Below are 57,671 nucleotides of genomic sequence, written 5' to 3' on the forward strand. Positions count from 1 at the left end.
AACCAGCGCTTCGTCACGTAACGCGTCTAACAATGCAGTGATTCGCTCTGGCTGCATATCGTGACCTGTTGGATTGTTTGGCGAACAAACAAACACCAACTTAACGGGCGACTTAGATGTTTCAACAGCCTTCAAAATGCCATCCACATCTACTTGATAGTCGTCACCTAAAGGTACTTTAGTGACACCAACAATGTTAGTTTTGGCACTGATTTCATACATGCCGTATGTCGGTGGGCACAGAATAATCTGGTCTTGGTTTGGGGCACAAAACGTGCGTATTAATAGTTCAATACCTTCATCTGCACCGCGCGTGGCCAATAATTGTTCCGCTGTAACGCCAGCATATTCGGCATAACGCGTGATGAGTTCAGGGGGTTGGAATTCGGGGTATCGATTAAACCGCGAGCAGTCGAGCTGATACTCATGCGTGTAAGGGTTCTCGTTGGCATTGAGCCAAATCTCTCCATCGCCCCCGAGTCGGCGAGCCGACTCGTAAGGAACTAAGTCGGCCAACTCGGGGCGGATCAAACGGGTTGCTAAGTCGCTCATTTAGAGCCCTCTAAAGCTTGAGTCCGAACGTGTACTGCATTGGCGTGGGCATCAAGGCCTTCGGCATCTGCAATAGCGGTGACAACCGGAGCTAAGCCGCTTAAGCCATCGGCCGACAACTCTTGCACTGTAAAACGCTTACAGAAGTCCATTAAGCTCAAGCTTGAATACGTGCGTACGTAACCGTATGTCGGCAATACGTGATTGGTGCCACTGGCATAGTCGCCCACAGACTCTGGTGTCCAATCACCTAAGAATACTGAACCGGCGTGTTGAATGTCGTTTAAATACTGACGCGGGTTTTTGGTTTGAACAATGAGATGCTCAGGGCCATAAATGTTAGAAATAACGACAGCTTCCGCCATGTCCTGACACACAATGGCAATGCTATTTTCGAGCGCTTTTTCGGCAATGTCTGCGCGGCTCAATTTTGCAACTTGGCGAGTCAGAGCTTGGTTTACTTCATCAGCCAACTTATCAGACGGCGTCACAACGACAACTTGAGAGTCTGGGCCGTGCTCCGCTTGAGACAGTAAATCAGCGGCAATAAAGTCTGCGTTGGCTCGGGCGTCGGCAATAACCATAACTTCAGAAGGGCCGGCAGGCATATCAATGGATGCACCGCCTATGGCTTGCGAAACTTGACGCTTAGCTTCGGTCACAAAGCTATTGCCGGGGCCAAATATTTTGTCGACTTTAGGTACGCTTTCTGTACCAAAAGCAAGCGCGGCAACGGCTTGAGCGCCACCCACTTGGTATATCTCGTCAATACCGCACAACGATGCTGCGAACACGATTTCTGGTGCAATTGGGGGCGGAGAAACGAGCACTCTGCGTTTGCACCCGGCAATCTCAGACGGCACACCTAGCATAAGTACAGTACTTGGTAGTGGAGCAGAACCACCCGGAATATAGAGTCCAACCGCTTCAATCGCTCGGCTATGCATTTCACACACAACACCGGGTTGAGTCTCCACTGAAAGTGGGCGGCTCACCTGAGCGGCATGAAAACTACGAATGTTTCGAAATGCCTCGCGAAGCGCTGTTTTCAAAGGCGCAGGAATACTGTCGCATGCCTCTTTCATTGCTTGCGAAGATAAACGAATGTCGTTGAGCTCTACCTTGTCGAACTGCGCACTGAGTTTTTTGAGGGCAGCGTCGCCCTCAGTGGTCACTTGCTCAATAATGTGAGCGACAGTGTCTGTAATGCTTTCCGATGCAGCCATTGCCGGACGTAACAATACGGCTTGTTGTTCGGCGGCAGATAGAGCAGACCAGATGACCTTTTTCATAGTTTTTTACCGATTGTATTAACCTAACATTTTCTCAATGGGCAACACTAAAATAGAGCTGGCACCCAATTCTTTGAGTTCTTCCATCGTTTCCCAGAATAAATTCTCAGAACTTACGACATGAACAGCAACGGCCTCATCGGTGTGAGCCAATGGCAAGACCGTTGGGTTTTCAGCTCCTGGAAGTAAATTGATCACCGCTTCAAGTTTGTCTTTTGGTGAATGCAGCATAATGTACTTGCTTTCTTTAGCCTGCATCACACCATTAATACGGGTTAAGATCTTATCGATAAGTTGCTGTTTTTCTGGTTCTATTGAACCGGCACGTTGAATTAACCGCGCTTGTGAACGGAAGATGACGTCAGTTTCACGCAAGCCGTTGGCTTCGAGAGTGGCACCGGTTGACACCAAATCACAAATGGCATCGGCAAGGCCTGCTCGTGGAGCAACTTCAACTGAACCAGATAAGAAACATGATTGGAACTGAACACCTTGTTCATTCAAATAGCGGCGCAACAATTCAGGATAAGATGTTGCAATGCGCATGTTCTTGAGGCTTTGCGGGCCCTCGTATTCCATCTCGTTTGGTACAGCCAATGACAAGCGGCATCCGCCGTAACCGAGCTGTTTTAAAGAAACAAACTCAGAAGGCTCACCTGCGCGTTCACGCATCATAGTTTCTTCTTCGAGTACGTTCTCACCAATTACACCCAGATCACACACGCCATCCATGATTAAACCTGGGATGTCGTCATCGCGCACACGAAGCACATCAATCGGTTGATTGGTGGAGTGGGCGATCAAGCGTTGATCGTGAACGTTAAATTTAACACCACAGCTGGCCAGTAGTGCATATGTTTTTTCGCTTAAGCGGCCAGATTTCTGAATCGCAATACGCAGTCTTGAGTTATCCAACATGATTGTTGTCCTGTTAAGCAAAGCTAAAAATAAAAAACCCTCGGGGGCCAAGCCTTCCGAGGGTTATTGCACTATGGCTGACACCGGTGGAAGGCTTTGTTACCTTCCACGCATCTCGCTCCTGAAAGGTTAGCTTTCTGGATGATGATGGTGATGTAAAGTGTCGTTTAAACGCATGTCAGCCACGTGATAACTAGTCGTGTTTTATATAAGGAGGTCGAAATTAACTAAGGATGAATAAAAATGCAAGAAGTTTTGTGACGCTATGCACAACCACAAGACTGGTTGGAGTTGTGTCAAAATTTTGGCATGGGCCTCTAAAGCTTTATTTATAAAGGCCGATAATAGGGAGTGACAGTTGATTGACATGTAAAAGGACCCCTCATGGCTAGTCAGGATCTGATTTATTCAGTTTTACCGCGTCCGTTACCTAAAGTGGAACAGGACAAGAGTAAAGTGCGCCAAGTTTCTAAGCGCCCAGTGATTAATAATTCGGATGAAGAACGTCAAGACTCCACCGAAGAGGAGCTTGATCGTGTCGCTAAAGCCATGGAACAGCGCGATCGTCAGCGCAAGCGTCACCCGCAGGCTGAGAATAAAAAACTTAAAAAGCTGCACCAAATGCAACAAAAGATTGTAGATTCGGATGACGACACTCCTCATTTTGACATTATTGCGTAGCGCTATATTTTTCTTCAGAACTATCGAATTTGTTTCGAGCATGTTAAAACGCCTCTTGGATGGTCGTTGGTGACCGGTATTCAATAGTGAGTTTCATGCGTAGCTTTCTCAAAATTTTTTCAAGTCTAACAACACTCATTGTGATTGTTGTTGTGATGATGTTGTTTTTTATTTTCTCCTTGTCGCCTAATGTGCGACAGCAAAGCCCACTGACACCCGAACAAACTCGATTGGCGCATGACAAGTTACGCGAGATAAAAGACAACATTCATCAGAGTAACGTGCCATTCCATGTGTATTTATCCAACCATGATTTAAATGCTTTTGCGGCACTGGCGTCACATAGTTTGGGCGGACTAACACTGCGCAGCGAATATGTTCCCGGTATTGTGCAAGTCAAAGCTGCAATCGATGTGCCTGTGGTGCCTGTGTACCTGAATATATCCTGTCACCTTATGAAGCAAGAGAAGGGTAATGACTTTTCAGAGTGTCGATTGGGACAATTGATTCTGCCGCGCGCATTCATATGGTGGTTATTGGACTCCACCGTCAGCTATTTGTTTGATGAATCTGCTGCTGAGCGCGTTCAGCGCTTGTTGACTCAGGCTGAAATGACAGAAAGCCGCGTGATATTACCTGTAGAGAATCACCAGAACTTGATTGCAAACGTGAAGGCTTCTGCAAAGAATGTAGTGAAGGTCATTAAACAATCCAATGGTAAAACCCAAGTAGATGCAGAAAAAGTGCAAGTCTATTTGCGACACTTAGAACGGCTCAAACATCATTCATCGCTCGCTTATTATGTGGGGGAGACCATGGGGCTCGCGTTGAGTCGGTCGGCCACCGAAGGAGCCCAAGAGGAAAATACCGCTGCCATTTGGGCGTTAGCGATTAAGTTTGGCCATTGGCGATTTGCGCAGTTGGCCGGAGTTCAACCTCCAGCGAATACTCACCCTGTAACGCTTCGAGATCGACACGATTTAGCGTTGCACTTTCTTTACTCGATTGTTTTAGAGCAGATTGGCGAAGCCGCATTTGGCTTGAAAATAGGTGAAGCGAAAGAGATTATGGATTCTGCAAATGGAGGCTCTGGTTTTAGTTTTGCAGATTTGGCGGCTGATAAAGCAGGGCTTAGGTTTTCTAATTATCTAACCGCGCAATTGGAACATGCGGAAAGTGCTCAAGCACTGTTGGCATTTCGACATGATGAAAATTTATTTTTCCCGTCACTAGAAGGTTTGCCTGAGGGGCTTTCTGAAGATCAGTTTGTGGCCGAATTTCATTCTACAGAGTCAGATACTTATCGCTCTATTGTCGCCGATATACAAAACAGAATTAGTCAACTTGAGGTCTACACGATTTCTTTATGATTAGGAAGTGACGATAACGTTGCCCATATGAAAAAATTTTCATATAAACAATCGTTTGCATAAAATTTACAGCTCAAAAAAAGTGTTTTTTTGGTGGTCAGGCGCTTGAATCTGAGTATTATTTGCGTAGACTTTGGCATGTCTTTGTTGGTTGATAGAGTCCTATGTGCTGAACTCTTTTTTGAAGTCTTGGATTAGCAAACACCTTCTCTTAAGTGATGTAAAGAAGGTGCATTCAACCGTTGATAACTGGCGTGTCAGTGCGTTGCGGATAATACTGGTATCAGGCTTGATCTTGTGTAGCTTGATCTTTATCGATAGCAGTATTGATGCCTACCAGTTGAACCTCACTCATATCATTCTCATTGTGAGCAGCTTTTACGCTGCCATGATTGTGCTGCTGCGATGCAGCCGCCGATATTTCTATGCGAGCTCGTACGGCTTACTCACGCTGATTTTGGCCGCCTGCATTTGTATCAACTTGTTTGTTCGCGATCATACCTTGGTGTATTTGGGCGATATCTTTTTGTATTCCCTGCCGGTGGTCGGCCTTTTGCTGTTGGGCGTTCGAGTTGCAATGGGACTGATGATTGTAAACTTTATTCCGTTCTATTTAGTCATTTCAGAAACAGTCTATTTCGAGTTAATTGAGCTCGATATAATGCTCGAACGCACTCCCATATACTTGCATGGTTTAGTCTTCTTATTTTTCAATTTTTGTATTCCCTTGTCGGCGGCTCGCGCTATTTCAGCGGCTAATAATTTGAGTAAGCAACAAAAGAAAACCAATCAAGCGTTAAGGCTTCACCACGACATGTACCGCTCATTATTTGTAGACTCAGCGGTGTCTCACCTGATCATTAACCAATCTCAATTAGTCATTGATGCTAATGCCTCGGCGCGACAACTACTGCAAATTCCTGCCTATAAATGTGATGGAAAATTACGACTGAGTGAATTGCTGCCTGCGCTGAAAATAGAACAAGCTTGTGGTGTGTTTCATGTTGACAGTAATGGCCAAAATCGAATCGTACGGTTTAGTCAGAAAGCCATGGTTAGTAAGGGCTACAAAGTTTTTACTTTTGTTGATGTGTCGGCTGAGGTTGGGCTGCGCAAAGAATTACAAGTCAGTCAACGTAACTCTGAAAAAATAAAACGACTGGATGCTGCAACGGGGCTATTAAACCGTGCTAGTTTTGAGCGCAAACTTGAGCAACTCATTGCAGCCCACCGCTATGGACTTTCGGTTGCTGTGATAGAAGTGTGCAATGCGCAATATTTAAAGCAAAAATATGGGGCTGATGTACTGGCGATAGCGATCAAAAAGGCGGTGGGTGATATTGCTATCACACCTCTAAAACCTTTGACCTGCGCCACGATTGATGAGCGACAAATTGCCATTGTGTATGCCGAGCCGCTTGCCGATCGAGCTCTGAGAATGCTTGAGGCGGTCATGACCATCAATAAGACTCAATTCCAAATAGACGGGAAGTGGGTCAATGTAGAGTTAAAAAGTGGCTTGGCAATGACATCCGCGCATGGCCAAAACGCTGCCGAAACTCTCAATAATGCAGTGTATGCGACAGGGCTAGCGAGCGCGCGGCATGCGACGTTATTCGACCCGTCACACATGCAGCGTTTTATTGAACGACAAGAGATCGCCGAGTTGCTCATTGAAGCCATCCGTAACGACGAATTACATGTGATGTATCAAGCGAAAGTTGACTCAGATTCAAAATTAATTGGCTTTGAAGCGCTTTCTCGCTGGGACTCTCCTGTGCTCGGTTCGGTACCTCCAAGCGAGTTTGTCTCGGTTGCAGAGAGCCGCAATATTATTAATGAGTTAACGCGAGAATTGGTGCGTTCTGTGTGTGCTCAAATTCGAACATGGTTAGATGCAGATCTACATGTGGTGCCGATTGCAGTGAATTTATCGGCTATCGACTTAGAAAAATCAGATTTTGTTGTTTTTATACTCGAAACCTTATCTGCCTACAAAGTGAAGCCCAAGTACATTGAACTTGAGTTAACTGAGTCGGCATTAGGGCGCAGCTCTTCTCAAATGAAAGAAACCATTACTACACTTTCGGATTGGGGGTTTATGATCACCATTGACGATTTTGGAAGTGGCTATTCAAACCTCTCGAGGTTGCTGGAGTTCCCGGTTGATCGTCTTAAGATTGATCGCCAATTTGTGACGCGAATTCATGAAGACCCCAAACAGTCGCAAATTGTAGAAATGATTTTAGCCATGTGTAAAACCACGGGCATTGAATCCTTGGCCGAAGGCACTGAAATTCAAGCTCAGGTGGATGAATTGAAGCGGTTGGGGTGCTATCAATATCAAGGTTTTGGCTTTGCCAAGCCTGAGCGTCCAGAGTTCGTCGTGCAATGGTTACGCAAACCTTCAGCTTTGTTGCCAATGAATGCTGTGCGTCCGATACGTCAATCACCCTTGGTGCCTTCCTGAAACTGAATGTTTCTTGAGCAAATGAATCCGTGTCTAACCATTGGGCTGACACTGACTCTAATCCCCCGTATAGTAGCGTCATCGCGTTACTGACACTTGATGGACTCCCACATTGAAAGCTGCAAAGTGCTTCTCTAAAGATGGATCTCTGGCCAAAAATATTGACCAGTTTCGGCCCAGAGATTCTCAAATCCAAATGGCTGAGGCAGTAGAAACTGCAATCAATCAAAAAGGGAAGTTAGTGGTTGAAGCAGGTACAGGAACCGGCAAAACATTCGCATATTTGGTGCCGGCTTTACTGAGCAAAGGTAAAACGGTGATTAGTACCGGAACCAAGGCGTTGCAAGAGCAATTGTTTCATCGTGATTTACCCACAATGATCAAAGCCTTGGAGCTTGGACGGCCCATCGCCTTATTGAAGGGGCGCTCCAATTATTTGTGTCGCTACCGAATGGACTTGCACTTAAAGCAAGCTGATACAGTGCTTGAGAAAGACTTGCAGGCAGATATCGTTACCGTAAAGCGTTGGGCTAACACTACAGAGTCCGGTGATATCGGCGAGTTAAATACGTTGCCTGAAGAGAGTCGTGTATATCCGTTTGTGACCTCGACTCAGGACAACTGCTTGGGCCGAGAGTGCCAAGATTATGAAGACTGTTATTTAGTCAAAGCCCGTAAAAAAGCGCAAGAAGCAGATGTGGTAGTGATTAATCACCATTTGTTTTTCGCTGATATGGCAATCAAAGACACCGGTTTTGGTGAGTTGTTGCCTGATGTAGATACGCTGATCTTTGATGAAGCACACCAACTTCCCGACATTGCCACTTTGTACTTTGGAACGTCTTTGTCCACTCGGCAATTAACTGAATTAAGTAAAGATGTGGAAGTGGCGTATCGCTCAGAAGCGTCCGACCAAGCGCAGTTGGCTAAAGCTGGCGCGAGATTAGGGCAAGCGGCACAAGATCTCCGGCTTTGTTTTCCTCGTGATCCCTCAAAGGGGAACTGGCGAGAGCAGATGAAAGTGTCGGATATTCAACGCGCGGTGAAGCGTTTGTCAGATGATTTAAGTTTTCTATTCGACGTGCTTAAACTTGCACTTGGTCGTGGCAAGTTAATCGATCAGTGCTGGGACCGATGCAGCCAGTACACCAACCAACTCAAAGCCATTTGTGCAACCGAAGAACTTGGCAATAGTTATTGGTTTGAAACAACCCCGCGACATCTGTCGATGAACTTGACGCCGCTTGATATCGCCTCTCGCTTTGCTGATTTTATGGCGCAAAAACACTCGAGTTGGGTGTTTACCTCGGCCACACTTAAAGTAGGCGATGGCTTTGGTCACTTCTCAGAGCAAATGGGATTATCTCAAACCAAAGAACTAAGCTTGCCCAGCCCATTCGATTACCCGACACAAAGCTTACTTTATGTACCGTCTCATTTACCCGAGCCCGTAGGGGGGCAACCTACTCCCAAGAACTTTGTGGAGGCCATTATGCCGCTAATTGATGCCAGTCCGGGGGGCGTCTTTGTGTTGTTCACCAGTCACCGAATGATGCATCAAGTTTCGGCTGAAATTACTGAAAAGTTAGTGCGTCCGGTATTGGTTCAAGGTAAGGGGAGCAAGCAAGTGTTGCTCGACGAATTTGTAAACGCAGGGAACGCGGTATTGCTGGCAACCGGTAGTTTTTGGGAGGGCGTCGATGTCCGTGGTGAAGCTCTGAGTTGTGTTATTATCGACAAATTGCCCTTTGGCGCGCCCGACGACCCATTGTTAAGTGCCCGTATTGAAGATTGCCGGCGCTCCGGTGGAGATGCGTTTGGGCGGATTCAGATACCGCAAGCAGTAATTACGCTCAAGCAAGGCGCAGGACGCTTAATTCGTGACGTTAGTGATCGGGGTTTGTTGGCGATTTGCGATTCTAGACTTGCATCGCGTGGTTACGGCAAAACATTTTTAAGCAGTTTGCCAAATATGCCGAGGACTCGGCAATTGCAAACAGCGGTTAACTTTTTAAAACAACAGAAAGATTCATGACAGTTCGAATTTTAGCTTTAGATACCTGTACTGAAACATGCTCTGCCGCCATACTCGTTGGCGACGAGATCATCGAACAACATCAGTTTGCCCCGCGCGAACATGCTAAGTTGTTGTTGCCTATGGCCCAGCAACTACTAGCCCAGGCAGCGTTGTCGTTATCGCAACTCGACGCAATTGCGTTTGGCCGTGGGCCCGGAAGCTTCACTGGCGTCCGTATTTGTACTTCAACAGCACAGGGATTGGCATTTGGTGCAGACTTACCATTGCTACCGATGTCGACACTGCAAGCGTTGGCGCAACAGGGCTATCGTTTGTCTCAGGTGCCACATCAAATTGCAGCAATTGATGCGCGCATGAACGAAGTGTACTGTGGTGCTTTCGAGCTCAGTTCGAAAGGGATGGTGAAATCCTGTGATGAGCGGATTGTTGCCCCTGAAAAGTGGATTGAACTGCTCGGCTCGAACAATGATGCATATTATGGCGTTGGGTCCGGATGGGCTGCTTATCCGACTATGCAGCCACTGTCTGAACGCATCCAATGCCACGTAGAAGCTCTCTTTCCGCTGGCACAAGATATGGCTTATTTAGCCCAATTCGCATGGCAAAATGGTGAGGCGGTAGACGCAGCGAAAGCGCAACCCGTGTACCTCCGCGATACCGTCACGTGGAAAAAACTACCCGGCCGTGAGTAAAGCGCTAGCAAGTGAGTGCGGCAATACGGTTCACTTGCTGAAAATCGAATACAAGTGCTAAAGTTACAAAGAGTTCTAAATTCAAAGGCAAAGGCTGACGGGCATGCAAATTGGTTCGATTGGTGGAATTCAACCCACACCAACACCACCAGAACAACGTCCTACAGAACAATCGCAACAGTCGATTGAGCGCGTAGAGCAGGAGCGCGTGCGCGGTCAAGAATCTCAACAGCGTATCGAACAAGCGGCTCAAGCGTCTTTGGAGCGTGAGAATCTTCAATACGATCAACCCACCCCTTCTACAAGTTCACCTGTTTCTGCTTACCAGAGCGTTGCAAACTTTGAACAACGTCAATCTGTCGAGCAACTGGTGGGTTTCGATATTTACGTCTAACCCAATGACGACTTTCAAACATCGATCTAAATTGCAACGCGCTGTGATAACCATGGCTGCGATGTTGTTGTGTGCGTGTGCGTCAATGCAAGACGATTTGAAGGTACCGGAAGGAACCGCGTTGGCGAGCTACCAACGAGTCATTCAATCGCCCAAAGAATACGTGGGCGAAGTGGTGCGTTGGGGCGGAGTCATTGCGTCAGTCATCAATAAATCTGACTATTCGATGATCGAAGTGACCTATTACCCCATATCAACAACGGGTCGCCCAAATGTTGATGAACGCTATTCCAGTGGTCGCTTTCGAGCGAAGCTCAATGGCTTTGCTGATCCTATTGTTTATGCCAAAGGAAAAGCATTGACCGTGGTTGGCCAGCTTGAGCAACCACAGCAAGATACCATCGGGGAGTTCAACTATATTTTTCCCATTGTAAACATAGAGAAATACTATTTGTGGCAAGATTTACCCGACTATGATCCTAGGTACTATGATCCTTGGTATGGTCGAGGTTATGGCTATTATGGCCCATATTACCGTCACCCTTATCGATATTATCGTCATTAACAAGGAACGAGCATGAAACTGAATATGATGACTGTAGCAGCCCTAGTTTTGGGAACTATTACATTCAATGCCACTGCGAACAAGCAACTCGACGACATCATTGCGGATCAGCGCAGAGAAGCTCAATCAGTGCGCGATGAATATCGCCATCCAGTACAGACCCTAGATTTTTTTGGTGTGAAGCAAACCGACACAGTGATTGAGTTGTGGCCGGGCGGTGGTTGGTATACCAGCATCCTAGCCCCTTATTTAAAAGACAACGGTCAGCTCGTTGCTGCTAATTTTAAAGTGAATGGCGCTGACTTAGGCAATAAACGCGAGGCTTATTTCGCGAAAGCAGGTCAGCGATTTATAGATAAAGTTGAACAACATAAGGACTGGTGGGGACCACTGAAAATTATTGAATTTGCTCCGCCTGAAATGTCGAAGCTTGGCGCTGATAACTCAGCCGATGTGGTGCTTACATTCAGAAACCTACATAACTGGCATGGCAATGGCGGCACCGATGAAGTGTTTGCTGCAGCCTACGCAGTGTTGAAGCCGGGTGGGGTTTTCGGTGTGGTTGAGCATCGCGGCAAAGTCGGTATTACCAGCGATGAAATTGCTAAATCTGGTTATATGAATGAGGACGAAACCATTGCCATGGCTAAAGCTGCTGGCTTTCAATTAACAGCCAGCTCTGAAATTAATGCCAATGCAAAGGACACCAAAGATCATCCTAAGGGCGTGTGGACGTTACCCCCGTCATTGCGTTTGAAAGACCAAGACAAAGACAAGTATCTCGAAATTGGGGAAAGTGACCGAATGACCCTGAAATTTGTGAAACCTGCACTCTAATGAGAAAAGATTGGAGTCTCGATATTTCCCAATTGGTCATTCGAGGATGGCAGTCGGGGCCAGAGCATGGCCCCATTATTTTGGCCAGTCACGGCTGGCTCGATAGTGCTGACTCGTTTGTTCCCATTGCAGAAGCGGCTCCAGATCTTAGAATTATTGCGTTTGATTGGCCGGGGCACGGCTTGTCAGATCATTTGTCGTCAGACGCTAATTATCATTTTGTTGATTGGGTTGACGTTCTCTATCAAATTGTCCTTTCGCTAAACTCACCGGTTATTTTGTTAGGTCATTCATTGGGCGCTCTGGCCAGTAGCGTCTATGCTGGGTGCTTTCCAGAGCATGTGAGAGGGTTGGTGATGATCGAAGGGTTTGGCCCAATTTCAGCCGATCCTGAAGAAAGTATCGGCTTAATGCGGAAGTCGTTGCGAAGTCGCGCGAAACTCAGAAATAAAAACAACACATCATATGTGAATGTTGAAGACGCGATAAAAGCTCGAATGACGGCATCGCCCGACTTAACAATAGAGTCGGCACGATTAATCAGCGAGCGCAGTCTGGTGAGTTGTGAACATGGCGTGCAGTGGCGCTATGATCCACGCGTTAAATCATTTTCGCCGCTAAGAATGAGTGAGGCACAGGCTCGAACCTATTTAAAAGCCATTGAATGCCCAACTTTGGTGGTGATCGGCTCGTCTGGATACCCAGAACTTGAAACGATTTTAAAAATGAGAGCAGGTCTCATTCATAAGCTTAAGTTGAAGGAGCTCTCAGGTGGGCATCATGTGCATATGGATGATGCAAAAAATTTGGTGGAATGGATGAAATTAGAGCTATTCTAAATTTCAAACGCTTGATTGAAAATTTGCGCCAGCTCTCAAGCTGACGATCTTAATTACTGTTTTTGAGTGCTTTGTGTCAGGATTAAATTGTATAGAGTATTAACTCTAGTTTGAATCATGCAAAGTTGCCGTGTTGGGTAATACTATGACCACAAATTACGATAGTAAATTAATATAAAAATAGAGTGACAGGAGAGTGCGTGTGGAAAAAATTTGGTTGGAGCGCTATCCAAAGGGTGTTCCTGAAAATATTGACCCGAACCACTACAGCTCATTGGTAGAAATCTTCGAACGATCGGTTGGAAAATATTCTGATCAACCCGCTTTTATCAATATGGGAGCAACGCTCACCTATCGTGGTTTAGAAGAAAAAAGCCGAGCATTTGCTGCTTACTTACAGCAAGAATTAAAACTTAAAAAAGGAGATCGGGTGGCCATTATGATGCCCAATCTTCTGCAATACCCTATCGCGCTGTTTGGAATCTTACGCGCGGGTTTAGTGGTTGTGAATGTCAATCCACTGTATACCCCACGGGAGCTGCAACATCAGCTCACCGATTCAGGCGCCAAAGCGATTATCATCGTTTCTAACTTTGCCCACACCTTAGAGAAAGTGGTAAAAGATACGCCAGTTCAGCACGTTATCTTAACCAAGCTAGGTGACCAACTTGCTCCAGCAAAACGGACTCTGGTTAATTTTGTTGTGCAATACGTGAAAAAAATGGTTCCGAAGTACGATTTGCCGGATGCCATTTCGATGCGTCGAGCTTTGTCAAAAGGTCGCCACCAAACCTATGTGAAGCCAGAGCTCAATCATGATGATTTGGCGTTCTTGCAATACACGGGAGGCACTACAGGCGTCGCCAAAGGAGCGATGCTGAGTCACGGCAATATGGTCGGCAACTTAGAACAAGTCGCTGCCATGGTAGGCCCTGTGATTGATCGCGGCAAAGAGTTAATTGTTACAGCTTTGCCGCTTTATCACATCTTTGCACTAACGGCCAACTGTCTGACTTTCTTGAAGTACGGATGTGCGAACTTACTCATCACCAACCCGCGTGACATTCCGGCTTTTGCAAAAGAATTGAGTAAATATCCTTTTACCGCCTTAACTGGGGTGAATACCTTATTTAATGCTCTTTTGAACAACGAAGACTTCCAAAAGCTCGATTTCTCCAACTTAAAATTGTCGCTCGGTGGCGGTGCCGCTGTTCAACGTTCGGTTGCCGAGCGCTGGTATGAACAAACCGGTGTTGTATTGCTTGAAGGTTATGGCCTCACAGAGTGTTGCCCGCTGGTGACTGTGGCTCCAATGAACCTCGAAGCTTACAATGGCAGTATTGGTCTTCCTGCACCATCAACACAAATGAAGCTGGTTGATGATGATGGCAATGAAGTTGGCATGGGCGAAGCCGGTGAGCTCTTGGTCAAGGGCCCGCAAGTGATGGTGGGATACTGGGGGCGCGAAGAGGCGACAGCGGAAATTCTAACGGATGGCTGGCTAAAAACCGGTGATGTAGCCAAAGTAGACGAGCAAGGCTTCTTTTATATTGTCGATCGAAAGAAAGATATGATTTTGGTCAGCGGCTTTAATGTATTTCCAAATGAAATTGAGGATGTCATTGCGCTTCATCCGAGTGTTGTCGAAAGTGCGGCCATCGGTGTCCCTTCCGAAGTGAGTGGTGAAGCGGTGAAGGTTTTCGTTGTTCGCCAAAATGATTCATTGAGCGAAGCTGAGCTTATTCAACATTGCCGCAAGCAACTGACAGCTTACAAAGTGCCACGGATTATTGAGTTTCGAGAGGAATTGCCGAAATCAAATGTGGGCAAAATCTTACGCCGAGAGTTGCGCGAAGAAGAGCTTAAAAACAGCTAGTATCTTAAAAGGCGCGCACAGCGCCTTTTTTATTTACGCTTCGATTTTGAGCAGAGCGATCAGAGGTGCAGGATTTTTAATGACGTCACTGAGCAAGTATGCATCGAGTTCAGCTAAAAATGCTGTTTGAGCTTTGGCAAGAATTTGCTGAAGTGTGCAACGGTGGACGATCGGGCATTCGCCGCCTTCACAATCAATAGGCGTGAGACGCTTTTCAAAGTCGCGGATGACCTGCCCAATATTGATTGTATCAACGGAGCGAGATAATCGAATACCACCTTGTCGGCCTCTTGCAGAAGCGATGTATTCTTTTTGCGACAGTTGCTGAGTGACTTTAATGACATGATTGCGAGACATGTTGAAATGCTCACAAATTTCATTCACTGACACTAAGCGGTCGTTGGGCTGAAGCCCCAAGTAAATAAGAGTGCGTAAGGCGTAATCAGTAAAGCTGGTTAGCTGCATAATAAAACCAGTTCAGCATGTGTGATCGAATGGTTATTTTACCTATCTCATGCACCTAAAGCTAAAAAATGTGTCAATAATAAAAAGCGTTTCACAATAATTGCTTCAATAGTCGTAAAATATCGGACGATAAGGTGCTGGTACTCTTGGCTAGACCTTTGTAACATCTCTCTATTAGCCGTGAAGGTAATCTTAGCCAAAGGAAAGTCTGTTGAACTTCCAATTCGTTAATACTATTTCTGAATTAGACCAAATGATTGCTCAGCTTGAGCCCTCTGATGTGTTGTACGTTGATACCGAGTTTGTGCGCGAGCGAACCTTGTTTCCACACTTTGGCTTGTTACAAATTTCAGACGGGGTCCATGTTTACTTGGTCGACCCGCAATCTATCGAGGATTTTTCGTCCGTGTGGAAGTTGCTGGTGGAGAATGACCGCCTCATTGTGCTGCATGCCTTTGGTGAAGATTTAGAATTGCTATGGAACGAAGGTTGCCCGCAACTCACTCATGTATTGGATACCCAAATTGCTGCGGGTTTAGTTGGGTGGGGCACTGGCGCGGGCTTTGCAGCTTTGGTGGAAAAAGTGAGCGATGTTGCTTTGGATAAATCGCACAGCCGCACTAATTGGTTAAAACGCCCTCTAAGCCCTGAGCAACTCCGGTATGCCGCGGATGACGTAATTTACTTAGCGCCGTTGGCGCAGCGCTTAATCACCGAGCTTGAAGAAGCCGGGCTGACAGACATTTGTATGGACGAGTGCAAACGTCTGGCGAACCGAAGCACCAAAGATATTTCTAAACGCTATCTTGATGTTAAAAATAGTTGGCCATTGAATCCGCAGCAATTAGCTGTGCTACAAGTGCTGGCCACTTGGCGTTACAACCAAGCATTTGAGCGTGATATGGCTCTGAGCTTTGTGGTGAAAGACTTGGCTTTAGTTGAAATTGCTCGCCACCAACCGACCTCTATGGCGGAATTGAAACGTGTGCCTGAGCTCTCTCCCATGGAGCTTCGTATTCATGGCAAACGGTTGTTGAAACTCGTGGAAGAGGGACGAGCAGTGAAAAAAGAGCACTGGCCTGAACCGATACGCCGTGTGATTGATATACCCAGTTACAAAGTGATGCAAAAATCACTGTCAAAATTAGTGAAAAAAGTCGCCGAGAAGGCTGGTATTCCAGATACAATGCTGGCTTCGAAGCGTCAGCAAGGCGAGTATCTAATGTGGCGCTGGCGTCATCAACAAGGTTTAGCGGTGGATTACGAACCCGTCATGATGAGCGGCTGGCGCAAACAAATGCTAGAGCCTTCATTGATTGAGTGGCAACACGCAACCCCGTAAAATATGCTTGGCAGTGCTCTTTAGTGCTGCCTTTTTGTGCCCCACCTTTTTAAAACGAATCATCATGTTAACTGCTATTTATAAAAGTCCTAAAAAACAAGAAACCTATCTTTATCTCCCTAAGCGAGATGACTTTGAAAAAGTTCCCGAACCTTTGTTAGAAATGTTTGGTAAACCGCAATTCGTCACAATGCTGAACTTAAAGCCCGATACCAAACTAGCTTTAGCAGACGTAGATAAGGTACAAACAGAACTGACAGAATCAGGCTACTATTTACAGCTTCCGCCGCCACAGCCCAATTTGTTAAAAGAACATCGCGCAGATTTGGGATTAGAAGACTAAGGACACTATTTTGATCAAACTTCGTACATTGTTTGCCGGAATTATCTTATCGCTAGCATCGACTGCAACGCTGGCACAGCAAACAGCAGAAAAACCAAGTTTCGATGATTACATCGAGAGTGTGAAATCAGATGCGTTAGCTCAAGGGATTTCTGAGCAAACGTTGAAACTGGCTTTTGCTGACGTTGAATTCATTAAGCGTTCAGTGAATTTAGATCGAAACCAACCTGAAAAACGTCAGACGCTCGACACCTATCTACCGAAACGGGTGCCTCAATGGAAGATTGATAAAGCGCGTAAGCTTTACAAAAACAACTACGAACAATTGAACCAAATTGCTGAGCAGTATGGTGTGCAAGCACGTTTTATTGTGGCTTTGTGGGGGAACGAAACTAATTTTGGTACCTACACAGGTAACTTTGACATTGTTTCTGCACTTGCAACACTTGCGTACGATGGACGCCGAGAAGAGTTTTTCCGCAAAGAACTGATTGCATCCTTAACGATCTTAGATCAAGGCCATATTACGCCCGAAGACTTTAAAGGTTCATGGGCCGGGGCGATGGGACAAACTCAATTTATGCCAAGTTCATTCTTAGCCTATGCGGTTGACCAAGATGGCGATGGCCGCAAAGATATTTGGGGAACACAGGCTGATGTATTTGCCTCTATTGCCAATTACCTCAAGCAGTCCGGCTGGAATGATGATTTAACTTGGGGACGCCAGGTTAAAATTCCTGCAGATTTTGATGAATCATTAGCAACGCTTAAAATCAAAAAGTCGCTTGCGCAATGGCAAGAGCTGGGGGTTCGCAGATTCGATATGACCGACTTGCCGACTCGCGACATTCAAGCATCAATCGTATTGCCAGATGATGCGCAAGGGCGAGCTTATCTTGCATACGGTAATTACGATGTGTTGATGAAATGGAATCGTTCATATTACTTCGTAACCTCAGTGGGTTATTTATCAGACCGGATTGCTTATCCGTCTGTATTTACCAAGTGATGAGAACTTAGAGACTTAATGTGACTGATTCAACGCAGCAATTTTGGAAAGACAATTCGCTCGATGAAATGACCGATGCGCAATGGGAATCTTTGTGTGATGGTTGTGGAAAGTGCTGTTTGGGTAAGCTCATTGATGATGAGACAGAAGAGTTGCACTACACCAATGTTGTATGCGACCTGTTGGACAGTAAAAAATGCAGTTGCAGTGACTATGTTCATCGTTTTGAGCGAGTCCCTGACTGTGTCAAAGTGAGTCTTGAGAATCGAGAGTCATTTTCGTGGCTCCCTCCCACATGCGCTTACCGTAGACTGGATGAAGGACGAGATCTACCCGAGTGGCACCCATTGCTTACGGGCAATAAATCAGCCATGCACAAAGCAGGGCAGTCAGTCCGAGGGAAGGTCATCCACGAGTCGCTCGCAGGTGACTTAGAAGATCACATTGCACTTTGGCCTTTGATTGATTGTGAGTAGCAAATACAACCGATGACTGGACGATTTGATGTTTGAGGCGATGTCACCGAGCCGCTGCGCAAGGCACTTATGACTTGTCATTCAACAAGTCATAAGTTGTCGCCTGTTAAGGCGCAGTTTCACACGCTGCGTGTGTATGCGATTCGGCTTGCTAATACGGTTAGCCCCAGCGCACAGTAAACGCCAAAACAGACAATCAGCCATTGAGGCATGGTTAAGTTTAAAAATAGCCAAGTGATCTCGTCACACATGCCGGTCGGCAAGAATAAGCTAGGAAACCAGTCATCCAGTCGAGCCCAAGCTGGAAACTCCGCCTGGTAGCCACACGTCACAATGAATGGGTTTTTGGGAAACTGGTAGCCCACATGTTCAATTGAGAGCAACAAGCCCTGAATTGCACTCACTGCCCACATGCTATATCCGACCACACGTAGGGCGAGAACCTTTGGGTTTATGGCCCCAATAAGTCCTGCAAATATCAACCCCATCATTGCTACACGTTCGTAGATGCACATAACGCAGGGCGCTAGATCCATCACATGCTGAAAGAATAATGCTGTGCTCTCCAACACGAGTGCAGAGAGGGCCAACAGCAACCAAGAACCGCGATGCAACGCGAAATCAGACAGAGACTGAAACATGAAAAGCCATTTAGGGTCGATTAATGGATGGATTGTAGCGATTATCGGCAGGCGGGAACAGTCGGCTTTTTGATTTGAATTAGATTGTTACATAATTTCCGAAGAAGCCAGCTGAAACAGCTGGCTTAAGGGGGAGTTATTTGCGTTTAACAACGACAACCCAGTCTTGATTTGGGGTGGAAGGCGGTAAGCCCAAATTAAACGTATTATTCAACTTGGCTTTATGGACCCATTTAGCCTGAATGGTGGTCTTCGAGCCTTGTTGCATTTCACCGCCTTCTCGTGGGTTAAACCAATTGATTTCAAAGTCACCGGAAAAGTTTTTAAAATTCAGTGTTGGCTGATGCGATGCGTCTTTTAGGTACACAATGTAGAACTCCCCGGGAACCGCTAATACATAGTCGGCTGCAGAACTTAGGAGCTCGTCGTGTGATTTTGCGCGCTGAAAGGGCACGTCCAGCGCATCAAAAAAGGCGATAGAATGACGCGCTTGATCCCAAAACAAATCTCGAGAACGATAATCTTGTGCGGTTAAGTCTGAATGCTCGTTGGCATAGCCAAAATACCACTCTGTTCCCCAGCCGCCAGCCATCAGTGCTCCCCAAAGTCCATTTTGTCGAGCATTGTTGTGAGCAGGATTCATTCGGTCGGGAACTAATGAATGCTGCGCATCTCCGGGTTCATCTACCGCTATCGCCCAAGGTCGACCATTGATCACCGGCCAATCACGGAGCCTTTTTACTGCAGTATGAACGCTACTAAAGTCAGCCTTATGAGTTTGCACTGACGCGCCTGTGTAGTGACTATCGGCCGAAAACAAGTCATCGTAATCTATGCCGTTGTGAATCACGAGATGATGATGGTAAGGGTCGTTTTCGTAAAAATAACGAGCCATAGCAATACGTTCATTGGTGTGTTGTGGCATAGTTGGATGGTTCTTGAACCATTCACCATTTTCTTCGCCAAGGTTCCAGTTCAGGGCGAGATGATGGCCAAATCGAGCCATGAGCTCTCGGTAATACAGTTTACGCTGTAAGCCTGTTCCACCTCCGTCAAGCAAGCCTTGGTTTTCTGCTTCTTGGGTTTTAAAGTGCAAAAATAAGCCTAATGATTGCGCGTGTTCAAATACGATTTCCCATTGAGCTAGTTTTGAAACGTCCATACGATCATAGGTGTTGTAGTCGACGTATGGAAACACGTTTTGGTCATCACCCATAATATTCATGGTCAGAAATGAGACGGCGTTTAAGCCTTTGCTATTGAGGTAATTCAACGCCCCAATAATGGCTTTACCTTTGCCGTTTTGCCAAGTTGGATCGCCTTTTTTCCAATCTGTTAGGTGTGGTTCCCAGGTCTTCACTAAATCATCTTTGTGCCCATCGTTGTGGAATGTTCCATCAAAATCTTGATAAGCCAAAAAGTTCTCGGGGGCATCAGGGCCGGCTTTAATAAAATACGTTTGGCTTTGGGCAAACTTTAGGTAGGGTTCGTTAACGTATTGTAGGCGTCCTGCAGCTCTAAAGTCTGGTAATTCCTTATTGCTTTCGCTGACAGTAAATTGTCCTTGTTGACCATCCATGAAGCCGCCAGATACGCCTGCATCGACTTTAGCAGATACTGCTACGAAGCGGTTTTTACGGAAACTTGCCTGCCATTTCCACAAACCGGTGTGGTTGGGGCTAAAGTGGGCTACCCATTTGTTGCCTGATTCAGCACCGGTATTGGCAGCATTGCCGTCAGCGGCAAAATAGCCGGGGATCACAAAGCGATCACCCGTGGCTGGATGCGTGAAGATAATATTCAGACGGTAGTGAATAAACGGGTTGTAATCGGCACGTTCACTGGTTTCTGGACCATCAAATATCAGTGATATCTTGTGCCACAGCTGAAGTTCTCCAGTTTGTTCCATTGAAGTTTCTGCGACTGACTGAACACTGAATGCGCTCAACGCTATGAGCACAAAAGCGTATAACCAATGGTATGGCTTGCTGCGAAGTGTCATGCCGTTCTTCCTTGTTATTAATAAAACGTCCATTTGAATGTAGTGTGTATGGTTTAAAACTCACAATGGATTGATTCGCTAAAAATAAGATATAAATGATTGCCATATGATGTTCTATGCGCCAACTCAATTTTCATGACTTGCGCTTGGCGCATTGCGCTCTAAAATAGCGCCACCATCATCGACTCAAAAGCCAACCATTGAATTTAGATCACGCCCAAATACCCGATTTTCTCGTGCTAGCCCCGATGGAAGGTGTGATGGATCACCTGATGCGAGAGATGCTGACCGACATTGGCGGGTACGACTTGTGTGTCACCGAGTTTGTGCGTGTGGTTGATCGCTGCATGCCAGCCCGAGTGTTCTATCGTTTTTGTCCCGAGTTGCACCAGAACGGACGCACCAAGGCCGGCACTCCGGTCCGAGTGCAATTATTGGGGCAGGAGCCGAGTGTGATGGCAGACAATGCCGCCGTTGCGGTTGAATTGGGATCTGCTGGTATCGATTTAAATTTCGGTTGCCCCGCAAAGCAGGTGAATAAAAGTTCTGGCGGTGCAGCGTTGCTAAAGCAACCAAATGACATTTTCAAAGTGGTTGATGCGGTGCGAAAATCGGTTCCCCGCGAGCAACCGGTGAGCGCTAAAATTCGGCTTGGTTGGGACGATACATCGTTGCTTGAAGAAACGGTTGATGCTATCAACCAAGCTGGTGCGAGCATGCTTACGGTCCATGCTCGGACTAAAACTCAAGGTTATCGGCCGCCTGCACACTGGCATGAAATTTCACGTGTATCTGAAATGGCTGCGATGCCTGTGGTGGCTAATGGCGATATTGTTGATGCGATCAGTGCACAGCAATGTATGAATGCAAGTTCGACTCGACGCCTTATGATCGGTAGGGGAGCATTGATGTTACCGAATGCTGCGCAAGTTGTTCGTGGACTTGAACATGAAATGCCTTGGCATGAAGTACTTGCGCTATTACTGAGGTATTCTGAATTCGAAATAGAAGGTGATAAGGGTAAATACTACCCGAATCGACTGAAGCAGTGGCTTGCCTATCTTAAAAAGCAATATCCAGAGGCGGACCAGTTATTCAGGCAGATTCGAGCGTTTAATAAAAGTGCGCCAATTGTGGCGTTTTTGGAGCAATTCAACAAAGTTAACCCATGAATGGATTCAGAACCATCCGCTAGCGAACCTTGGAAATCCACCAATTGTTGATGCTTGCCGCCGGAATGACACTGGCCCAAGCTAGAATAGTAGGAGCAATGTGCCAATAACTATCTGACTGGAGGCTTAAGCTGCGAGTGGTTAGGGCATCAATAGTAATGAGGAATGCTACAATCACTAAGCTTCCCCAAAACACAAATTCCGATGTAAATACAACCAAAGGTATGGTCACTACAAGTGCCAATAAAAACCAAGGGAGTACATAATTTACTAGCTCTACGACTAGGTTTCCAAGATCAAAGCCTAAGGTGTCAAAAACCCAGCCAGGCAAATTGTAACCAATGGTATGGTCGGTGACAAAACCACCCAGCAAACTTAAAGCTGTGGCTGTGATAATGGTAAGTGTAAGGCTTGCAGCAGCATTCATAATAATTCAAATATTCACTTCAGTATGGAAAAAACACTCAGAGCGGTTTTTCGAAACATATACTATTTGGATCGTTTACGTAAGATCCAAACGGATCGATCTCTTGATATGCCTCACTAAGGTACAAACCGATCGCTTCAGGTTGACGTCTACCTGTTTCGAGCTTCATCCATTCAAAGCCTTGCTTGCGAGCAATGTCTTCTAAATGAGCAAGCAATAGGCGCGACATCCCTCGGCCTCGATAGTCTGGGCACACGTACATTCGTTTTACTTCCACGCTGCGTTTACACAGAGGGTAAAAAGCAGCGCAACCGCGCGCGACGTCATCAACATAAACGATAACGAATACACCACCGACCGCGATAAAATCTTGAATGTCGATGTCTTTAATGAGTTCATCGGGATAACGCTCATTCACTTCCGTTCTAAATTGCATGAGTAATTTAGATGCTGTGCTTGATGCAGGATCCGAAACTTCAAACCGAAGTGAGGTCATACTGTAATTATTCCATTTAACTTGCAGCTTTAACGCGGATAAGAGTAACGGGTTTTTAATTTGGCTCAAGCTGAACTTTGCGATCTACAGCGGTATTTTAACTTTTATATCGCTTCACCAGAACAAAATTCGAACATTTACTCTTAAAATACCTGTAAATTATTCTTTAGGGATCTGACGCTTTTTGCCACTTGAGTCAATGGCCACGTAAGTGAAGCAAGCTTCAGTCACCAAAAAGTGATGTTCTTCATCTTCTCGCAAAACAGGTTCCACCCATACTTCTAAGCCTAGCGTAATTGAAGTGTTTCCAATTTTCTCGATGTGGCCATAACAGCACACAACATCGCCGACCTTAACCGATTTAATGAACTTCATGCTGTCTACAGCAATGGTAACAGTGCGGCTTTTGGCAATCTCTTTGGCAAGGATTCCACCTGCAATATCCATCTGCGACATGATCCAGCCGCCAAAAATATCTCCATTGGCGTTGGTGTCGGCCGGCATTGCCAGCGTGCGGAGAATGAGTTTCCCTTCCGGTTTGTCTATGTTTGGCGCCATCCTGTTACCTCTACTGTGTGAACCAAAACCTCGATTGTGAACTATATCACTATTTCGAAAGCGAGCATCACCTTTTGGACTATCTCAAAGAGATCGCTACACTAGCCGTCAAAGTTCGGTTGGAGTCTCATGATGATGAACACAAAGGGCATCACTTGCCCATTAGATGGCACATTGCTCATTGCGGAGCAAGGACGACTCGTATGTCCAAATGGCCATAGTTTTGATCTTGCTCGCCAAGGGTATTGTCACCTGCTGCCAGTTCAAGAAAAACGTTCAGCCGACCCCGGTGATAGCAAAGCCATGGTCAACGCTCGTAGTGATTTTTTAGATGCGGGTTTATACCAACCCATCGCTGAATTGATGATAGAACAACTGGTCCACAATATCGCAGCGCTAGATCAAGTTGTAATTGCAGATGCAGGGTGTGGAGAGGGGTATTATCTCAATGCACTTAGCCAACATTTATCGAAAATGGAGCAATCTGCTCGCTTAATTGGATTCGATATTTCTAAATGGGCGGTTGCAAGAGCTTGCCGTCGCAACCGGGATATCACGTGGCTGGTGGCAAGCAATCGAAACCCTCCCATTGCGCCCGACTATATTGACACTATGCTGTGTATGTTTGGGTTTCCGCAATATCCAGCATTTGCCAAGTGTATTAAACCCGGTGGTTATTTGCTGATGCTTGATGGTGGCCCTGCGCATCTGATTGAGTTGCGAGAGCATATTTATGAGCAGGTTAATGACACCAAGCCTTTTAATGCTGAGCCTGCATTGAGTGCTGGTTTTGAGCGGGTGTCAGAGACTCGGCTCACTGTGCCTAAAGTAGAAATACCCCAGCATTTATTGGCCTCCTTACTATTGATGACGCCACACTTCTTTCGCGCATCAGAAGCGGCTAAAGAAGCGCTACTGGCTCTGCCGAGGATTTCGGTGACGATTGATGTAGAGTGCCGCGTATATCAGCTCAAAGCGCCAGATTAGAGTTGAGTAAAAGAGCTGCGCGGAGCCGCTCTTTTGAACCCTAAAGGTTACTTTTTACGTCCCATGGTAATGGTTGAGTATTCGCCACGACGATAAATTTTAATGGTCAGCTCTTCGCCCGACTTCAGGTTATTGCTCATTTCACGTGCATGGCGGAGCGATTCAATGGAGTCCATTTCAACACCACCAAACTCCAAAATAATATCACCGCCTAACAGAAGTGTTTTCTTGCCAATACGAACAGGGAAATCGCCACCGCGAAGCCCCACCGTATCAGCGAGAGAGTTGGGAATCACTTGTTGGATTAAAGCGCCATAGTTCACAGGGCTATTCACAGCGTTAGCTAATTTGTCGTCCATCATCAAAGGAATGATTCCTGCCCAAGGCAGGGGCCCTTCTTGTACAATTTTACGCACAGAGTTACTCGAAAGTGCAAAGCCTAAACCATCGCTGCCGCCGCTGCGTGACATGATGTGGCTGACAACACCAATCAATTCGCCTTTCATATTGAACATTGGGCCGCCTGAGTTGCCGGTATTAATGGCTGCATCGGTCTGTAAAAACTCAGGATCAGAAGAACTCACTTCAGCAGGTACGGTTCGTTTACCGGAAAGATGCCCAACAGTCAGTGTCTTACTAATACCGTAAGGTGCGCCAATGACGAAAATTCGGTCACCAATTCGGGTGTCATCAGAATTGCCAAGTACTGCAGGATTAATAGATTCTGGTACCCAGTCGGCTTTAATCATGGCTACGTCTGATTCAACATCGATCCAGACTACTCGGCCCTTACTTTTCATTTTGTCGCTAAACACAATGTCAATGTTTGCTGCGCGCTCCACCACATGCCCAGCCGTTAAAATAGAGCCATGTGTGTCAATAAGCGTGCCTGACCCCAATGTTTTAACAAGCTTGCCATTTTTAGGTCGTTCGCCGGGCTCAGGAAGCGCATCTACATACAGTTCCACCACGGGAATACTTGTGCTTTCAAATAGGTCAGGCAATGGATTATGGTCTGATAGGACAGATGTTGAAAACGTTGTTAAAACGATAAGTATGAATGAATATATACGCAAAAGTTACGGCCTATTTATGAGCTTGTTAAACGAAGGTTGACGATAACAGTAAACATAGAGCAAACCAACTCAAGGGCAGAGATTGCAGGCCAAATTTGCGTGTAATTGTTGATGTGCTTATTGCGCTTCTGCCATCATCGTGCGGTATTCAGCCATGTCGATGGTCCGAGTTGACTGGTGAAGCATCCATGGCTCCTTTAGCTTTGGCAGCAAAGAGGTTTGAACAATGAAGCAATTGCATTTTATCCGTCATGCAAAATCTAGCTGGCGACATGATACTGATGATTTGTTGCGGCCGCTCAACACCCGCGGTTATCGCGATATAAAGTGCGTAAGTCAAAAGGCAATTTTGCGCGATAGTGAACCCGATGTGATTTGGGTGTCTCCTGCGGTTCGGGCATACAGCACTGCCCAAGGGCTGATGACTGAGCTCGATATCAATCCTGCGTTAATGCAGATAGTGCCTGACTTGTATTACGGTACGAGTTACCGAATTGCGAATTTACTAGCACATAGTACGGATACCAATATCTGGATTGTGGGGCACAATCCCAGCTTGTTTGAACTCATACACAGCCTATGCAACGGGGTGATTGATCATTTTCCTACACTTGCCGTTGCGCACGTAGAGTGGACATTGAATGGCGCAAAATGGGTGGGTTTTGAAACACCTAAAGAATATGAATAGAACTTTTTTTCATTGACTGAAGCCCTTACACTGTGGCCACAAATAATGGTGTGAGTGGAATGATGAAAATTGCGTTAATTAGCACTGGCGAAGAAATTCTGACAGGAGATATCGTCGATACTAATTCTGCATGGCTAGCAGAATTGCTCAGCGATGCCGGCTTCAAATTAAGTTGGCATGTGACTGTTGGCGATGCAATGGAAGAATTAGTTGACGCATTTGAACTGGCTTCTCAGCGTTCAGATGTGTGCATTGTTAACGGCGGTTTAGGTCCTACCACTGACGATCTAAGCGCTGAAGCAGCGGCGCAGTGGAAGCACGAAGGTTTAAAGGAATTATCGGTTTGGATTGCTAAACTCGAAGATTTTTACGCAAGTCGTAATCGCGTGATGCCTGAAAGTAACCGTAAGCAAGCGCATATTCCTGAATCTGGAGAAATGGTCGATAACCCAGTAGGCACGGCTTGCGGCTTTAAAGTCTCACATAACCAATGTGATTTATATTTTACTCCGGGTGTTCCGTTTGAATTTAAGACGATGGTCAAAGATCAGATTCTACCGGCATTAGTGGCTGAACAGCATGAATCGATGCCGCAGCTCAAACGATGGCTCACCTTTGGTTTAAGTGAATCATTACTTGCCGATTGGCTCGATCCTATTGAACTGCCTCAAGGTGCTGTGCTTGGCTATCGCAGCTCTATGCCCACGATTGAGATCAAACTCAGAGTTCCTGCGAGCTGTGCTGATTCTGACGTCAAAGCGCTTGAAAAGGCTATTTCTAATCGATTGGACCCCTTCGTGTTCTCAACGGGCAAGCAGCGGATGGCGCAGAGAGTTCAGGCGTTAATGTTAGAGCGCGGGGTTACCTTATCAACGGCTGAAAGTTGCACTGGCGGTATGGTTGCTGATTGGCTGATATCAGAAGCGGGTTCATCGGCATACTTCCAACGCGGTTATGTGACCTATAGCAATCAGGCTAAACAGGATGATTTAGGGGTACCGAAGGAAATCATTACAGAGCATGGTGCCGTGTCTATTCCAGTTGTGGAGGCGATGGCCGAGGGCGCTAGAGATAAGGCTCAAACGGACTTTGCTCTGGCGACTTCTGGCATTGCAGGCCCGCAAGGAGGCAGTGATGACAAACCTGTTGGTACTGTAGCCTTTGCCTTGGCAACTCCTGATGGCGTGTTTTCTCAAATGTTAGTGCTGCCAAACCGCGGCAGAACATTGGTGCGCAAAGTTAGCACTGCGGTTGCACTGGATATGTTGCGGCGCTATCTCACCAATCAACCGATATTCACTCAGTATTCAGGTTCAAAAATTCTTTATCAGGGCCAATAGCTGTTCACATTTAAATTACATGTCAGCCCCATTCGTTCAAAGAATAGGGGCTTTTTTTGTAAAATGTCCTGCCTTTATTTTTTTCTCAAACGTCATAATCGTCAGAAACTGTCCAAATTGAAATGAACTGTTAGTGACGTAGCTCACATAAATTGTGGGATTGTCAAATTGTATATATTTCAATCGCTTTAGCTTGAAGAGCAGGCTTTTAAAGGCCTTGAGCGCATCGAGACAGCATATCTTTTAAAGAGTTCGGTCTACTTCGTATTCAACCAAAAATTCGTTCAGCTTGGGTTCAGATAACAAAGCGCAAAATGCATTTCATCGAACGAGGCAAACATCTGAATTTATGTTCTTGTGCTGCCAAGTTCTGTCGAGAAAACCAGCATGGCTAGATGTCGGTTTTTCAAGATAGCTGTGATTTATCAATGTGATAAATCACAGGTGAAAGGTTTTTGATAATACAGAAAAGGCTAACACATGAAGAAAACGCTTCTTGCACTTTCAGTTGCAGCAACCAGTTTCAGCGCAGTCGCTTTTGAGTTTCACGGCTATGGTCGATCGGGTTTATCGACCACAGGGAACGGTGAACAAAACTGTTACGGCAATGGTGGCGATGGTCACTTTGTTGGACGTTTGGGAGACGAGTGTGACACCTATGTTGAATTAGGTTTGGCAAAAGATGTCTACAATAAAGATGGTAAAACCTTCCGAATCGAGACCATGTGGTCGTCTGATATTGGTAATCAAGGAAATGACTATCAGGGCCACAATGCCAACAACGACCCTTGGGGCGGTGGCGACTGGGCGTTGCGCCAATTTAACGTACAAGCAACGGGTGTTTTAGAGTTTGCTCCTGAAGCAACGCTTTGGGCGGGTAAGCGTTACTACCAGCGTAAAGATGTTCATTTCTTAGATTTCTATTACCTGAATAACTCGGGTTATGGAGTAGGTGTAGAACACATCGATATGGGACCGGGTAAATTATCGGTTGCATGGACCAACAACGATACGATTTCGGAAGTGAGCCAGAAGAACCCGCACGACACAGAGGGTTCAATTCTTAAAGATCAAATCCAAAGTAACAAGATTGATGTTCGCTATGCAGGCATCCCATTGTGGGGTGATACCAAGCTTGAGCTTGTTGGTATTTATGGTTTTGCCGATTTAACGAATGAGCAAGAAGCACAGGGCTTTAGTGACGAAGACGGCTACTTTGTGACTGCTGAAGTGACCATGCCTTTCTTGGGCGGCTTCAACAAGTTTGTTGGGCAATATGCAAAAGACTCCATGGGCAATTCCGCATGGGTTAACCACAGTGGCCAAATGACATGGAATAACTACGGAGATGACGAGTTTGGTGCAGAATCGTCATTTCGTTTAATGTCTTGGGGTGTGGTGCCGTTAGCCAGCAATATCGAGTTAGGGTACTCAGCCATTTACCAAGAGGCGGATGTCAACGGTGATGTAGGCTATACCCAAAAAGATGAAGATGGGAATACCCGCGAAATTATTCACGACACGGCAAAACGCACCAGTATTGTGGCGCGCCCTTCGTACCATTGGAACGAAACAATGGCGACTACGATTGAGGTGGGATATGACAAAGTTCGTAACTTTGATGATGAAAGCTCGCGAGACCTCTATAAATTTGTAGTGGCGCAAGAGTTCAAAGCAGGTAGCTCAATGTTTTCTCGTCCAGCAATTCGCGTGTATGCCGGCTCGTTTTGGGGAGACCAAGCAAAAGAAATTGATGATGATGGCGAAATCCGTGTAGGTGCTCAAGTTGAAGCTTGGTGGTAAACACCGGCTAGGCACCCATGGGTGAGTTATTTTGACAATGAAAAAGCCAACTCAGGATGAGTTGGCTTTTTCTCTACGCACTGAGCAAGAGAAGCAAACTTACAATGCTGCGTTAAAACGTTCCAATCCAGACTCTAAATCTGCAATTAAATCATCCGCATCCTCAAGGCCAATATGCAATCGAATAAGCGGCCCTGCGGCACTCCATTGTGTAGCCGTTCTTAAACGCTGAATCCCATTGACGGCCAAAATAAGGCTTTCAAACCCTCCCCAAGAGTACCCCATGGAAAAGTGCTTCATTCCGTCAAGCATTGCGGTGGTAGCCGCTTCATGCCCTTTATTAAGAACAAAGGAAAACAAACCGTTGCAGCCGGTAAAGTCACGCTTCCAAATTTCATGGCCAGGGCACGTTTCGAAAGCTGGGTGGCGCACATGATCCACTTCAGGGCGAGTCTCAAGCCATTGAGCCACTTTCAGAGCATTCGCTTCGTGCTGCTTTAAACGAACATCAAGCGTACGTAAGCCGCGCATGGCTAAATAAATATCGTCGGGAGAGGTACATTGCCCCAGTAAATAACTGTTCTCACGCAACGTAGGCCAACATGCTTCGGTTGCCGTTGCAGTGCCGATCATGACATCAGAATGACCCACAATGTACTTAGTTGCGGCTTGAATACTAATGTCTACACCGTGTGCGAATGGGTCAAATAGAACCCCGGAGCCCCACGTGTTATCGAGCATGACAATGGCATTGTGCCGATGGGCAACTTCAGATATGGCCGGTACGTCTTGAATCTCCATGGTGTTAGAGCCGGGCGATTCGGTAAACACTACGCGTGTGTTGGGGCGCATAAGTGATTCGATATCAGCACCAATCAGTGGATCGTAATAGGTGGTTTCAATGCCGAGTCCAGCAAGCATGTTGTTGCAGAAATCGCGCGTTGGTTCATAGGCTGTATCAACCATGAGTAAGTGGTCGCCAGTTTTTAAAAACGACAACAAAGCACTGGTAATTGCTGCGGTGCCACAAGGGTATAATGCGCAACCCGATCCGCCTTCGACCTGTGTCATCGCTTCTTGAAATGCAAACGATGTATCTGTGCCTCGGCGACCATAAAATAGCGTTTGTTGGGCGCGCTTCCGAGTGGCTTTCTTCATCTCGTCTACGGATTCAAACACCACGGTTGAGGCACGCATAACCGATGGATTTACGACGCCTTTTGTCCACTTTTTGCTGCGGCCAGCTGAAACGACTTTGGTGCTTGTTTTACTCATCAATCATGCCTTTTGTGTTAGATCTACGAATGCTGTTTGGTTGTAACATATTCGAGTTGTGATTCAACTCTATTGTTTCAACAAGTAATGGAATAGTGATTGTTTTTGCTCAGGCGATAACCGCTCCATGCGACGAATATTGCGCTCAGGAATTTTGTCGGGATCGGTGTAATTTTCAATTGCGTCGGAAAGGCTTTGCTCTCTGAGCAAATGAAAAATAGGCACGGGGCTTCGATTTGTCAGGTTTTCTGCATCATCTGGATGCGTGTCTGCAAATTGATAATCAGGATGAAAGCTTGCCACCTGAAGGACGCCCTCATAGCCCGATTGGGCAATTAACATATCGGCCAAATCTAAAAACTGATTGTATTGCTCAAAATCCGACAACATGTGAGGCACAGCCAATATTGTGGTTTCCAATTGCGCTGCGGGGGTTTCGATCAAGCGCGCCATTTGTTGCTGCAGGTCAATCATCAATGCTTCATCAGAACGTGCTTGGCTCACCACTATTTCAATTTGACCATTGCGTTGCGGGCGTGCCGCAAAAGGGCACAAGTTCAGACCGATCACAACATCATCAAGCCATTGTTGAATGATAATCTTTAAATTGTTTGTCAAAGCGAGTTTCGCAACCTCAGCAAATGGGGGCAGCAATCAATCATGCTGAATTTTGGGCAGTGTATCAATTGCATTTAATGTATGACTATTTTTTCTGTCGGATGGCTAAAACTGAGCCTGATTGGATAACAGTTGAGTGTTTTAAATGCAAGGAAATTCAACAGTTTGTCCTTCTCGGGGCGCTCATGTAAGTAAGGCGGTGACATCGCTATTCGAGCGAGGCATAATATTGAACAAATTTGTAATCACTTCAAGCGATTAACTTTGCGTACCACAGACTTGGTCGGTGGCGTTCGCCACTCCGCACCCTATGTAAATGCTCACCGTGGCAAAATTTTTGTTGTAATGGTGGGGGGAGAAGCCGTACAGCATCCTAACTTCAGAAACATTCTGAATGATATTGCGTTGCTCAACACCTTGGGCATCAAGCTCGTACTGGTGTTTGGCGCTCGCCCTCAAATTAATGCTCAGTTGGAAAAAGACAATGCTGACTGCTCATATTATCGTGGTGTGCGATTGACCGACGTTGATATGCTAGAGCGGGTAAAGCAAGTGACCGGCGCAATGCAGCTTGATATTACTGCCCGGCTATCGATGAGCCTGAGCAATACACCTATGCAAGGTTCTGAAATCAATGTAGTAACGGGAAATTTTGTGATTGCCCAACCGATAGGGGTGATTGATGGTATTGATCATTGCCATAGTGGACGCGTTCGTCGTATTGATGTGGAGTGTATCGAAAATTTGCTCAATACCAACAACATCGTGTTGCATGGTCCGATTGCAGCTTCAGTGACAGGTGAAAGCTTCAACCTTACAGCTGAAGAAATCGCTACCCAGATTGCCATTCGTTTGCAGGCCGAGAAGATCATTGGATTTTCTGAACTCGCCGGTGTACTGGATGAATCCGAGCAGGTGATGGCTGAGTTATTGCCATCGGATGCAGAAGCGATTATTGCGGATTCTAACCATCAAGTTCATCAATGTGCCGCTGCGAGTAACTTTATTAGCGCTGCAATTAAGGCGTGTCGCAGCGGGGTGAATCGAAGCCACTTGGTAAGCTATCAAGATGACGGAGCATTGCTGCAAGAGCTATTTTCTCGTGATGGTATTGGCACCCAATTTGTAAACGAAAGTGCCGAGCAAATGAGTCAAGCCGATATTAGCCACATCGGTGGGATTCTGGATCTTATTCGCCCGCTAGAGCAACAAGGCGTATTGGTGCGCCGCTCGCGCGAACAACTGGAAACAGAGCTTGAGCATTTCCTAGTGGTCGAACGAGATGGTTTAGTGATTGGTTGTGTGGCGGTTTATCCATTTGCCGATCAAAACTGTGCGGAGTTTGCTTGTTTAGCCATTCATCCAAATTATCGAGCAGCACAACGAGGCGATATGCTGCTTAAAGCGGCCGTTCAGCGAGCCCGAAAAATGGGCTTCGAAAGCTTATTTGCCCTCACTACAACAAGTATTCACTGGTTCCTTGAACAAGGTTTTGTGATGGCTGAACTTGAAGACTTACCGCCTAGCAAGCAGCAACTATATAACCTTCAGCGACGGTCTAAAATTTTGCAGATGTCTTTGTAATGATTGAGGGCTTTGTGTCAGTTGTGATACAACCGCAGAGACCTCATTAAATCACGACAAAGAAATTACAAAATTATGAGACTACTACCGATATCAGCGGCCATGTTCGGAGCGATAGCTCTGAGCGCTTGCGGACCGCAAGACAGTCAAAAGGGTGCACAAAGCGCTCATCAAAAAATAAATACAAATCCATATCCCAGTACTTATAAAGTGCTGCCACGACAAACCACCTTGATTACAAATGCCACGGTATTGACCGGCACTGGAGAGCGCTTGAATCAAACAGATGTGTTGATTCAAGACGGCATTATTGCCCAGGTAGGCACTGACTTAACAGCGCCTGAAAATGTGCAAGTAATTGATGCAAAGGGGAAGTGGGTAACTCCCGGAATTATCGACGTGCATAGTCACTTGGGAGCATACCCATCTCCTCGCGTTGAATCGCACCAAGACGGCAATGAAATGACAAACCCTGTGACCGCTGAAGTTTGGGTGGAACACAGTGTTTGGCCACAAGACCCAGGCTTCAACAAAGCTCGGGCTGGTGGTGTTACTACGCTTCAAATCTTACCCGGATCGGCCAACTTGATTGGTGGCCGAGGCGTGACGCTTAAAAACGTGCCTTCGGTGACGATGCAAGGTATGAAATTCCCACTAGCCCCTTATGGATTGAAAATGGCTTGTGGCGAAAATCCCAAGCGAGTATATGGTTCTCGAACCGAAGCACCGCAAACACGTATGGGCAATATGGCCGGTTATCGAGAAGCATGGATTGAAGCGCAACAATATCGAGATGCGTGGCAGAGCTATGACGCAGATTATGAAGCCGGTTTGAACCCGAAAGCGCCCGAACGAAACCTTCAATTGGACACGCTCAAGGGCGTGCTCGACGGCGATATACTCATTCACAATCATTGCTACAAAGCTGAAGAAATGGCCATGATGATCGACTTATCTAACGAGTTTGGTTATCACGCAGGAACATTCCATCACGGCGTAGAAGCCTACAAGATTGCCGATATGCTGGCTCAAAACGGCAGTTGTGCAGCGCTATGGGCTGATTGGTGGGGATTCAAAATGGAAGCCTACGATATGGTGCTGGAAAATGTCGCCATGGTTGATGCCGTTGAAAAATCTTGCGCGATTGTGCATTCGGATTCAGAAAATGACATCCAGCGCCTAAATCAAGAAGCAGGCAAGGTACTTTATCAAGCGCAGCGATCTGGCTTCGACTTGAAAGAAGAAGATGCCATTGTATGGCTCACATTAAATGCGGCCAAATCCTTGGGTATTGAGGATAAAACTGGGACTTTAGAGTCACAGAAAAATGCCGATTTGGTGATTTGGAATCAGAATCCGTTCAGTGTGTATGCCAAGGCCGAACAGGTATTTATTGATGGCGCCAAAGTGTTTGACCGAAATGATTCTGCATACCAAGCCACCAGTGACTTTCTTTTAGGTCAGCAATAGGAGAATCCAGCATGAGACATATAAAAACAGGTCTATTGGCTGGCCTCGTTGCAGCCAGCATGATGCCAGCAATGGCAGCGACCACACTGATTAAAAATGCCACTATTTATACGCAAACAGCGCAAGGTGTTTTGCAGCAAAGTAGTGTGCTGTTTGAAAATGGAACAATTGTTCAAGTGGGTGATTACGATGGCAGTGCGGATACAGTGATTGATGCTAAGGGCGCAATTGTTACGCCGGGCCTAATCGGCACGATGAATCAACTGGGCCTGATTGAAGTGGATGCAGTGTCGAGCTCTGCCGATGTGGGAACCGACAAAGCCAACGCAGCGTTTGACCCTAGCTTAGCGTTTAATCCTAAGTCGAGTTTGATTCCATTGGCTCGCAAAGGCGGCATTACGCGCAATGTAGTGGCGCCAACTTACAGTCATAGTGTGATTGCAGGTCAGCTCAAAGCGGTGAATTTAAGTGGCGAACTTGAAGGCAGCGTTCACTCTGAGCCCGTTGCTGTGGTGAGCTATTTAGGGGCATCAAGTGAAGACTCCAGAGCTGTCGCACTCGCGAAATTAAGACATCAGCTGGAAGATTTACAGCAATACCTCACCAAGAAAAAGACGGATGAAGATGCAAAATCTGATTTGTCTGAACGTGAACGCGTTGTGATGGAGCGAGTCGCCATGGGAGAATTGCCGCTGGTGATCTACGTTGACCGAGCAGCCGATATTCTACAGGTAATTGAGCTCAAAACAGAATTGGGTGTTGAGCTTGTGATTAATAGCGGCATGGAATCGTGGGTGGTTGCCGAACAACTAGCGGCAGCGAATGTACCTGTGATTTTGAATGCATTGGCAGCTCTGCCTTCAAATTTTGATTCATTGAATGCAAGCTTACACAATGCACAAAGGCTTGAACAAGCAGGTGTTGATGTGATCATTGCGGAGTCCGGAGATCGAAACCACCGGCTGTATCAATTGCGTTTTCAAGCCGGTCATGCGGTTGCCAATGGCTTGACCTTCGAACAGGCACTATCGGCAGTCACAAGCACACCAGCAGAGGTGTTTGGTTTGACAGATGTGGGTCAAATTGCACCAGGAAAGCGCGCTGATTTAGTACTTTGGAGTCATGATCCGCTGGATCTGCAAGGCGCGGTTGAAAAGCTTTGGATCGATGGCAAAGACGCGAGTACTCAAAGCCGACAAGATGCATTGCGGGACCGGTACATGATGAAGTCTGATATGCCCAAGGCGTATCTTAAATAGTCAAATCAAACGGTTGGCTGCTTAACGTCAACAACGAAAAAGGAGGCCACTAAGGCCTAATGCCAGTCAGTTAAGCTGACTGGCATTTTTCTTAAAGCCTCCTTTTTATGGCTTCGGCAGGTGCTTTACCAACCGCACTGACGATCTTCATTCTGTTCATCTAACCATTCTTGCAGCGGTGCAAAATAGTCCAGAATCGCAGTCGCATCCATTTCTCGTGAACCCGTCATGACTTCAAGCGTTTCTTGCCAAGGACGGCTTGCTCCCATTTCCAATCCTTCAGCCATGACTTTACCCGCTTCGTCACTGCCGTAAATGGAACAGCGATGAATGGAGCCCATATCGCCCGCTTTTTCACAAAGAGCACGGTGGAACTGGAACTGTAAAATATGAGCTAGGAAATAACGTGTATAAGGCGTATTGCCTGGTACGTGGTATTTCGCCCCCGGATCGAAATTGGCTTCAGTACGTGCAACTGGAGCTTTCACACCTTGATACTTTTCACGCAGTTCCCACCATGCTTGGTTGTATTCTTCAGGTTTGATTTGGCCTGAGAATACTTGCCAACGCCATTGGTCAACGAGTAAGCCAAATGGAATAAACGCGACTTTATCTAATGCCATTTTCATCAGCAGGCCGATGTCGGCTGATTCATCAGGAATAGTGTCGATGATGCCCATTTTCTTCAGGTACTTAGGCGTAACCGATAACGCAATGGTATCGCCGATGGCCTCATGGAAACCATCATTAGCACTGCCTTGAAACATGGGGGGTTGATCCATATATGCACGTTGGTAGATGTTGTGGCCCAGCTCATGGTGAATGACAGCAAACTCTTCACCTGTACGCTGAATACACATCTTAATACGTATGTCTTCTTTGTTGTCCAAGTCCCAAGCGGATGCATGGCAAACCACATCACGATCAGCTGGCTGGGTAAATAAGCTACGTTGCCAGAAAGTGTCAGGTAATTGTGCGAAACCCAATGAAGTAAAGAAGCCTTCAGCAGCTTTAACCATCGAAATTTCGTCGTAGTTGTGCACCGCGAGTTGTTCGGTTAAATCGTATCCCGGATCGGCACTTTCTGGTCCCACGATATCATAAATGTTGCCCCATGTTTGAGCCCACATGTTGCCTGTTAAATGGGCTGGGATCGCGCCATTTTGTGGCACCACATTTTCACCGTATTGTTCACCAAGCTTTGCCCGAACATGACAATGTAGCGAGTCATACAAAGGTTTGACTTGGCCCCAAAGGCGGTCGAGTTCCAACGCAAATGCATCGGGTTCCATGTCGTAATTTGAACGCCACATTTGACCCAAATCTTTAAAGCCTAAACCTTGTGCGCCTTCATTGGTTAATTCAACTTGGCGTTGATAAAGGCTTTTCATCGGCGGAGAAACTTCACGCCAGCCTTTCCATAGCTCCAATAATTCAGCTTCATCGCGCGATTTAGCCATGATTTGTCCCATTTCTGGGAGCGATAAAACTTGGCCACTGTTAGTGGTGTATTTACCTTTGCCGTACATGCCGCCTAAATCGGCTACAATTTTTGCCAATTCAGCATTTTTGGCTGTATCTAGTGGCGCTGGTAGTACAATTGCGAGCTTCAATTTGTCGAGCTTGCGACGAACTTCGTCCGATAGTTCCAAATCATCGAATTTTGCCGCGTCATGGGCCAGTGCAACGGTAATTGCAGAGAATTCTTCACCAGCATCTGCCGACAACGCGGCGGTGTCTTCTGTAATGAAGTTTTGATAGATCCATTCTGCACGCGCCACTTTGACACTGAGTTCTGCAATTTGAGCTTCTGCGTCTTTTACAAACTGTTCGGCATCTGCGCGTGTCACAGTGCTTTGCACCGGTGTATTAGATTCTGTACTTGGAGCTTCCCCGCATGCGGCAAGCCCTAACATAATCGCAACAGCAAGGACTGCGGGTGTTTTACGGGTTGATACTGTCATTTGAGTTCCTGAATAATTTTATAGTTATGTAACAATCTGTCGCATGTCATCCTAATCAAAGGTGAGAAAGTTGAAAAGGCTGGAGGGGCATCTGGATCAAATTGGTTTGGATTAAGCTGTAAACAGACAAAAAAAACCCAGCGTGAATGACAGATCAGGTCGCTGGGTGTAGGGGTATTTCCAGGGGAGAAAATTAGCAAATGTTTGCCCTATGCATACTCCGACTTCGGGCTTTTAAATTAGTTCGATGATGAACTCAAGAATTTGACGAGTAGTCATTGAATTGTGTTTCCGATCACAATATTTCACATTTTAAGATCATTGCCAATCTGCCTAAATAGCCTGAATGATGCTTTTTTAAAGGCTTTGCACTCATAAATTTAATTGTGATAAGTAGGCTATTTGTTCGGTCTATTGTTGACACGTTTACCAAATAAACATAAATTTGAAACACCTGTTTGAATTCTGGTGGCAGTATGGCGAGTAAACAAAACACAAAAGAAAAAATTCTTGATGCCGCAGAGACTCTTTTTGCGGAAAGAGGGTTTTCTGATACATCACTTCGTTTGATTACAGCTGAGGCCGATGTAAACCTCGCTTCAGTGAATTATCACTTTGGTTCAAAAAAGGCGTTAATCAAAGCAGTACTTTCACGCTATCTCGAATACTTCATGCCATCGTTGAATGCAGAACTCGATCGAATACTGAATGCCAATGCTCAGCCCACATTGAATCAAGTGTTTGAAAGCTTTGTGGAGCCACTGGTTCAACTGAACAACTTTAGAGGCAATGGCACTAATACGTTTATGCAGCTGCTAGGCCGTGGCTACAGCGACAGCCAAGGTCACCTTCGTTGGTTTATGACCACACAATACGGTGATGTGCTGTCAAAAATATCCAAAGCCGTGCAACGAGCGAACCCAGAGCTGTCTCCGAGCGAGTTTTTCTGGCGTATGCATTTCACGTTGGGAACGGTGGTGTTCACCATGGCATCGAATGAAGCGCTGCGTGATATTGCTAGGGTAGATTTTAAACAAGAAGTAGATGTGGAAGCGCTTGTGCGTCGTCTCATTCCGTTTTTAGCTGCGGGCGTGGGAGCGCCTGTTGCGCCATAACAACAATTATATATCGACAGACTAAAAGATTAAGGTACTGAATTATGAGCATTTTGCTGTTGTTGGTGGTCGCAGTTGCGGTCATATTAGGTGTGCCAGATATTCGTCGGAATTTGGTAACGAAGCCAATATTTTCTGTTTTTAAAAAGATTCTTCCACCCTTGTCAGACACCGAACGCGAAGCTATGGAAGCGGGCGACATTTGGTGGGACGGCGACTTATTTGGTGGCAAGCCTAACTGGAATAAACTGCACTCCATTCCAAAACCCGAGTTGAGCGCTGATGAGCAAGCGTTCATGGACAACCAAGTGAATGAGCTTTGTGCCATGTTGGACGATTATAAAATCGTTCAAGAAGACAAAGACATGCCACCAGAAGTGTGGCAGTACCTAGGTAAACAAGGTTTTTTCTCGTTAATTATTCCGAAAGAGTATGGTGGGCGCGGTTTTTCGGCAATCGCCAATTCAACCATCGTCTCGAAGATTGCCAGCCGTTCATTGAGCGCTGCTGTGACCGTGATGGTTCCGAACTCTTTGGGGCCTGGTGAATTGTTGATGCACTATGGTACTCAAGAACAAAAAGACCGTTGGTTACCCGGTTTAGCCGTAGGAGATGAGATTCCTTGCTTTGCTTTAACTGGACCTGAAGCAGGTTCCGATGCCGGAGCTATTCCAGATGTGGGTGTGGTGTGCAAAGGCATGCACGAAGGTAAAGAAGTGGTTGGTATACGCTTAAACTTCTCCAAGCGTTACATCACATTAGCGCCTGTCGCAACGGTATTGGGCTTGGCATTTAAACTGAATGATCCAGATGGCCTGATGGGCGAACAGCCCGATTTAGGCATTACCTGTGCACTTATTCCAGCTGATCACGAAGGGATTTTAATTGGTCGTCGCCACAACCCATTAAACTTGGCGTTTATGAACGGTACCGTGTACGGAAATGATGCCTTTATTCCATTGGATTGGATTATCGGTGGGCCAGATTATGCCGGTCGAGGCTGGCGTATGCTGGTTGAATGTTTATCTGCAGGGCGCGGTATTTCATTGCCTGCACTGAGTACCGCATCAGGGCATTTGTCTGCACGTATGACGGGTGCATACAGTTATGTTAGGCGCCAGTTTGGTATGCCGATTGGTAAGTTTGAAGGCGTACAAGAAGCGATGGCTAGAATTGGTGGTTACACCTACATTCTTGAGGCTTGCCGAAAGATGACTGCCGGTTCGCTGGACCTAGGACAAAGTCCTTCGGTGGTCACCGCCATTGCAAAATTCCATATGACGGAATTGGGTCGTCAAATCAACACCGATGCGATGGATATTCATGCCGGTCGCGGCATTCAACTAGGCCCTAAAAATTACTTAGGTCACGGTTACATGGGCATTCCTATCTCAATTACGGTGGAAGGGGCAAATATTTTGACCCGCAACCTGATGATCTTTGGGCAAGGCGCAACGCGCTGCCATCCTTATGTGCTCAAAGAAATGGAAGCCGCAGCAAACCCTAATCCAGATGAAGGTTTGAAGGATTTCGATGGCTTGCTGGTCAAGCATATTGGATTCGGTATTAGTAACTTCTTTGGTTCTCTGTTTATGGGACTGACGGGGGCAAAATTGAATACGGCACCGGTGTCAGGTGAAACGGCTACATACTACAAGCAGTTGACTCGAATGAGCCGAGCACTTGCATTGTGCAGTGACTTTTCAATGTTGGTATTGGGGGGCGACCTGAAACGAAAAGAAATGATTTCAGCCCGTCTTGGCGATGTTTTGAGTCACTTGTACATGGCATCTGCAGTGCTGAAGCATTACGAAGATGATGGGCGTCAGCAGGGTGATTTACCGATGGTGCATTATGCAATGCATTGGCATTTGTCAGAAATAGGCAAGGCGCTGACAGGGTTCTTTGCAAACTTCCCAAATCGCCTCGTTGCAGGTGTTTTGAAATTCTGCGTTTTCCCGGTTGGCAATCGTTACCAATCGGCCCCTGATGCTGTTTCGCAAGCCGTAGCCAATACCTTGTTAGCGCCGAGCGTGGTTCGAGATCGTTTAACTCACCTATGTTTCATTGGTGATGCTGAAGGTGACCCAACCGGTGATATGGAACGTGCGTTTATGGCGATGTACGATTGCCGTCATCTTGAAAAGAAACTCAAGCAAGCGCAGCGTGCCGGTGATTTACCATCCAAAATCCCAATGTTGGAACTGTATGAAATTGCAGCTCAGAAAAACATTGTGACAATGCAAGAACATGAACAATTGAAAGCGATGGACGCATTGCGATTCGACGCCATTAACGTGGATGAGTTCGATACTGAACGCAGTTTGGCAAAGCAAAACAAGGCTGCGCCAAACGCAGCGTAACGCAAGCATTACGGTTTATGACAAACACCGGCGATTGCCGGTGTTTTTTTATGCCTGCATTTCAATTGATATGGTGCAAAACCGTGTACACTTCGCTAGCTAATTATGTCGAGTAGATCACACTATGCACACAGTTTCAGGGCGCTCATTTTTCGGTTTTAGTTTGGCCATGCTGACAATGGTGCTGTGGGGACTTTTACCCATAGCATTGAAAGATGTGCTCGCCGTGATGGATCCTCTCACCATTACTTTCTATCGTTTTTCCAGTGCGGGCGTCATATTAGCTATTTGGTTAGCGGCTCGAAAAGGCTTACCCAATGTTCGGCAGTTTCGAAAGCCTGTTTCTGCGGTTCTTTTAATCGCTGCGTTAGCGTTGTCGATTAACTACGGAACATATTTGATAGGTCTGGACTACCTTGAACCAAAGTCAGCTCAGATCATTATCCAGTTGGCACCCTTCTTATTGTTGATTGGCAGTGTTATTTGGTTCAAAGAGCCTTTTTCAAAGCTTCAAAGTTTTGGCGTGGTTGCCTTGTTGGTTGGGCTATTGATGTTCTTTAACCAACGAGTAGGGGAGCTTCTGGGATCTTTTGGTACATATACTCAAGGTGTCCTTTGGATCGTTTTTGCAGCGGTCATGTGGGCTATTTACGCGTTGTTACAAAAACAGCTGCTGCGCCATTTTACGTCAGTGCAATTGATGATGATGATCAATTTGTTTGGCGGCGTTTGTTTCTTCATGTTGGCAACGCCGGACCAGGTATTGGAGCTTAATCAGTGGCAACTGCTGATGCTACTATTTTGCTGTTTGAATACAGTGATTGCATATGGAGCTTTTGCTGAAGCGTTGGCTCATTGGGAAGCATCTAAAGTGAGTGCGGTACTTGCGGCCACTCCCTTAGTCAGCATTGGCGTGATCGACTTACTTGCCTGGCAATGGCCTGAATATTACCAATCATTGCATTTGAATATACTCGCGCTGATTGGTGCTGTTATGGTGATTATTGGGTCAGCGGTTGCTGCTTTGGGCAAACCCAAAAATAAAACTTAGTTTGAAAACTCGACCCGATTACGCCCATTTTCTTTGGCTTTATACAGAGCTTGATCGGCGCGCTTCATCACCTCTTCATAGGTCTCTCCGGCGACTCTGTCCGCAACCCCTAAACTAATCGTCACGTGTGTGGTCTTTGCTTTTTTGGGCGTTTGGCCTCTTTGTTTTTTACCTTGCTTATCATCCTCTGGACGAGAGTTTTTGTTGCGCACGGACAATGGGTAATTTGCGATTACCTCTCGTAATGCCTCTAAATGTGGCCGACATTCTTCGGCTGATTTACCTCTGAATACCACCGCAAACTCTTCACCACCGTAGCGATAAGATTTGCCGCCGCCTGTCACGTCACCCAGTTTTGCTGCGACCAGTTTCAACACATCATCGCCAATGTCGTGCCCATAGGTATCATTAAATTTCTTGAAATGATCGACATCGGTCATTGCCATGCAGTAGTGGCGACTCGCATGTTTTAAATCACTCACCAGCGCTCTGCGGCCCGGAAGCTTGGTCAATTCATCATGAAAAGCCATTTGATAACTGGCGGAGACCAGCCCACCAAGCAAGATCAATTCAATGCCCAAAAAGGACAAAGAGGAAATGTTCGACTGTTCAAAGTTTGCCAACATCCAGCTATTGATCACCATAATGGTAAAAATATCGATGTCAAAACGCAGTCTTCTTTTCCAAACCTTGGAGCCCAAAGCTGCTAAACAGAGCACAGCAACCCCTTGCAAGATAAGCGGTTGCCACACATTTCCATAGGGTTGAACTTGTAACCAACTTTGTAGCCAGCCATCAAAGTTTTGCTCATGGGCATACAACAAGTAGCATACTAGTAACTCTGCAACCCCAATGGTAATTGCCATAAAGCCCATGGGAGAGAGTGCTGGTTGATCGTGGCAGTAGCTAATCACAAGCCAGTTCACAGGCAGAAGCAATGCGAGCAATACAAACACTTTTTGAGTGTTCACAAGTTCCATAGGTTGCTGCAAATAATGCTGGACCAGCCAATAACTGACGATACACAGTAATGCTGATATCGCGATTCGCCCTTGCCGAAATGGATGTGAAAGAGCTATGAGGAGGCCCGCTAAAACAAATGGGCTGTAGTGGAGCAAAATTAGATAATCGCTTGACCAATTCGGCGCTTGAGGGGTCACCCAAACTAATGATGCAAGTATGGCCAGAGGCCAAAAATATAGAGAAATTGAAGGCATAGAATGACTAGTACTGCGTAACATGCATATTCAACAACGATGATAGGTCATCTTCGCATAGGTCGAGGTGTATAAAAAGGCTTTGCTAAATAGCACGTACAAAAAAGGCGCCAAAGGGCGCCTTTTTCAACACAGTAAGGGTTCTTAGTTAACGCGTAAGATCTTACAGTTGTTTGTGCTACCTGCCTGACCCATGATGTCGCCCTTCGTCATGATGACGAGGTCGCCTGGCTCAAGTAGTTCACGGCCTTTAAGCAAAGCGAATACTGCGTGCGCAAGGCTTTCTGGTGTTTCTTGACGGCTATCGAAGAAAATTGGCTCAACACCACGGTATAAAGCCAACTTGTTCAATGCTGATGCATGACGGCTCAACCCGATGATTGGCAAACCAGAAGTGATACGTGAAGTCATTAACGCAGTACGACCAGATTCAGTCAAACATACGATTGCTTTTACGCCTTCTAAGTGGTTTGCAGCATACATCGCAGACATCGCAATCGCTTCTTCAATCGTTGTGAACGACTGATTCATGCGGTGACGAGAAATGTTTACACGTGGGTGCTTTTCAGCGCCGATTGCAACATTTGCCATGGCTTGAACAGTTTCTTCAGGGAAGTCACCCGCTGCTGTTTCAGCAGAAAGCATTACCGCATCAGTACCATCCAAGACGGCGTTTGCAACATCCATTACTTCTGCGCGTGTTGGCATTGGAGCAGTAATCATAGACTCCATCATTTGAGTCGCAGTAATTACAGCGCGGTTCAATGCACGTGAACGAGAAATTAATTTCTTCTGAACGCCAACCAATTCTGGGTCGCCGATTTCAACGCCAAGGTCACCACGAGCAACCATTACGATGTCAGAATTAAGGATGATGTCATCCATTGCAGCTTCAGTTGCTACTGTTTCAGCGCGTTCAACCTTGGCACAAATGAGAGGCTCAAAACCTGCTTCTTTTGCTAATTGACGTGCGTATTGAAGATCTTCGCCACTGCGTGGGAAAGAAACCGCTAAGTAGTCAACGCCAATATCAGCTGCAGTTTTGATGTCTGCTTTGTCTTTAGGAGTCAATGCAGCAGCAGAAAGTCCACCACCTTGCTTGTTGATTCCTTTGTTGTTTGAAAGCGGTCCACCAACGGTAACAACTGTTTCTACTTTTGTTCCGTGTGTGTCAATGACTTTCATTTGTACGCGGCCATCATCGAGTAACAATACGTCACCGTGATGCACGTCATTTGGCAATTCTTTGTAATCTAGGCCAACAGCTTTATCTGTACCTTCGCCTTTTTCCATCGCTGCATCTAAAGTAAATTTGTCACCCACTTTGAGGTGAACTTTACCTTCTTTAAATGTAGATACGCGGATTTTTGGACCTTGAAGATCGCCTAAAATCGCAATGTGAACGCCTAAACGTTCTGCGATTTCACGCACGTCTTGAGCGCGTTTTTTGTGGTCTTCAGGTGAACCGTGTGAGAAGTTCATGCGAACGACGTTCGCGCCGGCACGGATAATTTTTTCAAGATTATTGTCACGATCCGTCGCTGGTCCTAGCGTCGTAACGATCTTGGTTCTTCTAAGCATTGCAAGCTCCGCAAATTTGGTGTGTGATTTTGAAGCGAACCGGATATTAGCATAAGCCGATTACGGTTTTGTAAAAAAACAACCAGAATATTGATTTCCGGCAATTTTCTACCAAGCACATGAAATTTTTTTACAGCACTATAAAATGTGCCTTAAGTTTAGACTGTGATTTTAAAATAGAAAAAGTCCCAAATGTCTTTTTCTATTTAATAACGCTATTGTGAAATTTAGTCGTTGGGTTGAACTAAATCTTTGTCGTATCTAGATTCCTTCAAGGAGTCTTTCACTCTACGTAGGTTTTCTAGAAATTTATTGCCGCGTCTCAGGGTAAAACCGGTCGCTAACACATCAACTAAAACCAGTTGCGCGATTCTCGAAGCCATAGGCATATAGATGTCGGTATCCTCCGGAACTTCCATTGAAAGTACCAAATGACATGCCTTTGCGAGCGGAGAGTCCGCACCGGTAACCCCAATCACGGTGGCATCATTCTCACGTGCTAAGCGTGCAACTTCAACCAATGGCTTGGTACGACCAGTATGAGAAAACAATACAACAACGTTTCCAACTTGGGAATTGATGGCGCTCATTCGCATCATTACAACGTCGTCGTAGCAGATCACGGGAACGTTAAAACGAAAGAACTTATTCTGCGCATCCCTTGCTACAGCTGAGCTGGCACCTAAGCCGAAAAAGGATATTTGATTGGCCTGGGTAAGAATGTCGACCGAACGATTGACCAGTTGCACATCTACTGATTGCCGCGCTGTGTCTAAACAGGCCATCGTTGATTCAAAGATTTTTGAGGTGTAAGCATCTGGACCATCATGTTCTTCTACATGTCGGCTCACATATGGGGTACCATTAGCCAGACTTTGAGCGAGGTGAAGCTTAAAATCGGGAAACCCTTTGGTGTCCAAGCGGCGGCAAAAGCGGTTAACTGTAGGCTCACTGACATCCGCCATTTTAGCGAGTGTTGCAATACTAGAGTGAATTGCCGTCTGAGGAGCAGCCATAATGACTTCGGCAACTTTACGTTCCGATTTGCTAAAACTGTTCAGATGTTTCGATATTTTATCGAGCGTATTCATTACTTGAGCTCTTTGTCCGTCCCCAAATGCAATGGTGCGTTGTTGGGGTAGTTGTTGGTCTTACGGTATGTTCGTTTCCAGTAATTACGCATCAATGGTGGCATCGATTGGTCAATTCTGACTCGATCTTCCTCACAATCCGTAATTTATTTACGTAATCGTTTCGTATTTGACGAAATATTACAAGATATTAGCTGATTGAACTGATTAATTACCGTATTTCGATCAATTTGTTGTAATCTTTTGCTTCTTTTTTGGGCCTGAAGCTCGATCGATAATAAATGAACAATAAAAAGATGTTGCCGAGTTTCTTTATTGCCCTTATTCAAAAATGATTGGAGATGTTATGTCACACGGTGAACATGCAGCGCACTGTGATTTCGTATTAATTGGTGCGCAGGGTGATTTAGCCCGTCGTAAATTGTTACCTTCATTATACGAGCTAGATAAAGCTGGCTTGCTACATGAAGATACTCGTATTGTTGGTGCCGCTCGCCGAGATTATTCTCACGAAGAGTACCGTCAAGTAGTACTTGAGAATACCAACACGTTTAAGAAAGAAGACTTGTGTGAGGAAACTTGGGCCCGCTTTGTGAAGCGCTTGTATTTCTTTCGCCTCGATGTTGCCGAGCAAGCAAGTTACGATGCAATTCGTGAATTTTTGGGTGAAGCAGTGCTCCCAAGCGTGTTCTATTTTGCTATGCCTCCTGCAACCTACGGAACTATCTGCCAAGGTCTTAATACAGCTGGGCTGGTAGATGACAAGTGCCGCGTTGTTTTAGAAAAACCCATTGGTAAAGACCTTGAGTCATCTAAAGTGATTAATGATCAGGTTGCTGAGTTCTTCAAAGAGAGCCAGATCTACCGTATTGACCACTACTTGGGTAAAGAAACGGTTATGAACATGTTCGCATTGCGTTTTGCCAATGCCTTGTTCACCAATAACTGGGACCACAACACCATCGATCATGTACAAATCACTGTGGGCGAAGAAGTTGGTATTGAAGGGCGCTGGGGTTACTTCGACCAAGCCGGCCAAATGCGCGATATGGTTCAAAACCACTTATTGCAATTACTGACCATTATGGCGATGGAACCACCTGCCGATTTGAGTGCAGATAGCGTTCGTACAGAAAAACTAAAAGTACTCAAAGCTCTGCGCCCAATTTCGCACACTAACATCGATGCTAAAACTGTTCGTGGGCAATATGCAGCAGGCTTCTTAAAAGGGCAGTCTGTTCCGGGTTATCTCGAAGAAGATGGTGCTAATGAACGCAGTGAAACTGAAACATTCGTTGCCATTCGCGTTGATATTGATAACTGGCGTTGGGCAGGCGTACCTTTTTACTTGCGTACGGGCAAACGCATGCCACAAAAACTGAGTGAAATTGTTGTTTACTTCAAGCAGCAACCGCACAACGTATTTGAGCATTCATATCGGAACCTTCCAGCTAACAAGTTGATCATTCGTTTGCAGCCAAATGAAGGTGTTGAACTTCAGGTACTCAATAAAGTACCGGGCTTGGATGAGCCAATGAAACTCCAAGAGACCAAGCTTGACTTGAGTTTCTCTGAAACATTTGCCTCTGAGCGTATTGCTGATGCTTATGAGCGTTTGCTTTATGAAGCAATGGTTGGCAATCAAACATTGTTTGTAAGTCGCAATGAAGTTGAAGAAGCCTGGATTTGGGCTGACTCTATTATCGAGGCGTGGCAGCACTGTGGTGTGCGTGCAAAACCATACCAAGCAGGCACATGGGGTCCTGTATCATCGGTTGCTTTGCTGGCTAAAGATGATCGTAACTGGCACGAATAAATAGCCCGTTACACCACGTTAGATAAAAAAGGCACAAAGATTTCTTTGTGCCTTTTTGTTTTTAGTCAAAACTTAAAAGGAATATGGTTCGGATAGGCCATTTACATGGATTTTCAGTTTGTACTCTAAATTGAAGATGTTGTAATGTTCGTCCGATCTTAATTTTAACTGATAAATAATCCCAGTACGCAATAGGAGTGCTTTAATGTCCCAACCATATGGCCTAATTGCAGATGTGGGCGGAACCAATATCCGCTTAGCATTAGTTGATGAAAAAGGCGTTGAGTACACGCAGCTTAAAAAGTACTTGTGTGCTCAGTATCCGAGCATTACCGCTGTGATTAAACAATACCTTGCTGATGTAAACGCTGAAGTTGCACATGCTTGTATTGCTATCGCCTGCCCAACGGATAGCGATTGGATAGACATGACCAACAATAGTTGGGCATTTTCTCGCCGTGAGGTTGAAGAGGAATTAGGTCTTGACGCGCTTTATCTGATTAACGATTACACCGCTATTTCAATGTCGTTACCATTCTTGACAGACGAGCAGCTTATTCAAGTGGGCGCTGGAGATATTGAGCCGGGCGCACCTAAAGCTGTTTTAGGTCCTGGCACTGGGTTAGGCGTCGCACATTTGACGAAAGTCGATGGCTATTGGCATTCACTTCCTGGTGAAGGTGGGCATGTTGATTTTGCCCCTATTGATGAAATTGATCTGTATATCTGGAAGTACTTGCACAAACGCTACAACCATATCTCATACGAGCAAGTATTGTCAGGACTCGGTATTATTCAAATTTATGAAGCGATTACTGAGATGGAAGGGCTTACGCTGACTGAGAAAACAGCGGCTGAAATTACTCAGCAAGGTATTTCAGGTGAATGCGAAATCAGTAAAAAAGCGGTTGAGCAATTTTGTAAAATTTTAGGTAGTCATGCCGGTAATTTGGCCATGAATTTGGGCGCATTCGGTGGCGTATACGTTGCCGGTGGTATTGTCCCAAGGTTTCCTGAGTTTGTGAAAAATAGTGATTTTCGTGAGCGATTTGAAGCCAAAGGACGTTTTAGAGATTACGTGCGTAGAGTACCGAGCTTCTTGATTATCGAAGAACAACCGGGACTTATTGGAGCTGCGGCATTTTTAATGCAGCAATAAACTGCACAACGCCACAGCACAAGAAAAGGAGCTTCAGATGAAGCTCCTTTTTTATATTATGACGGTGCATATTCAATAAACTAACAAGAAATACTTAGACTATTTAAGGAGGTAACTTGCTCCTAGAGCATATCAATGAGGTTGGTGTAACTAATGGCCGAACCGGACCAGCGTATGCACCATAGGAAAGCTTTAGGTTCTAAGTGTTTCCATTTGAATTCGTTAACATCGAGTTTGCCGCTACTGACTTTAGGTTACGTTACTTTCAAACTTAACTTGGCCTTTTGCAAGGTGCCCGTTTTTACTGATAAAAAGGCCTAGCGATTGATAGACCTTGTGATAACGATTAAGACGCAGTGATTAATTTTCGTAACGCTGCATTTTCATGGTTGAGACATCAGCTCCATCCATAAAGGCTTTCGCAGCTGGTGCTTTCATGAAACTTGCCATTGATGCTTCAGCATCTTCCAATGATTCCCAGTGCACAATGACACGCCACCTATTACCGTCTACTAATTCAGATGCACGGCTAATAAACCCTGGTTGTTGGGATACGTGTGTATCTTCAACAGTTTTATCCAGTTTCGCGAACTCGGTTGGGTCGATACCGTCTTTCAGAATGAAAGAAGCGACTTCAACGACATCGTCGTGTTCGAAGCCGAATTTACCATTATCATTCTTCCACTCATTGCGTGGCGGAATGTTTTCGATAACGTCCCAGTGCTCAACAATCTTTCCGTTTTCTAGGCGGAATAGATCATAAAAGGCAACATCTTTATTCATAAAAATACCCTCGCTGATGGCGAGAACAAAATTACCTTCACCTAGTAGTTTATGATTTTCTTTATAAATCATAGGCATTCCGGCTTTTGTTAGGTCATTAATTGCTTTCCCTAGGCCGCTTAGCCCGTCAGCAACCATGGTGTTGTGTTGCAGGTATGCGCGGTCTTCGTTATCAATAAATTGATTAATCTTAGACATATCACCTTGTATTAGAATGACATTCACAAAATCAGCAACAACGGCTTTGTTTTCTTCCGTTTTACCTTGGTCTGTAACTTCTATTGTTCCATCTAACTGAGTTCGGCCACTTGGGTTGGGTTGAGACGCCAGCTCCGCAAGATTATCCCAGTGTTCAACAATTTTGCCGTCCTCAAAGCGGAAAACATCAAAGCCAACCTTTGGGCCGAAGAAATTATATTCAGTATGCAAGAAGACGTAATCACCATCTTGGTAGGCTCGCTTCACATCAGCCTTTGCGCTACCTGCAGGTAAGGCTTTTAAGATCTGCCCAAATCCCTCTAGCCCGTCACCTACACCGAGATTATGTTGCGTATATTGTGCTGGGTTAATGTAGTTGACTGCTTGAGGGTCTCCTGTCTCAATACTTGAAATCACTGCAATCGCTTTTTCTTTATTGGTTTTTTCAGTCGTCATCCCATCTACAGTCGAGCAAGCCGTTAGGCTTACGACACTTAATATCACTAAAAGGCTTTTGATACGCGAAATTAGTTTTCTCGTAATCATTTTGTTAATCCTTTGTTTTGTAAAAAACATGTAACGGCATGTAGTAATCAAGTTAAATCACCAGCAACTGTAGTACTTAATTTGCCGATTATAAAGTTTCAGCGCGCTGGGAATCGGGGGATGACCAATATGTTTGGGGAGGTTTTCTCAGAAGAGCATAATGGATAGAAGGTGCCACCCATAAAAAAGAGCTTCCACTGAAGCTCTTTTTAAACGGTGAATAAACCGACGTTCTATTTTTGTTGGCGACGACCGCGTGAAGCGCCAGCAATGCCAATCAGACCTAGGCCGAATAGCGCAATTGCAGCCGGCTCAGGAATTGTTGCACCGGTAAATGTGCCAGAGCCGAATGAGCGCAGACCTGTTTGTCCTTGAAAGGTGCCGTTCGCGTTTGAAGTGAAAGTCGAGCTGAACAACAAGTCCGAATCAGCAACTTGCTCATTGGTATCGAATAAGGCTGCGGCAGGCCCTCCTACAACGTCCATAATCCCTTCACCAGTCAATGATGAAATTGAGCCAAATCCGGTATTGATGGTGCCAACGAAGCTGACCATTTTGTTAACGCCGCCAACATCAGCTGAAACGTTGTGACCTGCAAGCTCTAACCACAGGTCACCGTCTCCTGCAGTACCAAATGTTCCATCGAAGTTAGGAGTATGGTCAACATAAAAAACAATCGATCCATCTTTATAGAAAGTTTGAGAGCCAATCTGCTCTACTTTTACATAGTCTTTTACAATAAAAGTTAATTCACATGATGCACAAATAGCGGAGCTAGTGTCTACGATACCCCAAGCGACAAACTCACTATCAGGAGTGCTATCTAAGAATTGGAATACAGTATCCGTTGTGCTTACGAAAGGGCCTGAGCCAACAGTAACCCCATTCACGACAGCGGCATTCGCAGTGAGCGAAAACATGCACTGAGCTGCTGCGATGAGCATGATTAGTTTACGTAGCATTGCTTTGTCCTTCTTAAAATTTATAAATCGACGAAATAGCAACTACCAAACTACAACTCGTTTCGTCCTTGATGTTGGTATGGAGCTTCGAGTCTAGATGACCACTATGACTGCCTCACCGACGAGTATTTTGCAGAAATTATTCCAACAATCTTAACCTTATGAGTTTTCTTGTTTTATCGTTAAATTTTGAAAGTCCTCATGGTTTTATTATTGAAAATGTTAGATTTTTCGTAATTCAATACAGGTTGTTTGGTTTTCGTTAATTAGCTGTGAAATAATTTTTATTTATAGGTAAAAATTAAAGGTTTTAAATGTTCTTTTTGTGTTAAATTTCCAATTAAATAACTGATATATATGTTTTTTGTTTTTCTGTAAACTTTTGCGACAGATGTTTCATTTGCAAAAAATTAACATTGTTTGAATAAGTATTTAGAAGAGGGGGTTAAGGAAGGAAGAGGTGGTTGTAGGCCATTAGGCTCTAGATATTAGGTATGGAAACTACTTGTTGGACAATCGACAGGTGTAAAAAAGGAGCTTCAATTGAAGCTCCTGTTAAAGATTGCATATTCATTACTTTTTCGCATAACGGCGGCGAGAAGCACCTGCCATACCAATGAGTCCTAATCCGAACAATGCGATGGCTGCAGGTTCAGGGATAGTTTCACCTGTGAATGTACCAGAGCCGAATGAACTTAGGCCTGACTGACCCTGAAAAACGCCTTGTGAGTTCGCTGTAAAGGTAGAGCTGAATAACAAATCTGAACCAGCGACTTGTTCGTTGGTATCGAACAAGGCAGCAGCAGGGCCGCCAACCACATCCACAATGCCTTCACCTGTCAATGATGAAATTGAGCCAAAGCCCGTGTTAATGGTTCCGATGAAGCTTACCATCGTGCTGATACCATTAATAACGGCGGGTGTATTGTGACCTGCAAGTTCTAACCAAAGACTGCCATCCTGTGCCGTGTCAATGGAACCATCGAAGTTAGGCGTTTGATCCACATAAAATGAAATGGTGCCGTCTCTATAAAAAGTTTGAGATCCCAATGAATCGACTTTGACATAGTCCTTTGCGACAAAAGTTAACTCGCATGAACCACAGGTCGTTGAACTCGAGCTTGTGTCTACAATGCCCCAAGCCATAAATTCACTATCCGGTGTAGCCTCTAAGAATTGAAATACTGTGTCAGATGTACTTACAAATGGTCCTGAAGTGACGTTCACGCCATCGACGACTGCTGCGTTGGCGTTGATTGCAAAAATACACTGAGTTGCTGCGATGAGCATGATTAGTTTACGTAGCATTGCTTTGTCCTTTTTAACATTGAAAAGTTGACGAAATGGCAACTAACAAACTTCAACTCGTTTCGTCCTTGCGATTGATGTGCAGTGCTGAGTCTGATAACTGCTATGACTACCTCACCAGACGGGACAAAGCAGTAATTATTCCAATGGTGTTAACCCTCTGAATAAAATCTTATTTTTTTGTTTTTTTTTGGCCGTTTTTGATTGTTTTTTGTTATTTATATAGAAGGTGTAAGTTTTTTTGTGAACTAAGTTGTGTTGTTTGTATTTAGTTAAAATATTGTTAATTAAATTTTTCATGTAGACAGGTGCAATCATTCTTATTTATAAGCGGTAAGTGTGGATTGTCTTTAGGTTATTGATATTTATTGATTTATGTTCTTGTAAATTATTTTGACATATTTTTTGTTCACAAAATAATTACATTTAATGCCGGATACACGGAAGAGGACGGTGTGTTCAAGTCGTAGACACTACTTGGGAGGTTAGGGCACCTTTGTAGTCGAAGGCGCTCCAGTCACTAACTAGATACAATCTTACGAGCCATCATTCTATATGACGCTAATGGTGAACGGACTTTAGAAGTAATTTGCCAGTGAGTTTGGCACTCAACAAGCGATGAACTACGCTTTTGTTGATTCAAACAGAGTCTCACTATGGACTCAATATCAGGGTTTAAGGCATTTGATCCGCTGAATTTATTAACAATCTTGTTAGTTTACAACATTTGGCTGGGTGGACGGTTACTGGTCTAGCCAGAGAAAAGCTTTGAACCAAGTTTTTTTTGATTGATTAATATCAACTTTATTTGGTTTGGTGCTACTATAATGCACCTCGTAAAATGATGAATTAATCCAACGTTAAGGAACGAAAATGGCTATTAAAGTAGGCATCAACGGTTTTGGCCGTATCGGGCGCTTCGTATTCCGTGCTTCTTGTGAACGCGACGATATTGAAGTAGTCGGCATCAATGATTTGATCGATGTTGAATACATGGCATACATGCTCAAATACGATTCAACTCACGGCCGCTTTAACGGTACTGTTGACGTAGTCGATGGCAACCTAGTAGTAAACGGTTCTGTTGTTCGTGTAACTGCAGAGCGTGATCCAGCAGACCTAAAATGGGATGCGATTGGCGCAGAAATCGTTGTTGAATCAACAGGCCTGTTCCTGACTGATGAAACTGCACGTAAGCACATCGCCGCTGGTGCGAAAAAAGTTGTTCTGTCTGCTCCTTCTAAAGACAGCACGCCAATGTTCGTTATGGGCGTTAACCACGACTCATACGCTGGCCAAGAAATCGTTTCTAACGCTTCTTGTACCACAAACTGCTTGGCACCAATTGCTAAAGTATTGAACGACAACTGGGGCATCAAAGATGGCCTCATGACGACTGTTCATGCAACTACAGCAACTCAGAAAACAGTTGACGGCCCTTCTGCGAAAGATTGGCGCGGCGGTCGTGGCGCAGGTCAAAACATCATTCCTTCTTCTACTGGCGCAGCGAAAGCTGTTGGCGTAGTAATTCCAGAATTGAATGGTAAATTGACAGGTATGGCATTCCGCGTACCTACGCCAGACGTTTCTGTAGTTGACTTAACTGTTAACCTAGATAAGCCAGCAACTTATGCTGAAATCTGTGCTGCGATGAAAGCTGCATCAGAAGGCGAAATGGCCGGTGTTCTTGGTTACACTGAAGACGCAGTGGTTTCTAACGACTTCGTTGGCGAAACTCAAACATCTGTATTTGATGCAGACGCGGGTATCGCATTGACTGACACATTCGTTAAAGTTGTATCTTGGTACGACAACGAAATCGGTTACTCAAATAAAGTTCTAGATTTAGTTGCTCACATTTCTGAATAATTAAATTTAAGTGAACTTTGAAAGCCCGCACATTTGCGGGCTTTTTTGTAACTAAAAAGCTAAAACAACAAGTTTTTTGCTCCATAAAGTGTGAAGCCAACTACACTTTTTAAGGCTATCGAAAAAGGGACCGGTTTCTTCTTCTCGCCCCTCTTTCAACTTCAGGCAAGCACTCATAAAATTGTCGTCTAAGAAATAAAAACAATGATTTAAGGTTAGGTAAGTCATGGTCGAACACCATCTTCAGCAGCTGTGCAGTGAGCACGGTATTGAGTCAAATTACACCGACGCTTGGGGCAACCCCGCGACCGTTGTGCCAGAAAGCAAGGCTAAGCTTTTGGCTGCAATGGGTTACTCGGTTTCTGATGCAGCATCACTTGAGCTACAAATACACGACAAGCACATTCATGATTGGGCACAGCCGGTTGCTCCAGTTTTGGTATGCCATTCTGCGGAGAGTTATGCATTTGAAATCCGATTGCCAAAAGAGCAAATTTCAAACCTCGTAAAATGGACGATAACAACCGAAGAAGGCAATGTAGTCGAAGGAACATTAACTCCCATTGAAGGGCAGAAAGTTTCTGAGCACGAAATAGATGGGGTGGTATACCAAGGGTACTCTGTTTCAATTTGGGCAGATTTACCGTGGGGTTATCATCAGCTTGTGTTGTCAAACCCAGTTGATCAGGTTTTAGGCCACAGTAGCTTAATCGTTACTCCTGCAGCGTGTTATTCACCACAGCATGTGATTGATGGTGCCAAATTATGGGGGCCGAGTGTTCAACTCTATTGCTTGCGCTCGACTCGTAACTGGGGCGTAGGTGACTTTACTGACCTTAAATTTTTATTAAAGCAGGTTGCAGGCAAAGGCGGTGATTTTGTCGGTCTGAATCCTATTCACGCACTGTATCCTTCAAACCCTGAGAGTGCGAGCCCTTATTCTCCTTCAAGCCGTCGCTGGTTAAACATCATTTATATTGATGTGACCGCCATTGCTGAGTATTCCGATTCAAAAGCGGCTCAAGCGATTGTGAATAGTGCTGAATTTAAAACTCGAATTGAAGCGCTGAAATCACCTGAATGGGTTGATTACACTGGCGTCATGCAAGCAAAAATTGAAGTTTTAGATGAAGTGTTTGCAACATTTAAAGCGGAACAACTGAGTAAAAATACAAAACGAGCGCGGGCATTTCGCGACTTCGTAAAAGCCGGTGGCGACAGTTTACTTGAGCAGGCAGCATTTGATGCGTTGCAGCGCCACTTTTACGCCGAAGGTATTAATGCTTGGGGCTGGCCAGCGTGGCCTGAAGAGTACCAAGACTTTTCAACGGATGCGGTTAAAGCCTTCATTAAGAAACACAAAGCGAAAGTCGACTTTTTCGCATTTCTTCAATTCATTGCAGATGAGCAATTACAGCAAGCAAATGCAGTTGCTGATGAATCAGGCATGTCACTGGGTCTTTATCGTGACCTAGCCGTTGGCGTGAGCGAAGGAAGTACTGAGCTGTGGGCGAATAAAGGGCTCTATTTACAAGATGCTTCCGTAGGTGCTCCACCGGATGTTTTAGGTCCTTTGGGTCAAAACTGGGGATTACCTCCAATCGATCCTGAGCAAGCGCGCCAGCAAGCTTATAAACCCTTTATCGATTTGTTCCGTTCAAACATGCGTCATTGTGGCGCATTGCGCATTGATCATGTGATGGCTTTATTGCGTCTCTGGTGGATACCGAAAGGTGAAACAGCCGATAAAGGTGCGTATGTTTATTACCCAATTGATGATCTACTGGCTATTTTGGCGCTTGAAAGCCATCGTAATCAGTGTTTAATCATCGGAGAAGATCTGGGGACTGTTCCAGATGGAATTTTCGAGACATTGCAAGAGAGCGGTGTTTATTCATATCGCGTTTTCTTCTTTGAACGCTCGAAAGAAGATGGCGGTTTCTATGCACCACAGCATTATCCAGTGCAGGCCATGTCGACCTTAACAACGCATGATATGCCAACATTGAGAGGCTTTTGGCAATGCGATGACCTAAAGCTCGGCAAAGAGTTGGGGTTGTACGTTGATGAAGATGTTCTTCAAACGCTTTATGCAGACCGGCATGACTCAAAACAGCGCATCCTCGACAGTTTGCATGGTATGGGAGCCATACCGGATCACATATCTAAAGATGTAAACTGGGTAGCGATGACAAAAGAGCTAAACTTTGCGTTGCAGCAACATATGGCTGCCGGTAGTAGTGCTTTATTAGCGCTTCAACTTGAAGATTGGTTAGAGATGGAAAAACCAGTAAACGTGCCCGGCACGAGTTCTGAATATCCAAATTGGCGCCGTAAATTAACTCACAATCTAGAAGAGCTCTTTGCCGACAAAACCGTAGGTGAATTGCTCGCTGAGCTCACCGAAATTCGCAAGAAAGCATTTGGTGTGGGGGCGTAATTTAGCTATGGGGCGATTGTAAGAGTGCAATCGCCCTGGAAAAAAACTATATTATTCAAAAGCGTGTGGCCAAATGGCTCGCATCTATTGGGCTTATGCCCTTCGCTTGCCGAAGAACTCGGCAGGCACAACAGGCGTTAGCGCATACATCAGGTGGAATTTAATGCTCAGTAATCAGTTACGACAAGCACAATGTAATGACCCATTTGGGTATCTTGGTTTACTTCCCAATAACGACGGCAAAGGATTTGTTCTTCGAGCTTGGCAACCCGGTGCGACCGAGATTAGCGCAAAGCCCCTCAAAGGGCGAAGCAAGAAGATCGAACTTGAATGCATTGATGAAGAAGGCTTGTTTGAAGCGATATTACCTGATGTGAAAGAGCTGTTTGCATACAAGCTAATTATTACCGCTGGCGGACAAACGTTTGAACGCGTAGACCCTTATTTGGTGCATCATCAAGCCATGCATCATGTTCATCACTTGTACGAAGATGTCGCAGATACTTATTCCGCGATGGGAGCGCAATTCCAAACTGCGGATGTACATGGCCATCAGGTAGAAGGTGTTCGGTTTGCTGTTTACGCACCTAATGCGAGCGCAATCTCTCTAGTGGGCGATTTTAACGGCTGGGATGGACGCGTTCATCCGCTAC

General features: G+C 45.5%; 49 protein-coding genes and 1 other annotated feature (2 of these 50 only partly in view). Of the genes, 30 read left to right on the forward strand and 19 right to left on the reverse strand.

Features of this window, described 5'->3' with window-relative positions:
* The 3 genes in view from hisC to hisG are tightly spaced (at most 18 nt apart) and all read right to left on the reverse strand, a layout consistent with a single transcriptional unit that may run on beyond the window.
* Positions 1-552, reverse strand: the 5' portion of a protein-coding gene (hisC, locus tag NAF29_RS07020; protein WP_251260777.1) for a histidinol-phosphate transaminase. The gene continues 528 nt to the left of window position 1, outside the view; the window shows 552 of its 1,080 coding nt (coding positions 1-552); its start codon is at positions 550-552; the stop codon falls past the left edge of the window.
* Positions 549-1,844, reverse strand: a complete 1,296-nt coding sequence (hisD, locus tag NAF29_RS07025) for a histidinol dehydrogenase (RefSeq protein WP_251260779.1) — start codon at positions 1,842-1,844, stop codon at positions 549-551. Before hisD ends, hisC begins: the two co-directional genes overlap by 4 nt.
* An 18-nt stretch (positions 1,845-1,862) precedes the next feature.
* Positions 1,863-2,762 (reverse strand): ATP phosphoribosyltransferase, encoded by a 900-nt coding sequence (gene hisG, locus NAF29_RS07030; protein ID WP_285817620.1) that lies wholly within the window; start codon positions 2,760-2,762, stop codon positions 1,863-1,865.
* Positions 2,763-2,790: 28 nt separating this feature from the next.
* Positions 2,791-2,919 (reverse strand) — a sequence feature (His leader region).
* A 227-nt stretch (positions 2,920-3,146) separates the two neighbouring features.
* Here hisG and NAF29_RS07035 point away from each other — a divergent pair.
* The 10 genes from NAF29_RS07035 (at position 3,147) to fadD (ending at position 14,524) form a co-directional block, all read left to right on the forward strand.
* On the forward strand, positions 3,147-3,443 hold the full coding sequence (locus NAF29_RS07035) for a hypothetical protein (RefSeq protein WP_251260780.1): 297 nt from the start codon (positions 3,147-3,149) through the stop codon (positions 3,441-3,443).
* Between the two features lie 95 nt (positions 3,444-3,538).
* Positions 3,539-4,813: a YfiM family lipoprotein gene (locus tag NAF29_RS07040; RefSeq protein WP_251260781.1), complete on the forward strand. Its 1,275-nt coding sequence runs from the start codon at positions 3,539-3,541 to the stop codon at positions 4,811-4,813.
* A gap of 166 nt (positions 4,814-4,979) precedes the next feature.
* A complete protein-coding gene (locus NAF29_RS07045) occupies positions 4,980-7,283 on the forward strand; it encodes a putative bifunctional diguanylate cyclase/phosphodiesterase (protein WP_251260783.1) in 2,304 nt (767 codons plus the stop codon).
* Between the two features lie 112 nt (positions 7,284-7,395).
* Positions 7,396-9,318 carry a DNA repair helicase YoaA gene (gene yoaA, locus NAF29_RS07050; protein ID WP_251260784.1) on the forward strand — a complete coding sequence of 641 codons (1,923 nt, stop codon included), beginning with the start codon at positions 7,396-7,398 and terminating at the stop codon, positions 9,316-9,318.
* Positions 9,315-10,013 (forward strand): tRNA (adenosine(37)-N6)-threonylcarbamoyltransferase complex dimerization subunit type 1 TsaB, encoded by a 699-nt coding sequence (gene tsaB, locus NAF29_RS07055; protein ID WP_251260786.1) that lies wholly within the window; start codon positions 9,315-9,317, stop codon positions 10,011-10,013. Before yoaA ends, tsaB begins: the two co-directional genes overlap by 4 nt.
* Before the next feature lie 103 nt (positions 10,014-10,116).
* The gene (locus NAF29_RS07060; protein WP_251260787.1) at positions 10,117-10,407 is read left to right on the forward strand and encodes a hypothetical protein; all 291 of its coding nucleotides are present in this window, start codon (positions 10,117-10,119) and stop codon (positions 10,405-10,407) included.
* A gap of 4 nt (positions 10,408-10,411) precedes the next feature.
* A complete protein-coding gene (locus tag NAF29_RS07065) occupies positions 10,412-10,972 on the forward strand; it encodes a Slp family lipoprotein (RefSeq protein ID WP_251260789.1) in 561 nt (186 codons plus the stop codon).
* Between the two features lie 12 nt (positions 10,973-10,984).
* Positions 10,985-11,809 carry a class I SAM-dependent methyltransferase gene (locus NAF29_RS07070; protein WP_251260790.1) on the forward strand — a complete coding sequence of 275 codons (825 nt, stop codon included), beginning with the start codon at positions 10,985-10,987 and terminating at the stop codon, positions 11,807-11,809.
* The gene (locus NAF29_RS07075) at positions 11,809-12,648 is read left to right on the forward strand and encodes an alpha/beta fold hydrolase (RefSeq protein ID WP_251260792.1); all 840 of its coding nucleotides are present in this window, start codon (positions 11,809-11,811) and stop codon (positions 12,646-12,648) included. The genes NAF29_RS07070 and NAF29_RS07075 overlap by 1 nt, the downstream gene beginning before the upstream one ends.
* A 202-nt stretch (positions 12,649-12,850) precedes the next feature.
* Positions 12,851-14,524, forward strand: a complete 1,674-nt coding sequence (gene fadD / locus NAF29_RS07080) for a long-chain-fatty-acid--CoA ligase FadD (protein ID WP_251260794.1) — start codon at positions 12,851-12,853, stop codon at positions 14,522-14,524.
* Between the two features lie 33 nt (positions 14,525-14,557).
* Here the strand turns inward: fadD and NAF29_RS07085 are convergent, their stop codons facing one another.
* The gene (locus NAF29_RS07085; RefSeq protein ID WP_251260796.1) at positions 14,558-14,989 is read right to left on the reverse strand and encodes an Rrf2 family transcriptional regulator; all 432 of its coding nucleotides are present in this window, start codon (positions 14,987-14,989) and stop codon (positions 14,558-14,560) included.
* A 211-nt stretch (positions 14,990-15,200) separates the two neighbouring features.
* Between NAF29_RS07085 and rnd the strand changes: the two genes are divergently transcribed.
* The 4 genes from rnd (at position 15,201) to NAF29_RS07105 (ending at position 18,159) form a co-directional block, all read left to right on the forward strand.
* A complete protein-coding gene (gene rnd, locus NAF29_RS07090; RefSeq protein ID WP_251260798.1) occupies positions 15,201-16,331 on the forward strand; it encodes a ribonuclease D in 1,131 nt (376 codons plus the stop codon).
* A 64-nt stretch (positions 16,332-16,395) separates the two neighbouring features.
* Positions 16,396-16,674 carry a YcgL domain-containing protein gene (locus NAF29_RS07095; RefSeq protein WP_251260800.1) on the forward strand — a complete coding sequence of 93 codons (279 nt, stop codon included), beginning with the start codon at positions 16,396-16,398 and terminating at the stop codon, positions 16,672-16,674.
* Positions 16,675-16,681: 7 nt separating this feature from the next.
* Positions 16,682-17,683 carry a lytic murein transglycosylase gene (locus NAF29_RS07100; protein WP_432763232.1) on the forward strand — a complete coding sequence of 334 codons (1,002 nt, stop codon included), beginning with the start codon at positions 16,682-16,684 and terminating at the stop codon, positions 17,681-17,683.
* A 20-nt stretch (positions 17,684-17,703) separates the two neighbouring features.
* Entirely contained in the window at positions 17,704-18,159 is a 456-nt protein-coding gene (locus NAF29_RS07105; protein WP_349665556.1) for a YcgN family cysteine cluster protein, read from the forward strand.
* Positions 18,160-18,278: 119 nt separating this feature from the next.
* On the opposite strand, the gene dsbB is transcribed toward NAF29_RS07105, so the two are convergent.
* Both dsbB and NAF29_RS07115 read right to left on the reverse strand, forming a co-directional pair.
* Positions 18,279-18,800 (reverse strand): disulfide bond formation protein DsbB, encoded by a 522-nt coding sequence (gene dsbB / locus NAF29_RS07110; protein ID WP_251260803.1) that lies wholly within the window; start codon positions 18,798-18,800, stop codon positions 18,279-18,281.
* A gap of 136 nt (positions 18,801-18,936) precedes the next feature.
* The gene (locus NAF29_RS07115; protein ID WP_251260805.1) at positions 18,937-20,802 is read right to left on the reverse strand and encodes a DUF5060 domain-containing protein; all 1,866 of its coding nucleotides are present in this window, start codon (positions 20,800-20,802) and stop codon (positions 18,937-18,939) included.
* 248 nt (positions 20,803-21,050) lie between these two features.
* Between NAF29_RS07115 and NAF29_RS07120 the strand changes: the two genes are divergently transcribed.
* Positions 21,051-21,974: a tRNA-dihydrouridine synthase gene (locus NAF29_RS07120; RefSeq protein ID WP_285817667.1), complete on the forward strand. Its 924-nt coding sequence runs from the start codon at positions 21,051-21,053 to the stop codon at positions 21,972-21,974.
* Positions 21,975-21,993: 19 nt separating this feature from the next.
* Here the strand turns inward: NAF29_RS07120 and NAF29_RS07125 are convergent, their stop codons facing one another.
* The 3 genes from NAF29_RS07125 to yciA form a co-directional block, all read right to left on the reverse strand.
* Complete coding sequence (locus NAF29_RS07125; RefSeq protein ID WP_251260807.1) at positions 21,994-22,401, reverse strand: hypothetical protein; 408 nt, start codon at positions 22,399-22,401, stop codon at positions 21,994-21,996.
* Positions 22,402-22,438: 37 nt separating this feature from the next.
* Positions 22,439-22,897, reverse strand: a complete 459-nt coding sequence (locus NAF29_RS07130) for a GNAT family N-acetyltransferase (RefSeq protein WP_251260809.1) — start codon at positions 22,895-22,897, stop codon at positions 22,439-22,441.
* Between the two features lie 159 nt (positions 22,898-23,056).
* Positions 23,057-23,455 carry an acyl-CoA thioester hydrolase YciA gene (gene yciA, locus NAF29_RS07135; protein WP_251260811.1) on the reverse strand — a complete coding sequence of 133 codons (399 nt, stop codon included), beginning with the start codon at positions 23,453-23,455 and terminating at the stop codon, positions 23,057-23,059.
* Positions 23,456-23,584: 129 nt separating this feature from the next.
* Between yciA and NAF29_RS07140 the strand changes: the two genes are divergently transcribed.
* Positions 23,585-24,442, forward strand: coding sequence for a putative RNA methyltransferase (locus NAF29_RS07140; protein ID WP_251260812.1), 858 nt, complete (start codon positions 23,585-23,587; stop codon positions 24,440-24,442).
* A gap of 47 nt (positions 24,443-24,489) precedes the next feature.
* Here NAF29_RS07140 and NAF29_RS07145 read toward each other — a convergent pair whose 3' ends face one another.
* On the reverse strand, positions 24,490-25,446 hold the full coding sequence (locus NAF29_RS07145) for a S1C family serine protease (RefSeq protein WP_251260813.1): 957 nt from the start codon (positions 25,444-25,446) through the stop codon (positions 24,490-24,492).
* Positions 25,447-25,744: 298 nt separating this feature from the next.
* On the opposite strand from NAF29_RS07145, the gene NAF29_RS07150 reads away from it, so the two are divergent.
* The 3 genes from NAF29_RS07150 to NAF29_RS07160 all read left to right on the forward strand — a co-directional run bounded on the left by NAF29_RS07150 (position 25,745) and on the right by NAF29_RS07160 (position 29,349).
* Complete coding sequence (locus NAF29_RS07150; RefSeq protein WP_251260814.1) at positions 25,745-26,206, forward strand: SixA phosphatase family protein; 462 nt, start codon at positions 25,745-25,747, stop codon at positions 26,204-26,206.
* 62 nt (positions 26,207-26,268) lie between these two features.
* Positions 26,269-27,546 carry a CinA family nicotinamide mononucleotide deamidase-related protein gene (locus tag NAF29_RS07155; protein WP_285817668.1) on the forward strand — a complete coding sequence of 426 codons (1,278 nt, stop codon included), beginning with the start codon at positions 26,269-26,271 and terminating at the stop codon, positions 27,544-27,546.
* Positions 27,547-28,026: 480 nt separating this feature from the next.
* Positions 28,027-29,349, forward strand: coding sequence for a carbohydrate porin (locus tag NAF29_RS07160; protein ID WP_251260818.1), 1,323 nt, complete (start codon positions 28,027-28,029; stop codon positions 29,347-29,349).
* Positions 29,350-29,448: 99 nt separating this feature from the next.
* Here NAF29_RS07160 and NAF29_RS07165 read toward each other — a convergent pair whose 3' ends face one another.
* Positions 29,449-30,624 carry a cystathionine beta-lyase gene (locus NAF29_RS07165; protein WP_251260819.1) on the reverse strand — a complete coding sequence of 392 codons (1,176 nt, stop codon included), beginning with the start codon at positions 30,622-30,624 and terminating at the stop codon, positions 29,449-29,451.
* A gap of 69 nt (positions 30,625-30,693) precedes the next feature.
* Positions 30,694-31,242 (reverse strand): DUF1415 domain-containing protein, encoded by a 549-nt coding sequence (locus NAF29_RS07170; RefSeq protein ID WP_251260820.1) that lies wholly within the window; start codon positions 31,240-31,242, stop codon positions 30,694-30,696.
* A gap of 264 nt (positions 31,243-31,506) precedes the next feature.
* On the opposite strand from NAF29_RS07170, the gene argA reads away from it, so the two are divergent.
* The 3 genes from argA to NAF29_RS07185 all read left to right on the forward strand — a co-directional run bounded on the left by argA (position 31,507) and on the right by NAF29_RS07185 (position 35,555).
* On the forward strand, positions 31,507-32,826 hold the full coding sequence (argA, locus tag NAF29_RS07175) for an amino-acid N-acetyltransferase (RefSeq protein ID WP_251260821.1): 1,320 nt from the start codon (positions 31,507-31,509) through the stop codon (positions 32,824-32,826).
* A gap of 75 nt (positions 32,827-32,901) precedes the next feature.
* Complete coding sequence (locus NAF29_RS07180; protein ID WP_251260822.1) at positions 32,902-34,296, forward strand: amidohydrolase; 1,395 nt, start codon at positions 32,902-32,904, stop codon at positions 34,294-34,296.
* Between the two features lie 11 nt (positions 34,297-34,307).
* Positions 34,308-35,555, forward strand: a complete 1,248-nt coding sequence (locus NAF29_RS07185; protein WP_251260823.1) for an amidohydrolase family protein — start codon at positions 34,308-34,310, stop codon at positions 35,553-35,555.
* A 125-nt stretch (positions 35,556-35,680) separates the two neighbouring features.
* On the opposite strand, the gene NAF29_RS07190 is transcribed toward NAF29_RS07185, so the two are convergent.
* Complete coding sequence (locus NAF29_RS07190; protein ID WP_251260825.1) at positions 35,681-37,519, reverse strand: M2 family metallopeptidase; 1,839 nt, start codon at positions 37,517-37,519, stop codon at positions 35,681-35,683.
* A 476-nt stretch (positions 37,520-37,995) separates the two neighbouring features.
* On the opposite strand from NAF29_RS07190, the gene psrA reads away from it, so the two are divergent.
* The 3 genes from psrA to NAF29_RS07205 all read left to right on the forward strand — a co-directional run bounded on the left by psrA (position 37,996) and on the right by NAF29_RS07205 (position 42,048).
* Positions 37,996-38,634, forward strand: a complete 639-nt coding sequence (psrA, locus tag NAF29_RS07195; protein WP_251260827.1) for a TetR family transcriptional repressor PsrA — start codon at positions 37,996-37,998, stop codon at positions 38,632-38,634.
* Between the two features lie 44 nt (positions 38,635-38,678).
* The gene (locus NAF29_RS07200) at positions 38,679-40,997 is read left to right on the forward strand and encodes an acyl-CoA dehydrogenase (RefSeq protein WP_285817621.1); all 2,319 of its coding nucleotides are present in this window, start codon (positions 38,679-38,681) and stop codon (positions 40,995-40,997) included.
* Between the two features lie 124 nt (positions 40,998-41,121).
* Positions 41,122-42,048: a DMT family transporter gene (locus NAF29_RS07205; protein WP_251260828.1), complete on the forward strand. Its 927-nt coding sequence runs from the start codon at positions 41,122-41,124 to the stop codon at positions 42,046-42,048.
* Here the strand turns inward: NAF29_RS07205 and NAF29_RS18395 are convergent.
* The 3 genes from NAF29_RS18395 to NAF29_RS07220 all read right to left on the reverse strand — a co-directional run bounded on the left by NAF29_RS18395 (position 42,045) and on the right by NAF29_RS07220 (position 45,937).
* A complete protein-coding gene (locus tag NAF29_RS18395; RefSeq protein ID WP_251260830.1) occupies positions 42,045-43,019 on the reverse strand; it encodes a GGDEF domain-containing protein in 975 nt (324 codons plus the stop codon). The two genes, NAF29_RS07205 and NAF29_RS18395, sit on opposite strands and share 4 nt — an antisense overlap.
* 390 nt (positions 43,020-43,409) lie before the next feature.
* Positions 43,410-44,846, reverse strand: a complete 1,437-nt coding sequence (gene pyk / locus NAF29_RS07215) for a pyruvate kinase (protein ID WP_251260831.1) — start codon at positions 44,844-44,846, stop codon at positions 43,410-43,412.
* Positions 44,847-45,073: 227 nt separating this feature from the next.
* Positions 45,074-45,937 (reverse strand): MurR/RpiR family transcriptional regulator, encoded by an 864-nt coding sequence (locus tag NAF29_RS07220; protein ID WP_251260832.1) that lies wholly within the window; start codon positions 45,935-45,937, stop codon positions 45,074-45,076.
* Positions 45,938-46,283: 346 nt separating this feature from the next.
* On the opposite strand from NAF29_RS07220, the gene zwf reads away from it, so the two are divergent.
* Together zwf and NAF29_RS07230 are read left to right on the forward strand one after the other, a co-directional pair.
* Positions 46,284-47,753 carry a glucose-6-phosphate dehydrogenase gene (gene zwf / locus NAF29_RS07225; RefSeq protein WP_251260834.1) on the forward strand — a complete coding sequence of 490 codons (1,470 nt, stop codon included), beginning with the start codon at positions 46,284-46,286 and terminating at the stop codon, positions 47,751-47,753.
* 205 nt (positions 47,754-47,958) lie between these two features.
* Complete coding sequence (locus NAF29_RS07230; RefSeq protein WP_251260836.1) at positions 47,959-48,912, forward strand: glucokinase; 954 nt, start codon at positions 47,959-47,961, stop codon at positions 48,910-48,912.
* A 360-nt stretch (positions 48,913-49,272) separates the two neighbouring features.
* Here NAF29_RS07230 and NAF29_RS07235 read toward each other — a convergent pair whose 3' ends face one another.
* The 3 genes from NAF29_RS07235 to NAF29_RS07245 all read right to left on the reverse strand — a co-directional run bounded on the left by NAF29_RS07235 (position 49,273) and on the right by NAF29_RS07245 (position 52,709).
* Positions 49,273-50,439, reverse strand: coding sequence for a hypothetical protein (locus NAF29_RS07235; protein WP_349665558.1), 1,167 nt, complete (start codon positions 50,437-50,439; stop codon positions 49,273-49,275).
* A gap of 233 nt (positions 50,440-50,672) precedes the next feature.
* Positions 50,673-51,401, reverse strand: a complete 729-nt coding sequence (locus tag NAF29_RS07240) for a PEP-CTERM sorting domain-containing protein (RefSeq protein ID WP_251260837.1) — start codon at positions 51,399-51,401, stop codon at positions 50,673-50,675.
* A 573-nt stretch (positions 51,402-51,974) separates the two neighbouring features.
* Complete coding sequence (locus NAF29_RS07245; protein ID WP_251260838.1) at positions 51,975-52,709, reverse strand: PEP-CTERM sorting domain-containing protein; 735 nt, start codon at positions 52,707-52,709, stop codon at positions 51,975-51,977.
* Positions 52,710-53,582: 873 nt separating this feature from the next.
* Between NAF29_RS07245 and gap the strand changes: the two genes are divergently transcribed.
* The 3 genes from gap to glgB all read left to right on the forward strand — a co-directional run.
* Positions 53,583-54,578: a type I glyceraldehyde-3-phosphate dehydrogenase gene (gap, locus tag NAF29_RS07250; RefSeq protein WP_251260839.1), complete on the forward strand. Its 996-nt coding sequence runs from the start codon at positions 53,583-53,585 to the stop codon at positions 54,576-54,578.
* A gap of 226 nt (positions 54,579-54,804) precedes the next feature.
* Positions 54,805-57,018: a 4-alpha-glucanotransferase gene (gene malQ / locus NAF29_RS07255; protein WP_251260840.1), complete on the forward strand. Its 2,214-nt coding sequence runs from the start codon at positions 54,805-54,807 to the stop codon at positions 57,016-57,018.
* Positions 57,019-57,181: 163 nt separating this feature from the next.
* Positions 57,182-57,671, forward strand: the 5' end (the start) of a protein-coding gene (glgB, locus tag NAF29_RS07260) for a 1,4-alpha-glucan branching protein GlgB (protein WP_251260929.1). 1,700 nt of this gene lie beyond the right edge of the window; the window shows 490 of its 2,190 coding nt (coding positions 1-490); it begins with the start codon at positions 57,182-57,184; its stop codon lies beyond the right edge, outside the window.

This window comes from Echinimonas agarilytica (assembly GCF_023703465.1).
GTDB classification, from domain to species: Bacteria; Pseudomonadota; Gammaproteobacteria; order Enterobacterales; family Neiellaceae; genus Echinimonas; species Echinimonas agarilytica.

Excerpts from the sequence above, each read along its gene's own strand:
- hisD (WP_251260779.1), bottom strand. The coding sequence starts at position 1,844 with ATGAAAAAGGTCATCTGGTCTGCTCTATCTGCCGCCGAACAACAAGCC.
- hisG (WP_285817620.1), bottom strand. The coding sequence starts at position 2,762 with ATGTTGGATAACTCAAGACTGCGTATTGCGATTCAGAAATCTGGCCGC.
- NAF29_RS07035 (WP_251260780.1), top strand. The coding sequence starts at position 3,147 with ATGGCTAGTCAGGATCTGATTTATTCAGTTTTACCGCGTCCGTTACCT.
- NAF29_RS07040 (WP_251260781.1), top strand. The coding sequence starts at position 3,539 with ATGCGTAGCTTTCTCAAAATTTTTTCAAGTCTAACAACACTCATTGTG.
- tsaB (WP_251260786.1), top strand. The coding sequence starts at position 9,315 with ATGACAGTTCGAATTTTAGCTTTAGATACCTGTACTGAAACATGCTCT.
- NAF29_RS07060 (WP_251260787.1), top strand. The coding sequence starts at position 10,117 with ATGCAAATTGGTTCGATTGGTGGAATTCAACCCACACCAACACCACCA.
- NAF29_RS07065 (WP_251260789.1), top strand. The coding sequence starts at position 10,412 with ATGACGACTTTCAAACATCGATCTAAATTGCAACGCGCTGTGATAACC.
- NAF29_RS07070 (WP_251260790.1), top strand. The coding sequence starts at position 10,985 with ATGAAACTGAATATGATGACTGTAGCAGCCCTAGTTTTGGGAACTATT.
- NAF29_RS07075 (WP_251260792.1), top strand. The coding sequence starts at position 11,809 with ATGAGAAAAGATTGGAGTCTCGATATTTCCCAATTGGTCATTCGAGGA.
- NAF29_RS07085 (WP_251260796.1), bottom strand. The coding sequence starts at position 14,989 with ATGCAGCTAACCAGCTTTACTGATTACGCCTTACGCACTCTTATTTAC.
- NAF29_RS07095 (WP_251260800.1), top strand. The coding sequence starts at position 16,396 with ATGTTAACTGCTATTTATAAAAGTCCTAAAAAACAAGAAACCTATCTT.
- dsbB (WP_251260803.1), bottom strand. The coding sequence starts at position 18,800 with ATGTTTCAGTCTCTGTCTGATTTCGCGTTGCATCGCGGTTCTTGGTTG.
- NAF29_RS07115 (WP_251260805.1), bottom strand. The coding sequence starts at position 20,802 with ATGACACTTCGCAGCAAGCCATACCATTGGTTATACGCTTTTGTGCTC.
- NAF29_RS07120 (WP_285817667.1), top strand. The coding sequence starts at position 21,051 with ATGGAAGGTGTGATGGATCACCTGATGCGAGAGATGCTGACCGACATT.
- NAF29_RS07125 (WP_251260807.1), bottom strand. The coding sequence starts at position 22,401 with ATGAATGCTGCTGCAAGCCTTACACTTACCATTATCACAGCCACAGCT.
- NAF29_RS07130 (WP_251260809.1), bottom strand. The coding sequence starts at position 22,897 with ATGACCTCACTTCGGTTTGAAGTTTCGGATCCTGCATCAAGCACAGCA.
- yciA (WP_251260811.1), bottom strand. The coding sequence starts at position 23,455 with ATGGCGCCAAACATAGACAAACCGGAAGGGAAACTCATTCTCCGCACG.
- NAF29_RS07140 (WP_251260812.1), top strand. The coding sequence starts at position 23,585 with ATGATGATGAACACAAAGGGCATCACTTGCCCATTAGATGGCACATTG.
- NAF29_RS07150 (WP_251260814.1), top strand. The coding sequence starts at position 25,745 with ATGAAGCAATTGCATTTTATCCGTCATGCAAAATCTAGCTGGCGACAT.
- NAF29_RS07155 (WP_285817668.1), top strand. The coding sequence starts at position 26,269 with ATGAAAATTGCGTTAATTAGCACTGGCGAAGAAATTCTGACAGGAGAT.
- NAF29_RS07160 (WP_251260818.1), top strand. The coding sequence starts at position 28,027 with ATGAAGAAAACGCTTCTTGCACTTTCAGTTGCAGCAACCAGTTTCAGC.
- NAF29_RS07165 (WP_251260819.1), bottom strand. The coding sequence starts at position 30,624 with ATGAGTAAAACAAGCACCAAAGTCGTTTCAGCTGGCCGCAGCAAAAAG.
- NAF29_RS07180 (WP_251260822.1), top strand. The coding sequence starts at position 32,902 with ATGAGACTACTACCGATATCAGCGGCCATGTTCGGAGCGATAGCTCTG.
- NAF29_RS07185 (WP_251260823.1), top strand. The coding sequence starts at position 34,308 with ATGAGACATATAAAAACAGGTCTATTGGCTGGCCTCGTTGCAGCCAGC.
- NAF29_RS07190 (WP_251260825.1), bottom strand. The coding sequence starts at position 37,519 with ATGACAGTATCAACCCGTAAAACACCCGCAGTCCTTGCTGTTGCGATT.
- psrA (WP_251260827.1), top strand. The coding sequence starts at position 37,996 with ATGGCGAGTAAACAAAACACAAAAGAAAAAATTCTTGATGCCGCAGAG.
- NAF29_RS07200 (WP_285817621.1), top strand. The coding sequence starts at position 38,679 with ATGAGCATTTTGCTGTTGTTGGTGGTCGCAGTTGCGGTCATATTAGGT.
- NAF29_RS07205 (WP_251260828.1), top strand. The coding sequence starts at position 41,122 with ATGCACACAGTTTCAGGGCGCTCATTTTTCGGTTTTAGTTTGGCCATG.
- pyk (WP_251260831.1), bottom strand. The coding sequence starts at position 44,846 with ATGCTTAGAAGAACCAAGATCGTTACGACGCTAGGACCAGCGACGGAT.
- NAF29_RS07220 (WP_251260832.1), bottom strand. The coding sequence starts at position 45,937 with ATGAATACGCTCGATAAAATATCGAAACATCTGAACAGTTTTAGCAAA.
- zwf (WP_251260834.1), top strand. The coding sequence starts at position 46,284 with ATGTCACACGGTGAACATGCAGCGCACTGTGATTTCGTATTAATTGGT.
- NAF29_RS07230 (WP_251260836.1), top strand. The coding sequence starts at position 47,959 with ATGTCCCAACCATATGGCCTAATTGCAGATGTGGGCGGAACCAATATC.
- NAF29_RS07235 (WP_349665558.1), bottom strand. The coding sequence starts at position 50,439 with ATGATTACGAGAAAACTAATTTCGCGTATCAAAAGCCTTTTAGTGATA.
- NAF29_RS07240 (WP_251260837.1), bottom strand. The coding sequence starts at position 51,401 with ATGCTACGTAAACTAATCATGCTCATCGCAGCAGCTCAGTGCATGTTT.
- NAF29_RS07245 (WP_251260838.1), bottom strand. The coding sequence starts at position 52,709 with ATGCTACGTAAACTAATCATGCTCATCGCAGCAACTCAGTGTATTTTT.
- gap (WP_251260839.1), top strand. The coding sequence starts at position 53,583 with ATGGCTATTAAAGTAGGCATCAACGGTTTTGGCCGTATCGGGCGCTTC.
- malQ (WP_251260840.1), top strand. The coding sequence starts at position 54,805 with ATGGTCGAACACCATCTTCAGCAGCTGTGCAGTGAGCACGGTATTGAG.